General features: G+C 41.5%; 38 protein-coding genes. 22 read left to right on the forward strand and 16 right to left on the reverse strand.

From position 1 onward, the window contains the following. A partial coding sequence (locus ABS301_RS25330) for a collagen-like triple helix repeat-containing protein (RefSeq protein ID WP_349674818.1) occupies positions 1-626 on the reverse strand: 626 nt, incomplete at its 3' end. Positions 627-1,117: 491 nt separating this feature from the next. On the opposite strand from ABS301_RS25330, the gene ABS301_RS25335 reads away from it, so the two are divergent. Continuing rightward, positions 1,118-1,477, forward strand: coding sequence for a cupin domain-containing protein (locus ABS301_RS25335; RefSeq protein WP_349674819.1), 360 nt, complete (start codon positions 1,118-1,120; stop codon positions 1,475-1,477). Positions 1,478-1,603: 126 nt separating this feature from the next. Here ABS301_RS25335 and ABS301_RS25340 read toward each other — a convergent pair whose 3' ends face one another. The 9 genes from ABS301_RS25340 to ABS301_RS25380 form a co-directional block, all read right to left on the reverse strand. Beyond that, positions 1,604-3,964, reverse strand: coding sequence for an ABC transporter permease (locus ABS301_RS25340; protein ID WP_349674820.1), 2,361 nt, complete (start codon positions 3,962-3,964; stop codon positions 1,604-1,606). Then, a complete protein-coding gene (locus ABS301_RS25345; RefSeq protein WP_349674821.1) occupies positions 3,948-4,643 on the reverse strand; it encodes an ABC transporter ATP-binding protein in 696 nt (231 codons plus the stop codon). Before ABS301_RS25345 ends, ABS301_RS25340 begins: the two co-directional genes overlap by 17 nt. A 69-nt stretch (positions 4,644-4,712) precedes the next feature. Further along, entirely contained in the window at positions 4,713-5,936 is a 1,224-nt protein-coding gene (locus tag ABS301_RS25350; protein WP_349674822.1) for a sensor histidine kinase, read from the reverse strand. Then, a complete protein-coding gene (locus tag ABS301_RS25355; RefSeq protein WP_349674853.1) occupies positions 5,933-6,634 on the reverse strand; it encodes a response regulator transcription factor in 702 nt (233 codons plus the stop codon). Before ABS301_RS25355 ends, ABS301_RS25350 begins: the two co-directional genes overlap by 4 nt. A 31-nt stretch (positions 6,635-6,665) precedes the next feature. Continuing rightward, positions 6,666-7,589 (reverse strand): ketopantoate reductase family protein, encoded by a 924-nt coding sequence (locus ABS301_RS25360; RefSeq protein WP_349674823.1) that lies wholly within the window; start codon positions 7,587-7,589, stop codon positions 6,666-6,668. 139 nt (positions 7,590-7,728) lie between these two features. Continuing rightward, positions 7,729-8,748 carry a saccharopine dehydrogenase NADP-binding domain-containing protein gene (locus tag ABS301_RS25365; RefSeq protein ID WP_349674824.1) on the reverse strand — a complete coding sequence of 340 codons (1,020 nt, stop codon included), beginning with the start codon at positions 8,746-8,748 and terminating at the stop codon, positions 7,729-7,731. Positions 8,749-8,768: 20 nt separating this feature from the next. Further along, complete coding sequence (locus ABS301_RS25370; RefSeq protein ID WP_349674825.1) at positions 8,769-10,205, reverse strand: methyltransferase; 1,437 nt, start codon at positions 10,203-10,205, stop codon at positions 8,769-8,771. A 162-nt stretch (positions 10,206-10,367) separates the two neighbouring features. Further along, positions 10,368-11,306 (reverse strand): FAD:protein FMN transferase, encoded by a 939-nt coding sequence (locus ABS301_RS25375; RefSeq protein WP_349674826.1) that lies wholly within the window; start codon positions 11,304-11,306, stop codon positions 10,368-10,370. A gap of 1 nt (position 11,307) precedes the next feature. Then, on the reverse strand, positions 11,308-12,246 hold the full coding sequence (locus ABS301_RS25380; RefSeq protein WP_349674827.1) for a LysR substrate-binding domain-containing protein: 939 nt from the start codon (positions 12,244-12,246) through the stop codon (positions 11,308-11,310). 173 nt (positions 12,247-12,419) lie between these two features. On the opposite strand from ABS301_RS25380, the gene ABS301_RS25385 reads away from it, so the two are divergent. The 4 genes from ABS301_RS25385 (at position 12,420) to ABS301_RS25400 (ending at position 17,041) form a co-directional block, all read left to right on the forward strand. Beyond that, the gene (locus ABS301_RS25385; RefSeq protein ID WP_349674828.1) at positions 12,420-13,019 is read left to right on the forward strand and encodes an NADPH-dependent FMN reductase; all 600 of its coding nucleotides are present in this window, start codon (positions 12,420-12,422) and stop codon (positions 13,017-13,019) included. 14 nt (positions 13,020-13,033) lie between these two features. Further along, positions 13,034-15,457 (forward strand): flavocytochrome c, encoded by a 2,424-nt coding sequence (locus tag ABS301_RS25390; RefSeq protein ID WP_349674829.1) that lies wholly within the window; start codon positions 13,034-13,036, stop codon positions 15,455-15,457. Between the two features lie 208 nt (positions 15,458-15,665). Next, the gene (locus ABS301_RS25395) at positions 15,666-16,508 is read left to right on the forward strand and encodes an SGNH/GDSL hydrolase family protein (protein ID WP_349674830.1); all 843 of its coding nucleotides are present in this window, start codon (positions 15,666-15,668) and stop codon (positions 16,506-16,508) included. Between the two features lie 50 nt (positions 16,509-16,558). After that, positions 16,559-17,041: a hypothetical protein gene (locus ABS301_RS25400; RefSeq protein ID WP_349674831.1), complete on the forward strand. Its 483-nt coding sequence runs from the start codon at positions 16,559-16,561 to the stop codon at positions 17,039-17,041. Positions 17,042-17,079: 38 nt separating this feature from the next. On the opposite strand, the gene ABS301_RS25405 is transcribed toward ABS301_RS25400, so the two are convergent. Beyond that, positions 17,080-18,024 (reverse strand): LysR family transcriptional regulator, encoded by a 945-nt coding sequence (locus tag ABS301_RS25405; RefSeq protein WP_349674832.1) that lies wholly within the window; start codon positions 18,022-18,024, stop codon positions 17,080-17,082. A gap of 181 nt (positions 18,025-18,205) precedes the next feature. On the opposite strand from ABS301_RS25405, the gene ABS301_RS25410 reads away from it, so the two are divergent. From ABS301_RS25410 to ABS301_RS25445, 8 genes are all read left to right on the forward strand, one after another. Further along, the gene (locus tag ABS301_RS25410; protein ID WP_349674833.1) at positions 18,206-19,039 is read left to right on the forward strand and encodes an ABC transporter permease; all 834 of its coding nucleotides are present in this window, start codon (positions 18,206-18,208) and stop codon (positions 19,037-19,039) included. Beyond that, positions 19,032-19,814, forward strand: coding sequence for an ABC transporter permease (locus ABS301_RS25415; protein WP_349674834.1), 783 nt, complete (start codon positions 19,032-19,034; stop codon positions 19,812-19,814). The genes ABS301_RS25410 and ABS301_RS25415 overlap by 8 nt, the downstream gene beginning before the upstream one ends. Before the next feature lie 12 nt (positions 19,815-19,826). Then, positions 19,827-20,864 carry an ABC transporter ATP-binding protein gene (locus ABS301_RS25420; RefSeq protein ID WP_349674835.1) on the forward strand — a complete coding sequence of 346 codons (1,038 nt, stop codon included), beginning with the start codon at positions 19,827-19,829 and terminating at the stop codon, positions 20,862-20,864. A 46-nt stretch (positions 20,865-20,910) separates the two neighbouring features. Then, positions 20,911-22,017 carry an ABC transporter substrate-binding protein gene (locus tag ABS301_RS25425; RefSeq protein ID WP_349674836.1) on the forward strand — a complete coding sequence of 369 codons (1,107 nt, stop codon included), beginning with the start codon at positions 20,911-20,913 and terminating at the stop codon, positions 22,015-22,017. 11 nt (positions 22,018-22,028) lie between these two features. Next, positions 22,029-23,741, forward strand: a complete 1,713-nt coding sequence (locus ABS301_RS25430) for an adenine deaminase C-terminal domain-containing protein (protein ID WP_349674837.1) — start codon at positions 22,029-22,031, stop codon at positions 23,739-23,741. A gap of 5 nt (positions 23,742-23,746) precedes the next feature. Continuing rightward, a complete protein-coding gene (locus ABS301_RS25435; RefSeq protein ID WP_349674838.1) occupies positions 23,747-25,087 on the forward strand; it encodes an amidohydrolase in 1,341 nt (446 codons plus the stop codon). A gap of 188 nt (positions 25,088-25,275) precedes the next feature. Beyond that, positions 25,276-25,542, forward strand: coding sequence for a 30S ribosomal protein S15 (gene rpsO, locus ABS301_RS25440; RefSeq protein ID WP_349667532.1), 267 nt, complete (start codon positions 25,276-25,278; stop codon positions 25,540-25,542). 194 nt (positions 25,543-25,736) lie between these two features. Beyond that, positions 25,737-27,875 carry a polyribonucleotide nucleotidyltransferase gene (locus tag ABS301_RS25445; RefSeq protein ID WP_349674839.1) on the forward strand — a complete coding sequence of 713 codons (2,139 nt, stop codon included), beginning with the start codon at positions 25,737-25,739 and terminating at the stop codon, positions 27,873-27,875. A gap of 54 nt (positions 27,876-27,929) precedes the next feature. On the opposite strand, the gene ABS301_RS25450 is transcribed toward ABS301_RS25445, so the two are convergent. Further along, positions 27,930-28,628 (reverse strand): hypothetical protein, encoded by a 699-nt coding sequence (locus tag ABS301_RS25450; protein ID WP_349674840.1) that lies wholly within the window; start codon positions 28,626-28,628, stop codon positions 27,930-27,932. Further along, complete coding sequence (locus ABS301_RS25455; RefSeq protein ID WP_349674841.1) at positions 28,612-30,015, reverse strand: AAA family ATPase; 1,404 nt, start codon at positions 30,013-30,015, stop codon at positions 28,612-28,614. The genes ABS301_RS25450 and ABS301_RS25455 overlap by 17 nt, the downstream gene beginning before the upstream one ends. 294 nt (positions 30,016-30,309) lie before the next feature. Here ABS301_RS25455 and ABS301_RS25460 point away from each other — a divergent pair, with 294 nt between their 5' ends. The 6 genes from ABS301_RS25460 to ABS301_RS25485 all read left to right on the forward strand — a co-directional run bounded on the left by ABS301_RS25460 (position 30,310) and on the right by ABS301_RS25485 (position 34,798). After that, on the forward strand, positions 30,310-30,837 hold the full coding sequence (locus ABS301_RS25460) for a DUF2628 domain-containing protein (protein ID WP_349674842.1): 528 nt from the start codon (positions 30,310-30,312) through the stop codon (positions 30,835-30,837). 18 nt (positions 30,838-30,855) lie between these two features. After that, positions 30,856-31,464 carry a hypothetical protein gene (locus ABS301_RS25465; protein WP_349674843.1) on the forward strand — a complete coding sequence of 203 codons (609 nt, stop codon included), beginning with the start codon at positions 30,856-30,858 and terminating at the stop codon, positions 31,462-31,464. Positions 31,465-31,962: 498 nt separating this feature from the next. Next, positions 31,963-32,715 carry a DUF3784 domain-containing protein gene (locus ABS301_RS25470; RefSeq protein WP_349674844.1) on the forward strand — a complete coding sequence of 251 codons (753 nt, stop codon included), beginning with the start codon at positions 31,963-31,965 and terminating at the stop codon, positions 32,713-32,715. Positions 32,716-32,744: 29 nt separating this feature from the next. Next, positions 32,745-33,128 carry an SdpI family protein gene (locus ABS301_RS25475; RefSeq protein WP_349674845.1) on the forward strand — a complete coding sequence of 128 codons (384 nt, stop codon included), beginning with the start codon at positions 32,745-32,747 and terminating at the stop codon, positions 33,126-33,128. A 20-nt stretch (positions 33,129-33,148) separates the two neighbouring features. Continuing rightward, positions 33,149-34,090, forward strand: a complete 942-nt coding sequence (locus tag ABS301_RS25830; RefSeq protein WP_502878005.1) for a VOC family protein — start codon at positions 33,149-33,151, stop codon at positions 34,088-34,090. A gap of 15 nt (positions 34,091-34,105) precedes the next feature. Next, positions 34,106-34,798, forward strand: coding sequence for an aspartate/glutamate racemase family protein (locus tag ABS301_RS25485; protein ID WP_349674846.1), 693 nt, complete (start codon positions 34,106-34,108; stop codon positions 34,796-34,798). 28 nt (positions 34,799-34,826) lie between these two features. On the opposite strand, the gene ABS301_RS25490 is transcribed toward ABS301_RS25485, so the two are convergent. Both ABS301_RS25490 and xynA read right to left on the reverse strand, forming a co-directional pair. Then, positions 34,827-35,660 (reverse strand): formylglycine-generating enzyme family protein, encoded by an 834-nt coding sequence (locus tag ABS301_RS25490; protein ID WP_349674847.1) that lies wholly within the window; start codon positions 35,658-35,660, stop codon positions 34,827-34,829. A gap of 104 nt (positions 35,661-35,764) precedes the next feature. Next, entirely contained in the window at positions 35,765-36,403 is a 639-nt protein-coding gene (xynA, locus tag ABS301_RS25495) for an endo-1,4-beta-xylanase XynA (RefSeq protein WP_349674848.1), read from the reverse strand. Positions 36,404-37,059: 656 nt separating this feature from the next. Here xynA and ABS301_RS25500 point away from each other — a divergent pair. From ABS301_RS25500 to ABS301_RS25510, 3 genes are all read left to right on the forward strand, one after another. Then, complete coding sequence (locus ABS301_RS25500; protein WP_349674849.1) at positions 37,060-39,663, forward strand: cation-translocating P-type ATPase; 2,604 nt, start codon at positions 37,060-37,062, stop codon at positions 39,661-39,663. A 109-nt stretch (positions 39,664-39,772) separates the two neighbouring features. Continuing rightward, positions 39,773-41,074, forward strand: coding sequence for a DUF1576 domain-containing protein (locus tag ABS301_RS25505; RefSeq protein ID WP_349674850.1), 1,302 nt, complete (start codon positions 39,773-39,775; stop codon positions 41,072-41,074). A 70-nt stretch (positions 41,075-41,144) separates the two neighbouring features. After that, on the forward strand, positions 41,145-43,025 hold the full coding sequence (locus ABS301_RS25510; protein ID WP_349674851.1) for an ABC-F family ATP-binding cassette domain-containing protein: 1,881 nt from the start codon (positions 41,145-41,147) through the stop codon (positions 43,023-43,025). Between the two features lie 53 nt (positions 43,026-43,078). On the opposite strand, the gene ABS301_RS25515 is transcribed toward ABS301_RS25510, so the two are convergent. Continuing rightward, positions 43,079-44,836, reverse strand: coding sequence for a methyl-accepting chemotaxis protein (locus tag ABS301_RS25515; RefSeq protein ID WP_349674852.1), 1,758 nt, complete (start codon positions 44,834-44,836; stop codon positions 43,079-43,081). Positions 44,837-44,999 lie beyond the last annotated feature (163 nt).

Raw genomic sequence — 44,999 nt, forward strand, 5'->3', positions numbered from 1 at the left:
GGCCCAGTATTGCCAGTAGGCCCGGTGTCGCCGGTAGGCCCAGTATCGCCGGTAGGCCCGGCGTTCCCAGTCGGCCCAGTGTCACCGGCAGGTCCAGTAGGTCCAGTGTCGCCGGTAGGCCCAGTCGGCCCGGTGTCACCGGTAGAACCAGTATCGCCGGTAGGTCCGGTATCGCCAGTGGGCCCAGTCGGTCCAGTCGGCCCAGTCGGCCCGGCTGTAGTATCGTCATCCTGAACAATTACCATAGTTGATTTTATGGGAACAATTGCAGATAAATATACAATATTGGTACTCGCGTTGACAAGAGACGCCGTCACTGGCGTAGATGTGATTTCCAATATACCTGAACCCACAACTTCCCCGGTCTTTATTGGTGAATTTCCTTTGATATAATCGCCCTGTGAGGATGCTAATGCAAATACAACTCCGTTTGTAGAAGAGGAGGATTGTGTTGATATCAGCCAGTTAAATACATATCTTCCAGGTTCAAAGAAGGTAATAACGCCGGTTACAGGGTTATAACTAATATTACCAGATAGAAATGAAATTGTATCAAAGATAACCGTTTCTGATACAGCTATTGTTCCTAATATATTTCGATCCAGTTGTAAAGCGATATTGCTCATTTTACACCTCTTATTCTTTTACAGAATTACTATCTATTCTGATAAGCACAATTGTTCTTTACAAAAGTACTTATTATATTAATATGCAGACATATTAATTCTTGTATATATATAGTAGAGGCATGGATTGACTGTTATATAAGAAAAGGTTGGCAAATGGACCATTTTGGGTTGTATTATTTCAATAGCTGGCTGTTTTATGGTAGGTTGGGGAGATTTTCAGACGAGCTACAGAGCCTTATTCGGTGATTTTTTAGTTCTTTTGGCAGCTGCAATTATTTGTATGTATTATGAGTATTTTAGGAGAACCAGTTGTAACCTGTATTCTGGCCTATTTCATTTTAAAAGAGGCAATTAAAGTTTAGCAGGGGGGCCGGTATTGTCGCTGTAATTACAGGTTTACTGGTGTTTTTTCTACCTGCAAAAGAAGCGGTGGAAAGCGGAAAAACTACGAATTTTTCCGCAAATGAATCTATAAAAGGAGATATAAAATGGATAAGATTAATTTAGAAGAAAAATTTCAGCTCTTTCACGAATATTGGAGTCCCAGGATTATCGGAGAATTAAACGAATCATACGTAAAAATTGCTAAATTTAAGGGGGAATTCACCTGGCATACCCATGACAACGAAGATGAGATGTTCTATGTGGTAAAAGGCGTACTGACAGTAAAATTCAGAGATAAGGATGTATGCCTGAAGGAGGGAGAAACAATTATTATCCCAAAAGGAGTAGAGCATATGCCTGTTGCGGAGAATGAAGCTCATGTGCTTTTAATTGAACCTAAAAGTACATTAAACACTGGCAACGTTAGAAACAGTCGGACTGTTGAAGACCTGGAGAGAATTTAATAAATACCCTCATTTTTTCCTTAAAAACAAAAGGCAGATTCTGTAGAAGCTGCCTTTTAAAATTATCTTTTGCTCATAATAACGCCAATAACAGGTGGCGAATGAGAGGTTCGGCTTATCATATTATTACTGTGCACTTATGGTATCTGCAATGGACATATCGCAAATGCGTTTTACTGGACCTCGTACAGCCAGGATAACGGATAATAAGACAATTGTTATGATAATGGACATTTGTATAAATGGGACATTCCACTGTTCGCCCCAGTGAGAAGTTACCAGCTTTGCGTACAGGAACTTATTCAGCATTAACCCGAAAACACTGCCGAAGATACATCCCGTAATTGCATAGGCAGAGGCTTCGGCAACAATCATATTTATCAGCTGGCGGTTACTCAGGCCGATTGCACGAAATGCTCCATACTGCTTCATACGGGAGGAGACACTCATGGCAATGCTATTTACAATATTGAATATGGTAATTAAAGCAATCAAAGCCATAAAGCCATAAATAAACAATCCAAAAGAGTAATACGAACCAATTACGCTGCGATTGCCGGAGCGTACATCAGAAAAGGTGACATCCATACCAACTGTTCTATGAATTTCATCAACATCAGCATCCGTTGCGTTCTTAGATAACTTCAAATCGATAATTGTATAATCCATTTCGCCGGTCAGCTGCCGAAAGGTATTTTCAGAACAGATTATTGTTCCAGCGTCAGGTGCGTTGTTAAAGGGGCTGGAAGAAAGAGATCCGACTATTTTTATATCCGACGTTTGCCCCCCAATGTGCAGAGTAGCCGTATCTCCGGTTTTTATGATATTTTGCGGTCTAAAAACAATCAGTCCGGTATTGCTTTTCTGTTGGACGGAATCGAAAGATCCATCCAGTAAATAATTCTTAGCCCATCTGAATTGGTTTTCCTCATAAGAAATTAAATCCACCTTTTTTTCCTGACCATTCACCGTAACCGGTACGTTATAGGCAAACATTCGCCCGTATACCTGCTTAACCGCCGGATTTTTCTTGAGTTTTTTCAATAAGCCACTACGAATCGAACAGGTATTATCCGTGCTGACAATGGATAAATCCGGAGTCCATGGCTTCAAGGGAGTAAGGGAATGCTGCATAAAATCTATTGTGACCGAAAACGCTAAAAAAAGAGTAATGCTTAGTGAAAAGGAAGCTACCATCAAAATAAAATTCTTTTTACTGGCTTTCGCATGATGGAAACCAAGAGCAGTATCAATTTTAAATAGTGTTGTATTTGCAGCTTTGCGCACAGGCTGCAGAGAATTTGCATTTCCGGATACGGCTGCCAGTGGCGAAACCCTGGCAGCTCTTTTGGCTGGTGAACGAGCCGCCAGCAGAACCGTCAGGATTCCTACACAGATACCGGCCATGATACTGGGCAGGCTTATTCCGAATGCAGGCATTTCGGCAAAGTATTCCGGACTGAGAAAACGTAGTAAGGCGCACAAGATCCAAATGATAACGACTCCCGAAGAAATGCCTGACGGTATTGCAAACTTACACCAGCCAAGGGCTTCCCTCCGGACGAATCTCATCAACTGCTTTGGTGTGGCACCGATACAGCGCATCATTCCAAAAAATTCCGTGCGCTGTGCCACATTGCTGTTTAGGCTGCTTGCAATCATCATAATGCCTGCCAGCAAAACTAATAGAAATAAAACAGAAGCTGAACGATAGATTTGCATCATAAAAGAATTTCCGCTTTGACCAAGTAAGCCCAGCAGCTTCGTATTTTCCGAAACCTGTTCGTCCGAAAGTCCCAGTTGAGACTTCATATCGGCGATTGTACTTCGTATATTGCTATGAGTAGAAAACTGTACAAAAAAGATGCTGTTATACTCGGCGGGTTGACCATTTAAGACTCCAGGATATAAGGAGCGAAACGCCTGGGTAGTCAGGCAAACTGCGTAGGAGTCTTCTTTCATTGTTTTTGCAGCATTTTTAGTAAATCCAGAGATCGTGAATTCATAGCTGGTACCATCAGGCCCATTGACTGAAATGGAATCTCCGATTTGCAAGCCAAGCATTGTCTTTGCGTTTTCGGTAACCATGGCCTCATGGTCATCTTGTGGAAACGCTCCGTCCCGAATGTCCTGAGTTTGCATTTTAGTAATCCAGTCTTTATCACTTCCCGCTATAATCACGTTTTTTCCCGCTACAGTATAGCCTTGTTCTCCCCTGAAATTTAGGACACCATACCAGGAAGATGCAGTTACATCCGGTCGTGCAGAAATCAGGGCGGCTTGTTCTTCATTCACGTTTCGGATCATCACATGCCAATTACCGTCCTCGATACGGGCCTGCATGATCTGGCTGCGTATAAACATGTCAGCCATACCAAAAATAGTTGTGACTAGAAACACCGCTAAGACAATGCAGAATACAGACATTCTGTTCTGCCTTTTATGGACTTTGGCTGAAATGGGAACAAGGTCAAGATAACTTTTCATTCTCTTTGCCTCCCAAATCCGTCAGAACTCCATCTGAAACCCGCAGCACGCGGTCTACTGAGGTGGTCAGATGATTGTTATGTGTAATCATCAGAATCGTTTGCTGATAAAGGCGGGATGCCCTGACCAGTAAATCAATTACATCCTGACTGTTTTTGCTGTCCAGATTTCCGGTGGGTTCATCCGCCAGGATCAGTTTGGGCCTAGTGATCAGTGCCCGTCCAATGGCAACACGCTGCTGCTGCCCGCCGGATAATTGGCCAGGCAGATGATGGCGGCGTTCTAAAAGCCCTAAGACTTCTAAAATTTCATTTACAGCCGATTGATCGGGTTTTCTGTAATCCAGAAGAATGGGAAGCATAATATTTTGCTCCACAGTCAATTCTGCAACAAGCTGGAACGACTGAAATACAAAGCCGATATTGCGCCGCCTGAAAATGGTACGCTGTTCTTCTTTCATTGAGAATAAATCATTTCCGTCCATATAGATATTCCCGGCAGTAGGGGTATCCAGGGCTCCAATACAATTAAGCAGCGTACTTTTACCGGAACCTGATTCTCCAACTACTGCAGCAAATTCTCCCTGTGCTAATGTAAAAGAGACATCTTTCAGGGCATTTACCTGATTTTCACCGTTTCCGTAGGTTTTTGACAAATGCCGTACTTTTAAAATCTCCATATTATTAGTACCTCCTTTCTGAAGAGAATAACAGGTACATCTTACAATCGGGTGAATAACAGCTTACAGTTACGTAAGGAAGGAAAGCGTAAAAGCTGTCCCTTCCTGCAGTGCGCTTTGAACGGAGATGATGCCCCCCTGACCCTCAACAATGGCTTTTGCCAGTGACAGGCCCAGACCGATTCCCTGGGTATCCAGAGATTTTCTGCTGCGGTAAAAACGTTTAAATACGTGATGCAAATCTTCCGGTGCAATACCGGAGCCATTATCTGTAATCATGATGCGCAGCATGGCAGGGGTCCGCTTCCATGTAACGTGGATTTTTTCTCCCGAATCGGTATGATCCAAAGCATTTTTAACTATATTTCCAATCGCTTCGCAGGTCCACTGCTTATCGCAAATGAGGGTTTCTTCCGGTAATTCCTCAACGATAATTTCTTTTCCCTCACGGGCTGCCCTCGTTGTCAGTTCACTGGCAGCCTGGGCAATTAATTCCGATAAACAACAGCTTTCTTTTTCAAAAACAATACTGCCGGCGTCCAATCGGGTTATTTTCAGCATGACTTGAATCAGTTGTTCCATACGCTTTAGCGCTAATTCTGTTTTTTGGGAGTATTCTATTACGGTTTGAACCTGTTCCGGTTCCTCAGAAATGATTTCATGATACATAGTAAGAGCCGCAAGTGGTGTTTTCAGCTGATGTGAGATGTCTGATATAGTACTTTTTAAAAAATCTTTTGCTTTCTTCTCAGCTTCGTTTTTTGACTGCAGGATTATAGCAAGCTGATCTACACAGGCAAAGAGACGATATATGGTTCCTTCTTTCATTAGCGGCATGTGGTAAGAAAAATCGCCTTCTGTAAAATTGGTAATTACCTTTGCTGCCTGCAGATAGAGTTGCTCTCTTTTCCATAAAAAAATAAATGATCCAGCCAAAAGCAAAGAGGATAGAATCACGCTAAAAAGCAGCATACAGTATATGGAAATCTTATGAAACTCATCAATAAAGGGAAGAAATCTGATTGCGGTATGGTTTGTTACACCTATATTAGCAAGCAGAGTTGCTCCTTCCTGGCTGCTTGTTGTACTGGTAATGGCTTTGGCAATTACATCTTTTGAAACACCCTGTTGGAAAAGAGAGGTGACAACGGCATTGTCGTGAGATAGAAACAGACCATGCATGGCTTTTACCTGAACAGCATTCAAACCAATGACAGAAAGAAAAATCAGCAAAACGAGAGCTAAAATAAAGGCGGTATAATGTTTGATTTGCTTATCTTGAAAAAGGTTCATACAGACACCTCATTCCACTGATAGCCAAAACCCCGGATGGTGATTAAATGCTCCGGATGGGAAGGATCAGCTTCAATTTTTTCACGGAGCCGGCGAACGTAAACAGAAAGAGTATTATCGTCCACAAAGTCGCCTGTATTGTCCCACAGTTCATTTAAAATTTGATTGCGGGTAATGACTCGGTTAGAATTTCTTATTAATAAGCAGATAAGACGGTATTCTGCGCTGGTTAAATCCAGAGCTTTTTCATTTAACAGCACCCTGCTTCCTAAAAGATCAATCCAAATATCACCACATTCTATTACAGTAAGGTTATTTTCACTGGATTTTCCCGCGCGGCGCAGTAAGGCACGAATCCGGGAACAAAGCTCACCCAGTTTAAACGGTTTTGTTACATAGTCATCGCCGCCGCTGTCCAGCCCACGAATGACATTTACCTCTTCATCGGAAGCTGTTAAAAATAGAATCGGAATCTGATATCCCTGTTTTCTAACTTTTTCACATACTTCAAAACCCGTTCCATCCGGTAATGTCACATCAAGAATTAGTAAGTCAAATTGATGGATTTTGGGTAAACAGCCTATGGCGCCTTCTACGGTACGGACAAGTTCAACATCAAAGCCATTGCGCTTTAATGAATATTTCAATCCATCTACTAAACTGATATCATCTTCTAAAAGTAAAATCCGATCGCTCATCATACCTCCTCCTTTTGCTTCTGGGTTGGATTTAAGAAATATAATTGGATTCCATATCTTTGATTTTTTCATAAAGCATATCATTTACGGGAACAGAAAGACCGTGTTTAGCGGCAAGTCTGCGTACTGTACCTGAAAACATCTCTACTTCCGATGGTCTGTGGGCGATCCCATCCTGACGCATGGATGGAACTCCCTCAGGTGAAAGGGTTTTTAAGAGTTCTATGTAAGCTTCCAGGTCGCCTTCTGTCAGGGTAATGCCTTCTTTTTGTGCAAGCAATATTACTTCTCTCATAGCTCCGACTAATGTATCGTATCGGGTACCTGGAGTAAGCGCCTGGGAATAATTGACCTCATATGCCATACAGGTCTGATTGATTCCAACATTTAACATGAATTTACCCCAGAGCCTTTTTGAAAAATCGCTCTCGGTACGATAGGAGATTCTGGCGGAATCAAAATATCTGGTTAAGGCATTGAGCCGATTTTCCTGCCCCTTTATTCTGGTGCCAAGACACAATTCTCCGGATCTGGTATAGCTTAAATCGGTACCGAACTTCATGGCATCCATTCCCTGGGCAATACAATAGAGTACTTTTTCATCTCCATAGCGTCTGCCTGCGATCGCTTCGCTGTCAATCCCGTTCATAACGGAGATTATGGTGGTATCAGGACCCACTGAGGAAGCCATTATATCCAGTGCTGATGGCAGTGCGTTGTATTTAACGGCTATAATTATTAAATCTGCAGGACATGCATGTTCAGGCGCTTTCATGGGAAAAGACCAGGGGGTTCCATTTATTGTAAAAGTCATTTTCTGATAGCGCCCGATTCGTTTCTGGTCAGCAAGAAAATAGACGGAATCAGGTCCAAATGCAGAGTTGATCTGGCTTGCGTATAACATACCCAGTGCACCCATTCCTATGACGGCAGTCTTTTTTATTTCTTTGTTCATGTTGTCCCTCCCTGGAATTAAATTACCAAAATATAAGTTATAAAATTAATCTTATCATAGATGTCTTGCTTTTGAAATATGAAGATCCATTATCTGGCAATCCAAAAGCAGGATTACTTCCTGACAAATGAATAAAAAATCACAACTCTGCTGTTTTCTGAAGCGTTAACTGAAACAAATCATTGTCTACGATATCTTCTATATTTAAAATATCTGATATTTCCATAATTCCCTTTTTTAATGTGGGATCTGCCATTCGCTTTGCTGATTCAGCAGCAATCAGTCCGGTAAATCTTCCTTCGTCATGTCCCCAAGCATACAGGCTTTTTTTACCGGACTGAATAGAAACGATAAAAATATCTGAACCAATTTTAGGATTTCTAAGCAATCGTTCTGCCATATTATATATTTTTTTATATTTTAACAATCTGAGAAGTCCAAGTTTATTTGCCCAATACAGGAATACAGTGATAATAGACTGATAGAACCCCAGATAAGTGGTAAATATCTTATCTTTATATTTATTATTTAACATGTGCTGGTCCACAAAGTTGAAATTAAACGTATAAAACCGCTTCTGCATGCTCTCCACTTTATTTTTTTTAGTAAATGGTCTCATAGATCCGTGTATGTTATGATTGTAGTTTCTGGTGAAATTATCGAGAGTCCATTTTATGGCAGCATCTCCGTGTTTTTCGCCCATCCCTAAAATAAGCTGTAAATCAATATTTTTTTCTGTAGGATACATTTGTACAAATTTTTCTGCCAGAAGATTTGTAAGTCCAGGAGCAAGACCAATGCCCAGCAAAATTTTGCTTGTACTCTTAAGTTTAAGTTTACGAATCTTGTCAATATATTCTGAATTTGCAGTGACATCCATATAATCAATTCCGTTTTTATCACAATATTCTACCAGCAGGGTATTTTCCTGATCGACACAAACAATAACCCAGCCTACATTCTGTAACAGTGCAAAATCAATGTGAAGAATATCCATTACGCAGATTTCTGCTTTTAGTTGTTCTTTTTGAATGAACCTTTTCATTTTCTCTTCATTTCGTCCTGCCAGGATCAAACTGTAGTTTTTCAGTTCTTTCGTAATAGACTGGCCTACCTTACCATGCCCGCCAATAATCATGATTTTACGATCTGGGTTCATTTTCGTTCTCCTCTTTCGGATTATGAGTGATTTTGTATTAAACCTATAGCATGTTCTAAAAATCCTTTCATAATTGCCAGATTTTCACTGGATGTACCATTAAGAAAATCAAAAAGTGATCGATCATTATCATTATGATATTTTTCATGAGCCCTGTAGGCAGCATTTCCCTTCTCCGTCAAATAAAGTAAATAGCGTTTTTTATCTTCCGGATCATCTCTTTTGACGATTAAATCTCTCTCTGATAATTTCTGTAATGTTTTATGAACAACCGGTCTTGTTATACCATATTTTCGCGCAAGCTCAGCACTGTGAATCCCCGGATAATCTCCAATTGTTTTAATCATGTGAATTTCTCCACGATGAAATGTCATATCCTCACTTCCGAAATTGAGAATATTCGTTTTAGAATTTGAAATACTTTCCGTTAATTCAATAAATGAATTGATTACATCTTTTGAATTCACAGATTCATTCTTTTCCTCTTTTCTGTAAACGTAACCCTCAAACATAGCAACCCTCACCCTGTCTATTGGAGTAAGACCACATGTTTGTAATGCTATTTCTATATCCTGAGCGCCAGGAGGTAAGGGGATGCCATCCATAAACCCTGACAGCCAGCTTAACATATTTGCAGGAACAGCATCTTTTTCATCTGCAAACTGCCCTATAATAAACAAATAACCTCCATTTTCTAACGAGTCAGACACTTTCTTCATAAAATCAGTCAGATCGCCCTCAACAAAGTTCAGAACGCCTGAGGCAATAATCATATTATAAAGTCCGCCTAAAGGGTCATTATTGAAATCACCTGAAATCACCTGAACCTTTTGCTGTACCCCATATTTCCCCACAATCTCCCTTGTAACTTTAGAAACATCCGGCGTTTCCATAACCGTTGCCTTACTGTTTGGGAAATGTTTTATCAGTTCAACATCCAGAATGCCTGCTCCGCCTCCCAGATCCAGAATGTTGAGACACTCATTATTATCAGGAAACAGCTTGTTTACTTCATTTATAAATGCCTGTACACGTCCGGAGTACATTTCCGGAATAGACAAACGGGCAAGTTCAGAAAAATCATAAGTCTCATTATTTACGGAAGATACTGACTTTATCTTTTCTTCCAGTTGTCCAAGAGAGGTCATCTTTTCCCGAAATAGGAGCGTATCACCAAGAAACACCTTGCTGTTGCGTGATAAAAAATTTCTTGTTTCTAATGTATTTCTAAAATATTCTTCCTGCTTATTCACCAAACCACAGGAGACCAGTGATAACAGCATGAGTTCCATTTGATGTTTGTCACAATTAATTGATTCTGCCACAGTTTGTGCAGTTTGAGGTGTATCAAGATAGGAAAAAATATTCAAACGTATTGCAGCAAAAAGCAACTGAGCCTCCTGGTAATTGTGCATGACTTTATAATAACGCTTTGGACTGTTTTCTACTTCAAACATAAATCACTTCTCCTTTATTATAATAATTATTCTTACTATTGTTATCCTAGCATACATGTAGTTTGTTTGTCAATGAAACATTATTGGTTTGCACAGGAAAAGCCCACCATCAGCGGTAATGCAATTGGTGGGCTTAAAGCAGGAGTGTCTTGAAGTGTTATATTACATACTTAATGGATGAATTCGTCCCATAAGATTTTCCGTGCAGGCCAATTTTCCATCTAAGGTTATTACGACAGCACCCAAATCTTTCATATTGTTCATTTTACGAATGATTGACACTGCATCCAGTCCAAATAATTCTGTGGTATAAATATCACAGTCCAGGGACCGGTTGGCGACCACAGTCAGAGAAGCAATATTGCTTTCCATAGGATAGCCGGTTTTGCTGTTAAAAATATGATGGTATTTACTGCCTTCCTTTTCAAGAACTCTTTCGTAAATTCCTGATGTTACAACCGACTGATTCCTTATTTTAACCAGTGCAGCCGCATTTCCTCTGGGCAAAAACGGGTTCTGGATTCCCACATTCCAGTCACTGCCATCGGAGGGGGAGTCTCCATGCACCAGCACATTGCCGCCCATATCTACCATAGCCGAGACCGCACCATGATCTTTAAAAAACTCCATGACTTTATCTGCGAAATAGCCCTTGGCAATGGCTCCCAGGTCTATTTCCATCCCTTTTTTTTGAAGTAAGACGGTTTTGTTCTCCTCATTAAGCTGTATTAATTCAGGATTTAAAAGCTCCAGCACTTTTTCTATGGACTCTTTATCCGGCACATGTGTTTCGGTAAAACCGATTCTCCATAGCTTTATTAACGGTCCGATTGCTATGTTTAAAAATGAATTTTCATTCAGACTATGCTTTTTTCCCGTTTTTATCAGTTCATACAGCTCCTCATCCACCTTTTGGGGAGCGGTACCAGCCATATTTTTAATCATCGCAAGCTGGGAATGATCACTGTTGGCACTAAAGATCTCATTATAACGGATCAGCATTTCTTCCGCCTTATTTGCCAGCATTTCAGTTTCTTCTCCCTTAATAGAAAGGGATATTTTTGTTCCCATAAGATATATAATCTTTGTATACTCTGTCATTTCATTCTCCCAGATCGGAATTGTTCTGCCCATGAATCAAAAAGGTATTTATCAGGTCATGATCAATGTTGGATAGTTTTCTTTCATTGTGGTATGCTATGAAGTAGTCTAAGCTCAGTTCGTCTATGGGTATCTGATAGAGATTGTATTCCGACGGACTTTCCTTCACATAGACGCTTTCGGGAATAAAGGTGATTCCTAAATTACCTGTGGCAAGCTTCCGAATCGTATTGATTTCTGTGCTCTCCATAATTATGTTGGGTTCAACCTTATAAAGGTTTAGCAATTGATCAATCTGTTTTCTTATGGCGGAACCTTTTGAGGTGAGAACCAGCTTCTGGCATAAGATTTTACTCATGTCGATGCTGCCTTCTGGGATGACGGCTGTATCTTCCTGATACAGATCACTGCAGCGCGGAATCACAGCCCGGTATCTGTGTCTGCCCCAGCTGACAGAATTTAAGTTGGGTGAAATATTTCTTGAATTTTGCCCGATCCAGAAATCCAGTTCATTGTTTTGAATCAGCTTCTCATTTTTTTCTGGAAAGTCCTCTGCTAACTCGATTCTGCAGTCTGGATGCAGGGTAAGAAAATCTGGCAGAAAAAGAGGCAGAAGATAGGTGCCAAGGCTGGTAAGAATCCCTATTTTGATCACTGTTTTGTCAATATCTGACACATCGGATATTTCCCTTAACAGCTTTGCATAATTATTTTCTAATGAGGTCAGATATTGATAATAGATCTTTCCCTGTTCGGTTAACCGATAAGGCAGCTTATTCCGGGTGATCAGTTCGCAGTTTAATTCATTTTCCACTCGCTTAATCACCTGCGTCAGATAAGGTTGAGAAATATAAAGGGATTTAGCAGCCTTGCCATAGTTACTGTATTTTAAAATGGCATCGATATAATACAGAATATCCTGAGAAGAGATTTTCGACATTTTATTCCTTTCTTTGAGAAATAATTTGCTATTTTGCTATTATTTTTGATTATAACAAATTTGTTATCAAACTTCAATAAATAACTATTAGATAATATAGATACGATGTGTTAAAATTATGTCAAACACATAATTACAACTGTGAGAACTTAATGGATAGGAAGGAGATTACTATGAAATATTTAGCAATCGTAGGCACGAATTCAGATGTGTCAACTAATCGCATGCTGCTTCAATTTATGCAAAAACATTTTTCCAGTGAGGCAGAGATTGAATTATATGAAATTAAAGATTTACCAGCCTTTATGGAACCAGAGGATTCTGAAGTTCCAGAAAAGGTAGAGGAAATGTCCAATAAAATTTTAAATGCAGACGGCGTTATTATAGCAACTCCGGAGTATGATCATGCCATACCAGCCGTATTAAAGAGTGCTCTTGAATGGATCAGCTATACAAGTCAGGCGCTTACGGATAAGCCTGTTTTAATTGTAGGGGCATCCCATGGTACACTTGGTTCATCCCGTGCACAGGCCCACTTAAGACAGATTCTTGATTCCCCTGAGCTGGCAGCCAGAATTATGCCAAGCAGTGAGTTCCTGTTAGGAAAATCACAAGCCGCATTTGATAATGCCGGAGATCTCATCTATCCGGACAAGTTAACGGAGCTTGATGAAATTTTCAGGGAATTTGTTCTGTATACGGATATCACGACGAAACTTTTGGCAGAAAAGGTTCAGAAGAAAAACGCAAAAAAATTCACTTGGCAAGAGTAGGAGGATTCATATCAATGAAATTTATAGCAATTGTTGGAACGAATGCAAAAAAATCATATAATCGTAAACTCCTTCAGTTTATGAAAAAACATTTTGAATCAAAAGCAGAGATTGAAGTACTTGATATCACAGATGTTCCCATGTTTAATCAGTCTGATAACCAGTCCTACGGTGATGTGATCCAGATGTTCAATAATAAGATCACAGAGTGTGACGGTGTTATTATGGCTACTCCTGAATACAATCATTCCATTCCGTCCGGACTTAAAAGTCTGATCGAGTGGCTGAGCTTTGATCTCCATCCACTTGCAGGCAAGCCGGTAATGATCGTTGGCGCCTCTTTAGGAACACAGGGATCTTCTCGTGCACAGCTCCATCTTCGCCAGATCCTGGATGCACCGGGTGTGGATGCAAATGTAATGCCAGGTTATGAGTTTTTACTGGGAAATGCAAGCAAGGCATTTAATGAAGCAGGTGATCTGGTTAATGAAGGAACGATTGATTTCCTGGATATCTGTTTCCTTCGCTTTATGCGTTTTGCCACCATCTCAAATCAGCTTAATGAGGAAGAGGATTTTTCCTTTACTCCTGGCGAATATGAAGTAAACGCAATCGGTCACAGCGGAAATCTTCCAATGAAGGTGTCCTTCAGCGAAAAACGAATTGAAAGCATTAATATAGATACCAAAGGCGAAACCGAAGGAATCGCAGATGTAGTATTTGTAAGAATACCGGATAAAATTATTGAAGGACAGACTCTGAATGTGGATGCACTCTCTGGTGCATCTGAAACCAGCAACGGTGTAATCGATGGTGTTGCAAAAGCAGTGAAGCTTGCCGGAGTCAACCCTGATATACTTAAGAGACGTCCAAAACCTGCCAGCAGCCGGAACAGACAAGATGAAGAGTATACTTGTGATGTGGTAGTTGTTGGCGGAGGCGGCGCCGGACTCAGTGCGGCTGGCACTGCATTACAGAATGGCTCCAGTGTAATTGTACTTGAAAAATATCCGGCAGTAGGCGGAAACACCATACGTTCCGGTGGTCCGGTTAATGCGGCTGATCCTGAGTGGCAGAGAGAGTTTGATGAAAATCCGGGAGAAAGACATACCATCGAGTCATTGTTAGCGACCGATGAGAGCCAGATCCATCCGGAATATTTAGACGATTTCCATGCACTGAAAGAAGAGTTTTCCAAATACCAGGAAAAATTCGGTACTGGAAAAGGTCATTTATTTGATTCTCCTCTTCTTCACAGAATGCAGACCTATTTTGGCGGAAAACGTACCGACTTAAACGGCAACACCATTTACGGGCAGTACGACCTGGTAAAAATCCTTACTGACAGAGCATTAGAGAGTGTAAAATGGCTGGAAGAGATCGGCGTTGAGTATGATAAGAGCGTTGTATTTGCTCCAGTTGGAGCTCTTTGGCGCCGTGGCCATAAGCCAGTGAAAAGCTATGGTACCGCATTTATCCTTTCCCTCACAAAATATGTGGAGGAGCACTCAGGAAAGATTATCACAGACAGTCCTGTAAAAGAATTTATTTTGGAAAATGGCGAGATTGCAGGAGTGATAGCAACTGGTGTCAATGGCCAGAAGATTACAGTCCATGCCAAGGCAGTAGTACTTGCAAGCGGTGGTTTTGGTGCCAATACAAAGATGTTAAAGGAATATAATACCTATTGGAGTGCCATCGATGACAATATAAGAACCACCAATTCCTTTGCTATGACTGGTGATGGAATCCAGCTTGGTAAATCAGTAGGAGCAGCACTGACAGGAATGGGATTTACCCAGATGATGCCTGTTGCCGATCCGGATACAGGTGAGCTGTTTAGTGGAATTCAGGTACCACCGGAAAACTTTGTAATCGTTAATAAAAACGGCAGACGTTTCGTAAATGAGTTCTCAGGCAGAGATGTATTAACAAAAGCGGCTATCGATCAGGGCGGTTTATTCTATCTGATTGCAGATGATGAGATTAAGAAAACAGCTGCCAATACAAGCCAGGAGAAATTAGACCGTCAGGTAGAAGCAGGTACCTTATTCAGAGCCGATACCATCGAAGAACTGGCAGTAAAAGTCGGTATGGATCCTGAAGTTCTTAAGGAAACCATTGTAAAATATAATTCTTATGTAGATGCAGGCTTTGATCCGGAGTTCCATAAGGATACATTCAGCCTGAAAGTGGAGAAGGCACCGTTCTATGCAACTCCAAGAAAGCCAGCTGTTCATCACACCATGGGCGGTCTTAAGATCGACACCAATACTCATGTATTGGATGAAAATGGCCAGCCAATTAAACATCTTTATGCTGCCGGCGAAGTTGCCGGAGGTATTCATGCAGGAAACCGTCTTGGCGGCAACGCATTAACAGATATCTTTACCTTTGGACGAATTGCAGGTAAGACTGCAGTCGATGAAATGAAATAATAATAAGGGCGTATAGACCCAGAGCCGATGGCATGCATAAGTAATTATGCGGTTATCGGCTCTTTCTTTTTATAACTGTATATAATTGGTTACTAAAATTAAAACATAATTGTTGAAATTTAACAAAAAGTAACGAATTTCTCTCAATCCCTATATTATTTCTAATTTGTGCCGATACAAATAAAAGAAAAAGCAGAGGAGTGGGAGTATGAAATCAACAATAAAAAAGATTGTTATCATTGTTTTAGCAGTATTTGCTGCATTGTTAATTGGTGGATACTTACTAATATCCAGCGCCTTGAAAAGAGAGAAAGTCCAGCCTATGGATTTTACACAAAATATGGATTTAAAGAAACCAGACCCGGTAAAAGACCAGCCTTCGGTTTTATTTTTGGGAAACAGTATGACGTATACCAATGACCTGCCGTCTGTATTTACTCAGTTAAGCCAAAGCGGTGGATTTATGGCTGATGTATATGAACTGACAGAAGGTTCCTATCGTCTGGAATATTTTGCTGACCGGGAGGATGAAGTTGGAAGCCAGGTATACGATGCTCTGGAAAATTACACATGGGATTATGTGATTTTACAGGAGCAAAGCGGTATTGCCACCATGGGAGAAGAAACCATGTATTCAGCAGCCAGAACCCTTGATTCCCTGATCCGCCAGGCACAGGGAGAGCCGGTATTTTTCATGACATGGGCTTTTAAAGAAGGGATCTCAATCGATCTTCTGGCAGGGCTTAAATATAGGGAGTCCAGAGATGAGATGCAGACAGAAATAGCCAGCCATTATATCAATATCGCAAAAGAGCTGGATGCCATGCTGGCTCCTGCTGGTATCGCTTTTATGAGATGTTCATCCCAGTTTCCGGAGGTCGAGTTATGGGATGAGGATGAAAACCATCCGTCACCAGCAGGCACTTATCTTTCTGCCTGTGTTTTATATAAAGTTCTTTATGATCAGTCACCGGAGGGGCTTCCATACTTTGGGGATTTAGATGAGCAGACAGCTGGAAAATTACAGCTGATTGCAGCTGGTATCAAATAGCATTCGTTTTTTGCTATTATAGATAAATTATGAAATTGGAGAGAATTAGTATGAAAAGCAAATGGAATGTTACAGTAAACGGAGTGAATCATGAGATTGCATTTAAACCGGGAGCTTTTAAAGCGAAGGCAGTTGTTGACGGTGCTTCAACCCCAATTAAGAACAAAAGCCTGTTTATTCGTCTGTTTGATGTTCCCCTTGATCTTGACGGAACCACAGTTCATCTGACTGCAATAGGCAGAAAAGTTGACCTGGCTGTGGATGGAGTTTATTTAAACTCAAAAGCACCTTACGTTCCTTTCGAAAATATACCGAAATGGACTTACATTTTGTCTGCAATCCTGTCATTAGGTGGCTGGGCATTTTGCGGATTAATCGGGTTGTGTCTTGGTCTGTTGTCAAGCACCCTGATTATCAGCAGATCTGTTACACCACAAAAAAAGAATCTGGCCGTATTTTCCATCTGTGTTACAGGTGTCTGTTTGTTGCTTGATTTGATCATTTTATTTGGAGTCGCAATGATGACCATGTAAAAAGGCGCGTCTGGTTTTCCAGACGCGTTTTCTTTCATTTAATTTGGAAAACAGGCAGCATGCTCGGTTTCATAATATTCTGTGAGAATATCCAAAAATGCTTTGGCGTATTTGGGCAGATACCGGTTTTTCTGATAAGCTGCAATCAGTGTATTATCGTTTCTGGTTTTTCCCACGGAAAGACAGACAGAAGAGGAAGGTTCTCTGTTTCTTAAATAGTGATAATAACTTTCCGGTGCGAAGGCAGCACCCAGCCCCTCCATGGCAAGACGGATGGACATTTCGCTGTTACGGGTATGAAGCAGGATTTCTGGTTCCATTTCATATTCTTCAAAGAGCTTTAATGCGATTCCTCCCGTATTCTGATCAGGATAAAGAAGAATAAAGGATTCCCCGGACAGAAGGCTTAAATCAATCCACGGATATTGAAAGCCTTCTTTTTTGATTGCTTTTTTTGCCAGTGGATTCTCTGCAGATAACACAAGAATCATTTCCTCTTTCCCAATAATCTGATAATCCAGATCAGTAGGAAACTCATGCACATTATAAAAGGTTAAGTCCACCGTATGATCCCTTAAGGTGTGTTCGGCTACAAAATTGACTTCCTCCATCATATTGACGGTGACATTTGGATAAAGCCTGTGAAATCTCATCAGTGTGGGACCAATCAGACTGTTGCCAAGCATGATGGGGAGAGCGATGTTTAGACGGCCGTGGTTATGGTGCATAATATCATCAAATTCAATATTCCATTCCAATCCGTATTCCACTATTTTTTCTGCATAATGAATGTAACGCTCTCCGATATAAGTGGGATAATAACCGCTTCCGACCCGGTCAAATAAACGGGTTCCAAGCTGCTGCTCTAAATTTTTTAAATACTTGCTTAAGGACGGCTGGGAAATAAAAAGCGTTTCCGCAGCTTTGCTGATGCTTTTATTTCTGGAAATTGCAAGAATGTATCGGGCTTCTTTTAAATCCATGGCTGATTTCTCCTTTTTCTTGGTTGCCTATAGCTTTACTGCATAGAAAATATAGATTATATGTATTTGACGTACAGTATATCATAAATTATAATAAATGTATAGATATAAATTAATTGTACTTATAAGTAGTTATAAGAAACAGCAACGTTTGGAGTGCTGAAAGCATGGAGAGGTTAAAATGAAGAAACGCAGTGCATTTGTAATGATAATTCCCGGGCTGGTAATTCTGGCAGTATGTCTGTTCCTTCCGCTTTTGAGAGTATTGATTCCATCTCTTCATACAGGAGAATATCCCTTAAGCGCATATGTGTCATTTTTCCAGGATGAATATTATCGGAAAATCTTTGTAAGAACGGTAAAGGTTGCGTGCTTAACCACCGGATTTTGCATGGTACTTGGAGTTCCCACCGCATATTTTATCAGCCGGTGCGGGAAGAAATGGAGAGGGATCCTCTTGTCTGTTTCCATATTTCCCATGATGACCAATTCTGTAATCCGAAGCTTTGCCTGGATTAATATTTTAGGGAGCAACGGTCTGATTAACCGGATACTGGTTACAGCGGGAATTGTGGAAAAACCCCTTAAGCTGCTTTATACGGACTTTGCCATTATTATTGGTTCGGTTTATTTATTTCTTCCCCTTATGATCGTTACTGTGGCTGGTGTCATGGAAAATATTGGTGATGATATGATGGAGGCGGCTATAAGTCTTGGAGCAAACAGAATCCGTGCTTTTATGAAGGTGATTTTCCCCATGAGCCTGCCGGGCATCATTGTGGGCGGGATTTTAGTATTTACAGGAACCCTGACCGCTTATACCACTCCCCAGCTGTTGGGTGGAAATAAAAACATGGTTCTTTCCACGTTTATTTACCAGAGAGCCATGAGTGTGGGAGACTGGGATGGCGCAGCCGTTATTTCCCTGATCATGATTGTTGTAACACTTGCTGTAATCAAAGGATTCAATTCACTGGCAGCAAGACTGGACAAGAGAGGAGGAGACCATGCGTAAAAATAAGATGCTGACTGTTTTTGCCGTTCTCGTATTTGGTTTTTTAATGTTGCCGCTGATTATTATTACAGTTACCGCTTTTGGCAAGGGCAGTGCAATCACCTTTCCCATAGAATCCTTTTCTGTGAAATGGTTTGTAAAGGTATTTACCACAAAATCCTTCCGTATCTCATTTTTAACCAGTCTTGAGATTGCCATGCTGGCTACCGTCATTGCCCTGCTGGTGGGAATACCAGCAGCCTATGCTCTGGCCAGATCCGGATTAAAGGGTAAAAATCTGATCAAATCCGTTTTTCTTTCCCCTACCATAGTACCGGGAATCGTAATCGGTTTTGTCCTTTATCAGTTCCTGGTTTTAACTTTGAGAGTGCCAGTATTTATGGGATTATTAGCCGGACATTTTATGGTAACCCTGCCCTATGTGATCCGGGTGGTGGGTTCCAGCCTTGAGCAGTTTGATTTTTCCACAGAGGAAGCAGCATGGAGTTTAGGCTGCGGAAAACTCCGTGCATTTTTCCGGGTTGTGCTTCCTAATATTACCTCCGGAATCTCTGCTGCATTCATGCTGGCATTTATCAATTCCTTTAATAACATACCGGTATCCATGTTTCTTTCCGGTCCGGGAGTATCCACCTTTCCGGCGACTTTGATGAATTATATTGAATATAATTATGACCCTACGGTGTCGGCAGTATCCGTATTATTGATGGCGGTTACAGTTCTTATGATGGTAATTGTAGATAAAACACTGGGAATAGCCGCCCTGGCGAAATAGGAGGAATGTGATATGGCATATATGACACTGAAGGATATTGATGTCCGTTATGATAAGAAAAAACAGGTGTTAAAAGGATTAAATCTGGAAGTAAAGGAAGGGGAGCTGGTGTCATTATTAGGCCCCAGCGGGTGTGGGAAAACCACCACTCTTCGTGTTGTAGCTGGATTTATAGAGCCTGAGAACGGAGTATTTTCCCTTGACGGGGAAGACTTAACAAAGGTTCCGGTTCATAAAAGGAACTTTGGTATTGTGTTCCAGAGCTATGCACTGTTCCCTCATCTGAATGTTTATGATAACGTTGCTTTTGGTTTAAAAATGAGAAAGCTTGATAAACAGCAGATTGATCAGAAGGTTAAAAAAATTTTGGAAGTCTGCGGTCTTTCAGAATTTGAAAAACGTTTTCCCCAGCAGATGTCAGGCGGGCAGAGACAGAGAGTTGCCCTTGCAAGAGCCCTGGTAATTGAGCCAAAGCTTTTACTCCTTGACGAGCCCCTTAGCAATTTAGATGCAAAGCTCCGGATCAACATGCGTATGGAGATTAAGCGGATTCAGAAAAAACTTGGGATTACCACCTTATTTGTTACCCATGACCAGGAAGAATGTTTCTCCATCTCTGATAAGGTAGCGGTTATGAATCAGGGAGTGATTGAGCAGTTTGATACCCCGGAGAACATATATCAGAGACCGGAAACAGAATTTGTCGCCAGATTTATCGGTTTTGAAAATTTCCTTACGTTAAATAAAGAAGGGAATGTATATAAAACCCAGGCTGGTACAGTATTTACAGTAGAGTCTGACAGAAACGGCGATTCTCTGGCAGGTACAATCAGGCCGGAAGATATTAGAATTGCAGGCGAGTCGGAAGACCGGAATATTCTTACTGGAACAGTAGGCGTCCGGACATTTTTGGGAAAAAGCTATCAGTATGAAGTGCTGACAGCGGAAGGCAAGTTCCTGGTAAGCAGACCGGCAGAAGAGGTTTATGAAGAGGGCAGTACCATCCGTCTGTATCTTCCTGAGTCAAAGCTCATTCTTGTAAATAAGTAACAACGGCAATAAAGCCGGCAAATGATAAAAAGAGAGGATTAAAATTATGAAAAAAGTATTGGCATTATCTTTATGTGCAGCCATCGCACTGTCAGGCTGCGGCGCTGCTAAGAGTACAGGAGAAAGCACGACTGCAGGAACAGGCACCACTGCAGAGCAGGGCACTGCCCCAGAAAAAAGTGCAGCTGGCGGAGAAAAGAAACTGGTATTATCCACTTACGGATTAAGCGAAGATATTTCGGAAGAAGAAGTATACAAACCTTTTGAAGACCAGTTTGGCTGCAAAATTGTAACAGAGACAGGAAGCACCAATGAGCGTTATACAAAGCTGTCTGCAGATTCTCAGAGCACCATTGATGTAATCGAGTTATCCCAGGCAATGACTGCTAAGGGAATCGAAGAGGGATTATTTGAGACCTTAGATTTATCTAAGATTGAAAACAGCAAGAACTTAATCGTGTCCGCAAAAAACATGGCAGATGCCGGACAGGGTGTTGCCTATACCATTAACAGCATTGGCATTATGTATGATCCAAAAGCGGTTGGATTTGAAATCAACAGCTTTGATGATCTTTGGAAAGCGGAATTAGAAGGAAGCGTTGCAATTCCGGATATCACCACTACCTTCGGTCCTGCTATGGTTTATATGGCAAGCAATCATGCAGGCGTTGATGTTACGACTGATAAGGGAGAGGCTGCTTTTAAGGCACTGGAAGAATTAAAGCCTAACCTGGTTAAGACCTATGCAAAATCTTCTGACTTAATCAATATGTTTACCTCTGGTGAGATCAAAGCTGCTATCGTAGGAGATTTCGGCGTTCCTACCATTAAAGAAGCCAATCCGGATTTAGTGTATGTTACCCCTGATGTGACCTATGCAAACTTCAATACCATCAGTATTACCAAAAACTGCAAGGACAAAGAACTGGCTTATGCATATATCAATTACCGCTTAAGCAAGGAACTTCAGGACAAAACAAGCAAGGCACTCAATGAAGCACCAACCAACAATCAGGTAACGGTTGAAGAAGAAAATGCAAAAAATATGACATACGGGAAAGCTGCTGAAAATGCAAAGGTTCTTGATTATTCCTTTGTAAACCCACTTTTAAAAGACTGGATTGACCAGTGGAACCGTATTATTAACAGCTAAGGAATGAGAATATGAAGGTTGACTTACTGATTCAGAATGGATGGGTCTACCGGACATACAGGCAGTGTTTTGAAAAAGCGGACATTGCAGTAGTGGGGGAAAAGTTTTATGACGTTTCCCCTGCTTCCTGTTATGAGGCGGACCATGTGGTAGATGCAAAGGAAAACTATATCATACCGGGACTGATTGATATCCATATGCATATGGAGAGTTCCATGATCGGACCAGCGGAATTTTCCAGAGCGGTTCTTCCCTGGGGAGTCACGACGGTAGTCGCAGATCCTCATGAGATAGCCAATGTATTTGGAATGGAAGGTATCAGCCGGTTCATGGAAGTAAAAACGGATCTTGATATCTATTATGCCATCCCCTCCAGTGTTCCAGCAGCAGGTGAAGCGTATGAGACTACCGGCGGTGTAATGGGAGAAGAAGAGGTTTTAAAGCTGTTAGAAGACGGCCGGGTCATCTGCCTGGGAGAAGTGATGAATCACAGGGATTTAGTTTCCCAGGAAGATACAAAAATAAAACGCCTGATTAAATTATGCCAGACAGCCAGCCGGGATATTAAGATTGAAGGTCATTGCCCATCTCTTACAGGAAGGGATCTGGCAGCATTTATAAGAGGCGGAGTGGATGCAGATCATACCCAGCAGACGCCGGAGTCTGTCCTGGAAAAAACGGATATGGGCATGTTTCTGGAACTTCAGGCAAAATCCTTAACCAATGATGTGGTATCTGCGGTTGTGTCCCATGAGCTTTATGAAAATGTGGCACTTGTGACAGATGATGTCATGCCGGATCATCTGGTAACCGGACATTTAAACCGGATTCTTCGTCTGGCAGTGGAACAGGGAATGCCTGCAGAGAAGGCTGTTTATTGCAGTACTCTGACTCCAGCCAGAAGAATGGGATTAAACGATCGGGGAATGATAGCACCCGGGAAACTGGCTGATTTTATTATTTTAGAAGATCTGATCCATTTCAATCCTCTGGCAGTTTATAAAAAGGGAAAGCTTTATGAGACCCCTTCTAAAGAAGAAAAGACCAGATATCCCGATGAGTTCTACCAGTCTGTAAAATGCAGAATTGCCTTAGAATCAGACTTTAAACTAAACCGTTGTAAAATAAAGGACGGAGAGGCAGTTGTGTCAGTCATGCAGGTACAGGAGTATGGAACCAGAGTCTGCCATATAAAACGCAGGATTGCAGTAAAAGACCACTGCCTTTGCTGGCAGGACGCAGGGCTGTGCCTTGCTGTGGTTTATGAAAGATACGGCAAAAACGGCAATGTCTCCTACGGTCTGGTAGAGAATGGATTAAAACTTCCAGGCGCTGTGGCAACCACCTGGAGTCATGACAGCCACAACCTTCTGGTTCTTGGAAATTCACCAAAGGATATGCTTCTGGCCCAGAACCGCGTGGTTCACATGCAGGGAGGCTACGTAACAGCCAGAGAGGGAGAGATAACCGCTTTTGTAAATCTTCCTGTAGGCGGAATCCTTTCTGATGAGGGGCTTTATAAGCTTTCCAAAAGCCTGGGAGAAGTTCGCCGGGAGATTGAAGATATGGGATATCAAAACAGCAATGTGATCATGTCCATTTCAACCTTAACTCTGTTGGTTTCTCCGGAGTTAAAGCTCAGTGACAAGGGATTGTTTGATACGAAAGACAGGCAGGGAATTTCCCTGGTGGAAAAATACGAGTATGAAAAAGGAAAAGGTTGAAAAGTGTGAGAACGGTAATTGTAAATGCTACAGTAGTAACCATGAATCAAAAAGGGGAAATCTATAATCCGGGTTTTGTGATGTTTGAAGATGACGTGATCACAATGACAGGAGAAATGAAGGACTTAAAGGGAGATGCCGGCCTGGCGGATGTAACACTGCTGGATGCCAGAAACGCAATCGTAATGCCCGGCATGATAAATCTTCATACCCACATGGGAATGATTCCGTTCCGGGGTCTTGGAGATGACTGTAAGGACCGTCTCCGGGTCTTTCTGATTCCCATGGAGCAAAAATCCATGGATGAAGAACTGGTGTATCTCTCTACCCGCTATGCAGCCGCAGAAATGCTTCTTTCCGGTGTCACCACGGTAATGGATATGTATTATTACGAAGAAGAGGCTGCAAAAGCCATGGATGAGATTGGACTCAGAGCAATCGCCGGGCAGACCGTTATGGATGAGGGAGCCTGTGATTTTAAGGATCCGGGGGAAGCCATTGCCTACGGGGAGAATTTAATTAAGAAATATAAAAACCACCCAAGAATTACCGCCTGCATCGCGCCCCACGGCACCACCACCTGTTCTCCCGATCTATTAAAAGAGGCGTACAGAATTGATTCTTCCTATGGAGTTCCCTTCACCCTTCATACGGCGGAAATGGATTATGAGATGGAATATTTTGAAAAAGAGAAAAACATGACACCAGTCAGTTTTTTAAACAGCATTGGAGTACTTGGAAAAGAAACACTGGCTGCACATTGCATTCATATGACAGAAGAGGATTTAGATCTTCTAAAAGAAAACCACGCGTCCGTTGCCCACTGTATCGGGTCCAATACAAAAGCTGCCAAGGGAGTTGCTCCGGTGAGCGGTATGAATCAGAGAGGGATTGCAGTTGGTCTTGGAACAGACGGACCCGCAAGCGGAAATACGCTGGATATACTGACCCAGATGAAACTGTGTGCAGATTTTCATAAAAATGAGACAAAGGACAGAAGCGCATTTCCTGCAAAAGACATTGTTGAGATGGCAACCATAAAGGGAGCAAAAGCCCTGGGGCTTGATGGCATAACCGGATCTCTGGAACCGGGAAAGCAGGCAGATCTGGTAGTGATAGAGACGGATTCTGCCAATATGTTTCCTGTCTATGATCCCTATTCGGCCCTTGTTTACAGCGCCAATCCGTCCAATGTAGATTCTGTTTATGTGGCCGGAGAATGTCTGGTTGAAGGAAAACGATTGAAAAAAAGCAACATGGAAGAGATTCGAAAATGCCTTTTAAACAAAATGAAACAGACGGATTTTGGAAAATATATGGAGCTTAACCGGGATTTGGATCTGTAAATATAAGGCGGCTGGTATCAGATTTTAAGATCCGGCAACAATATAAAAAGAGGATATAAGTATTTGACAACTATTTGCCCCTGTGGTAAACTATATCAGTATGAATGCGCGCCGGTACCCGGTATTTCGGACACTCCATCCATTGCTTGGTACAAGGTGAGAATCTTAAATTTAAGGAGGAAATCAACATGATTTCAAAGGAAAAGAAAGCAGCTATTATTTCTGAATATGGCAGAAAGCCTGGCGATACAGGTTCACCGGAAGTTCAGATCGCAATTCTGACAGAGAGAATCACAGAGTTAACAGGTCATCTTCAGCAGAATCCAAAGGATCATCATTCCAGAAGAGGTCTTCTGATGATGGTTGGACAGAGAAGAGGTCTTCTTGATTACTTAAAGAAAACCGATCTTGAAGGATATCGTACTTTAATTGAGAAGTTAGGAATCAGAAAATAATAACCATTTAGGGTGGAGAACTTCTCCACCCTATCTGTCTATTAAGAAAAGAATGTTAAAAGTAGAAGTATCCCCCGAGACCGCTGATGTACGCGTAAAAATAAGGCCTGAAACACGGAATTTTTTACGCGCAGATCAGTAGTTTCGGCATCTTCTACTGTTTAATATAAATTTATTTTTAAGGAGATACCAGTATGTATAAGAGTTTCAGTATGGAGCTTGCAGGCAGAACACTGACCGTTGAAGTGGGCAGAGTTGCCAAGCAGGCAAGTGGTGCAGCATTGATGCACTATGGAGATACCGTTGTATTAGCAACTGCAACTGCATCCGATAAGCCCAGAGACGGAATTGATTTCTTCCCTCTGAGTGTAGAATACGAAGAAAAATTATATGCAGTCGGAAAGATTCCGGGAGGCTTTAACAAGAGAGAAGGAAAAGCATCTGAGAATTCGGTTTTAACTTCACGTGTCATTGACCGTCCCATGAGACCGCTGTTCCCTAAGGATTACCGCAATGATGTAACTCTTGATAATATCGTTATGTCAGTTGATCAGGACTGTTCTCCGGAATTAACCGCCATGATCGGTTCCGCCATTGCAACCAGCATCTCTGATATTCCATTTGACGGCCCATGTTCTTCCACTCAGGTAGGACTTGTTGACGGAGAATTAGTGATCAATCCTACTCAGGCACAGAAACAGGTTTCTGATATGGCTCTTACCGTTGCTTCCACCAGAGATAAAGTAATTATGATTGAAGCCGGAGCCAACGAAGTTGCGGAAGATGTTATGGTTCAGGCAATTTTTAAAGCTCATGAGGTAAACCAGGAGATTATTAAGTTTATCGATACCATTGTTGCTGAGTGCGGAAAAGCAAAGCATGAATATACCAGCTGTGCAGTACCGGAAGAATTATTTGCAGCGATCAAAGAGATCGTAACTCCGGAAGAGATGGAAGTTGCCGTCTTTACAGATGAGAAGCAGATAAGAGAAGAGAACATTCGTAATATCACCAAGAAGTTAGAAGAGGCTTTTGCTGAAAAAGAAGAGTGGCTGGCTGTACTTTCAGAGGCTATTTATCAGTATCAGAAGAAGACTGTCCGCAAGATGATCTTAAAGGATCACAAGCGTCCGGATGGCCGTGCCATGAATCAGATCCGTCATCTGGCAGCAGAGATCGATATGCTTCCAAGAGTGCACGGTTCTGCTATGTTCACCCGTGGACAGACTCAGATTTTAAATATCTGTACTCTGGCTCCATTATCTGAAAGCCAGAGACTGGACGGCATCGATGATATGGAAACTTCCAAGAGATATATGCACCACTATAATTTCCCGTCCTTCTCTGTAGGAGAGACAAGACCTTCCAGAGGACCGGGACGCCGCGAGATCGGTCATGGCGCGCTGGCAGAAAGAGCCCTTGTTCCGGTTCTTCCGTCAGAAGCGGAATTCCCATATGCAATCCGTACCGTTTCCGAGACTATGGAATCCAATGGTTCCACATCTCAGGCCAGCATCTGTTCTTCCTCCATGTCCTTAATGGCAGCAGGTGTACCCATTAAGTCAGCAGTAGCAGGAATTTCCTGTGGTCTGGTTACTGGAGATACAGATGATGATTATGTGGTTTTAACTGATATTCAGGGTCTGGAAGATTTCTTTGGAGATATGGACTTTAAGGTAGGTGGTACCCATAAGGGAATCACTGCCATTCAGATGGATATTAAGATTCACGGTTTAACAAGACCGATTATTGAAGAAGCAATCCGCACCACAAGGGAAGCCAGACTTTACATTCTTGATGAGGTTATGGCAAAAGCCATTTCAGAGCCTCGTAAGGAAGTAGGAAAATATGCTCCTAAGATTGACCAGATTTCCATTGATCCTCAGAAGATCGGTGATGTAGTGGGCAAGCAGGGCAAGGTAATCAACAAGATTATCGAAGAAACCGGCGTGAAGATCGATATTTCTGATGATGGAAGTGTTTCTGTATGCGGAACTGATCAGGCGATGATCGACCGTGCAAAACAGATTATTAAGAGCATCGTAACTGAGATTGAAGCAGGACAGATCTTTACTGGTAAAGTAGTAAGAGTTATGAATTTCGGTGCCTTTGTAGAGCTTGCTCCTAACAAAGACGGTATGATTCATATTTCCAAGCTTTCCGATAAGAGAGTTGCCAAGGTCGAAGATGTGGTAAACATTGGAGATATGGTTACTGTAAAAGTTATGGAAGTAGATAAGATGGGCAGAATCAACTTAAGCATGAAGCCAGGCGATTTAACTGCAAAAGCAGAAGAGCCAAAGGAAGCAAAAGAAGAAACTGTAACAGAATAAAAGCCGTTTAACAGAGCAGGCAGCAGACAGTATTCAACTGTCTGCTGCCTGTTATTAATTCTCCGGAAATTCCTGAAAGAGAAGATGAAAGTTACTGTGGCGGTTTAAAGAATTGGTGCCCTGGCTGATGAATTCCCAGGTATCTCTGTAATCGCCGGGAACAGTAAAATCATTATCGGAAAGTAACGAGAGGAAGGCGGAAGGGTTTGAAGAGTAACGGTCTGCAAAGGTATCAGCATAATTGACTTTTTCTTCATTAGTCAGATTTTTTTCGCTGTTATGAAATATATGCTCCAGATTTCTGGAGAAGTAATAGATAGAGTAGGGGATGGTGCCAATTTTTCCAGTTAGGGACAGCCGGGATAATATCTGTGATTTTCTTACATTGCGGTTATTCACAGTTTCCGGAGAACGGGTTTCAATGTGATCGTTAAAATACAGAATTTCCGCCTGATCTGCGTAAACCACTTGATCCTCCTTGATAAATGCGCCATCCATATCAACCAGATGTATTACTTTTAATATATCTTTTTTGCCGAATCCATAACGTTTTCGTTCTATATCAATGTGCTGATTCACTGTTTTTACTGCATTTTGTGCATTTACCGACCAGTTACTGGTCAGATCCCCATGTACAATATGAAACCTGACGTCTTCCTTCTGAAAAATCTTCTTCAAAACAGGGCTTAAGGTTTCTTCGTCTGTGGGTCCTTCTGCAATAAAAAGAATGACTTTTTTAGTCCTGTTTATCATGGGAAACCGCCTTTCCGGCACGCCGGAATGCGCGTCCAATCTCTACACTGTCTGTTTCTTCATAAATCTCCTCAGGCTGTCCCCCAAGTGTGATACTGCGCAAATACATGTCCCGCAGGTTATTGTTGCTTTTTACATTCTGAAGCCGGATATACCGGTTGGACGGATTTGCAGTAGAAAAGAGAATGCTTCTTTTGTGAATCATTTCCAATGCTCTTAAATTATGGGACGTAAAAATAAGCTGGCCTTTTGCCCCTTTTTCAAATACAGATAGGATCTCCCCTAACAGATATTCATAGATTCCAGCATCCAGTTCATCGATAATCAGGCACATGGAAGGGTGGTTATAGACGCACATCAGAACGTTCAGAACAGAGATAATCTTAATGATCCCTTCGGATTCATATTTAAGGGGGATTACAACTTCACCACGTTTTGATATCAGTTGAATCCGGTAGCCCGGCGCGCCGTTTTCCCGAAGCTGTTCTCCAAAGTTATGAATTCCTATGGTCAGTCCTGGAATGAGTGAGGTTAAAACAGAATTCATTTCTTCGATAATCTGGGTAACAAGCTGAAACTGATCCTTGCTGATCACCGAAGGATCATCAAGACGGATCGTTAAATCACCTTTTGCAATCCGGTTTCCCAGGTTTAGACGAAACGCAAATGGAAGCCTGGAACTGGTGGTGATGGAACCGGAATGAGCGCTTGAGATAACAAACAGATTAAAAGAAGCATATTGGTACAAAGCTTCTATTATTGACATATAATCCTGGGTGATCTCTTCCGGTGCTGACTGAAAGATGCTTCTGCTTTCCTGACTGAATATAAAGGAGGAAGTATTTTTCTGAGCAAGCTTTTTTGCCACACTTAAATTAATCCGAATCTCTTCTCCGCTTTTAGCCAGGGCTTCGTAACGGTATTTGGGTGTAAAGACAGGTCCGCTTGATGATGAGGAATAATCAATTAAAGTTTTCTTGTTTTCAAACCGGGTTCCATTCCAGACAGCCGTACTTAACGTTTCTCCCGATATCTCCATGGGAAAACTGTCACCTCTTATGAATAGGGCGGTATATTCGGCCAGAATAGACTTGTCAGAGAAACGAATCAGAAATTTCACAGTGATGCTGGAGCTTCCTGATTCTTCGGAAATATAGTGAACCGTGTCTTCCGGCAGTGCTTTTCCTGCTAAAAGCATCTGAATGATGTCCATGGCTTCTATTACGGCCGTTTTTCCCGAACCGTTTTGTCCATAGATACCAAGCAGATCTGCCTTATCTGAAAAATAATTCTTTTCTGCAAAGGCTGGCATCTCAATTTTTCCATAATGTGTGTTTTTTAAATCGGTTAACTGGATTTCGCTGATGCGGACAATCGATTCTGGCATAGATACCTCCTCTAATAATTTTTATATTGATTTTATAGTAACATAAATAAAAGAAAATACAATGTAAAAAATAAATATCGATACAAATTGTATCACTTTATATTATTACACATTTAAAAACTAATGATACATGCAGAAAACTATTTTATGATGGAATCAGTGATTCAGTGACAAGTTTATACCGAAAATTACATACAGCGTGTTAAATATTACATATATCTATTTTTTGTAACAAATATATGTATAATGATAAGGTAATTATAAGTGATTATCTTATATTTAGGAGGAGTATTTATGACAGAGGAACAACAGAAAACATATGAAAGGAAAGCGGAATTATTTGTAGGAGAAAATTATGGGTATTACGAAAAGCAGTGGCGTGGCAGAATGATGCAGCAAAACTTTAGCAGCTGGAACTGGGCGGCATTCTTTTTCCCCTTATACTGGCTGGTATACAGAAAAATGTATTTAGAGGGTTTTTTATTTGGGGTTATCACTTTATTCACACCCATCATTCCAGGAAGCGGACTGATTCTGCATATATTAGTTGGTGTTTACGCAAATTCTTATTACCGGAAGAAGGAATTAAAAGTTCTGGCGCAAACCCCCCAATTGACAGAATGGGAAGCAATACAGTACATAAAAAAACATGGTGGTACCAATGTCTTAGGCATTTTCATTGCCTTACTGATCACAGTTTTTCTTGCTTTCTCAGTTTTTGTTTCTGGTTTTGCATTATTTCCTGCCGGAGAGAAGGAAAATAAATTACAGTCCGTGCAGTACAAAACTTTGTTGATTCAAGCCAGTGTATTTTATAAATAAACGATTCAGGATGGAATAATGAAAAAATATGGAATAACTATTTGTTGTTTATTGGTCTTACTAATACTCTTTTCCGCTGCCTTATTATTAACAAAAAATAAATTATCAGAAGAAGCCGGTTCTTTAAACAACAATGCTGGAGTACAGGATGTAATAAATAATTTGGATCAATATACGGATTATTTTAAAGAGAATCAATTGTATGCGGAAATTGTAACATATGATGAAAAAGAATGTTTAAAAATAAAATTTACTTCTGATGTGGAAGCTTTATATGGACCGGATTTAATAAAAATCAATAATAAAATTATGTATCAGTATTATGATAAGGAATATTTAGTGAATATAGAAATTTATGATATAGATCTGGCAAATAAAACTACAAGGGTATCAACGGAATATGATGGAGGATATGGTACAACAGTTTGTTATTATCTCCCGGATTTTTATGACATGAAACCTGATTGGGGAGATTATTTGCAGGCAGACTTAGATATTAAAGAAATCATATCAAAGGAAGAACTACAGAAATTATACTGCACAGCAGAACAGATGAAAGAAATGATAAATAATGAATATATGCGGCAAAATCAAACTAAATCTGTTGAAAAGTCCCCTCAGTCTTAACTAAGCCTGACCCACGGGAGCCGGGGGAGATGGTCTCCCGGCTCTTAATCTGTTTTACCTTACCAGCGCAGACTGGTATTTTTTAATTAATTCCTTAAATTCTTCATTAGAATAAAGGTAAGAATACTGATCGCCGTTCTCCAGTTCACTCAGAATTACTTTCATCATTTTTTTTCGAATTTCTGCCGTATGGCTTGGCATTGGAATGTGACGGTACAGGAGGGAGTTATCGAGTTTGCCAGGGTGAATCAGGGAGGTCAGCATGGAATTTAAGAGGGTTATGCTTTCAGACTTCAATGGAGTATTAATTAATCTGTTTAAGAGATATATAACCTCAGGTTAAGTCCTGGTTATTCAAATCAGACTGATTTGTCAAAAATAAAGAATGCAAATGACTTGAACTTATCTGCCATTTGTAATATTCTGATAACTAAGAGACTAAAATGTTTCAATTAAATTCCAGGTACATAATATCATGGGGTACAGGAGGTTGATGCAATGTTTGTTGTATGGGTTATTTTTATACTGTTGTTTGTATTGTCAGCCGTTTTACTGACAGGACGTGGTTCATTTCTCATTGCCGGGTATAATACGTCAAGCCCTGAGGAGAAGGAAAAATATAATGCACAAAAGTTATGCCGGACGATGGGGGTTTCTATGTTACTCATACTTTTCGCGACTGCAGGACTTTTTTTCATTCCCTTAGACAGCGTTTATCGTACTCCCTATTTTATTTTTTATTTTATCTTCCTGATCGCTGATATCGGGATAGCCTTTTATATTTCCAATACCCGGTGTTATAAGGCGGGATATGAGAATAAGAAAGATATGCGCAAAAGCAAAAAGGAAACGTTGTTTATCGTTGCTGGTATCTTTATTGTTATGTTTCCAGTTCTCCTTTTGGTGAGTATTACGTTGTACCGGGCTTCATTACCCCCTGTTTATACAATCGGGGGTGATACCCTGAAGATATCTTCCTTTTATGGTGAAACCATTTCCCTTGACGGAATAAAAGCGATTACACTGGAAGAGACCATGCCTTTTGGATTAAGTAAGAAAAATGGTTCTGATTTAGGTTCCATTCTAAAAGGCCGGTTTGATGCGGACGGAAAAACTGCCCACGTATATATCGATGCTTCTAAAGCTCCTTTTATCCTGATTGAAACCGAAGAAGGACTGCATATTATAAATGATCAGAGTCGGGAAAAAACGGAGGCACTTTATACGCAATTGAAGTCACTGTTAAAATAGCCTGAATTTTAGATAGGAGTGTGTAGCGTATGGGTTTCTGGATTTTTATGACTGTAATGAATCTAATGATCCCTTTCATTATGATCGTGACTGGCTATGTTTTTATAAAAAATCCTCCCAGGGAAATAAATCATTTGGTGGGATACCGAACTAATATGTCCATGAAAAACAAAGATACCTGGGAGTTTGCTCACCACCATTGCGGAAAAAACTGGATGATCATGGGCCTTTGCATGCTGGTTCCATCTGTTCTGGTAATGTTGCTTTTTATTGGAAAAGGTACAGAAATAGTGGGCGAATTCGGTTCTGTGGTGATAGGGGTGCAGACAGTTATACTGCTGGCTTCCATAATTCCAACGGAAATTGCATTAAGAAAGAATTTTGATAAAGAAGGAAATCGTATTAAGATCTAAATACGAAGGAGAATAATATTATGACACAGGCACTGGTACATATTGCGCTGGTAGTAAAGGATTATGACGAAGCAATTAATTTTTACACAAAAAAGCTGCATTTTAATCTGATCGAAGATACGTATCAGCCGGAGCAGGATAAACGCTGGGTTGTGGTAGCTCCGCCCGGCGCTTATGGAACCACGGTTCTGCTGGCAAAGGCATCTAAACCGGTACAGGAACCCTTTATCGGCAATCAGGCTGGAGGGAGAGTATTCCTGTTTTTAGGGACGGATGATTTTAACAGGGACTTTGAAGAGATGAAGCAGCTTGGAATTACATTTATCCGGGAACCCAAGGTGCAGGATTATGGTATTGTGGCTGTGTTTGAAGACCTGTATGGAAATCTCTGGGATCTGGTTCAGTTTCATGAAGGACACCCTATGGCTGACAGAGTAGTGAGAAAAGAGACTGCATTGGCTGAGATAATCAAAGATCAGACCAACCGTGCTCTATGGGAAGTGAAAAATGTAATTGATTGTGTTCCCGATGAATTGTGGAATAAGGAATACGCTAAGATGCCGTGCTGGAAACATATTTACCATATGCTGCATTCCCTGGATCTATGGTTTATGAATCCCAGAGATAAAGAATATGGGGAACCGGAGATTCATGAGAAAGATTTAAACAATCTGGATGTGATCTCAGCTAAACAGCTTACAAGAGAAGAAATAAATCACTATTTTGAAGAGATTAACCGTAAGCTTACCGATTATCTTTTAAAACTCACCGATGACGAATTAACCTGCACGCCAGGGGACTGTGAATACAACAGATTTACCCTTGTTTTGGCACAGTTTCGGCATTTGCATACCCACATGGGCATGGTAATGGGATTTATCATTGCAGATACCGGCTTGTGGCCAAGAGTACTGGGACTGGAAAATCCTGTTCCAACAGAGGAATACAGCAAATACTTTTAAACGAGGAGATGGATTATGAAAACAATTGGAATTATTGGAGGTATGAGCTGGGAAAGTACAGTTACCTATTACCAGATCATGAATGAAACGGTAAAGCAGGAACTGGGAGGGTTTCATTCAGCAAAGATTCTGTTATACAGTGTGGATTTTTCTGAAATCGAGCGCTGCCAGGCAGAAGGTGACTGGGAAAAAAGCGGAGATATTTTATCTGGGGCAGCGGAGTCTCTTGAAAAAGCAGGAGCCGATTTCCTTGTAATTGCGACGAATACCATGCATAAAGTGGTACCACAGATACAAAAGAGAATTCACATTCCCATTGTACATATTGCAGAAGTGACAGCGGAAGAATTGAAGCAGAATCACATTACCACAGTGGCATTGCTGGGGACGAAATATACCATGACACAGGAATTTTATAAAGAAAAGCTGGAAAATGCCGGCATTCGGGTACTGATTCCTGAAGCAAAGGAGATTGAAGTAGTAAACAGTATTATATTTGACGAATTATGTCTTGGCTCTATTTTGGAAACATCAAAGGAACGGTATCTTCAGATTATTGAGGGGTTAAAAAAACGGGGAGCACAGGGTGTGATACTGGGCTGCACGGAAATCGGGTTTTTAATTAAGCAGGAGGATACGGATCTGCCTGTATTCGATACAACGATAATTCATGCCGTCAAAGCGGCGAAGCTGTCATTAGAAGAATAGCAGCCGTAATAAAAAAACAGGGACAGAATCACCCTCTGTCCCTGCATACACGAAGGCCCATATCAGCCCCTATGCCGTTTGGTTCGAATTTACCCCGGTAGGATATCCTGCAGCTGGCAACATCGCCCACCCAGCCGCCTCCTTTCCATACCCGGTAAAATCCATTTGGAATAGTGGTATCCTGATACCAGTCAAAACACCATTCCCGGACATTCCCGGACATATCAAAGATTCCCAGTTCATTGGCTTTTTTACTTCCAACAGGGTGGGTCTGATTTTCATTGGCCTCTATATCAGGCCAGTACCAGTCTCCCTTTAAATACTCTTTTCCCGCATTTCTCCAATACCATACGGTCTCTTCTTCATCAGAACTTCCGCTATATATAAATTTCTGACTATGTGATCCTCCGCCTGCGGCATAAGTCCATTCCGCTTCGGTGGGAAGCCGGTATCCATGGGCTCCTTCCACAGTTGTAACAGTCCACCTGATATCATCATAATCGCAGACGTTTTTCGGATCCGGATTTTGTTTGTCAATTTTATAATAGGAAATCAGCCCTTCCTTTTCACTTCTCCTGTTGCAATATTCAATACTGTCATACCAGCTTACCGAATCAACAGGCAGATGGCGGCCTTTAAAAGCGGAAGGATTACTTCCCATTACCTCAGTCCATTCCTCTTGGGTTACCTCGTATTTCCCTATGTAAAAGTCCTCAATTGCGGGTACTTCCTGGCTGGTTCCGGTTGAGACTGCAATAGCAGCCCTGCCTTCCACCAGTACAAGATGATCCTGTTCCTTTTTGGAGCATCCCCAGGAAAAAACAGCGACGGCCATCAAAAGCAAGACCAGCTTTTTCCTCATAGACAAGTCCCTTTCTAAGTCTTTTTCCGATCTGGTTCTATAATATTTGCATAGTATGTAGGTAAGTATATATTAATAAACGACTATTGGAAATGCAGACGGGATTACCAGACTGTTACATCTGCTTTACCGCTGCTTTGATATCCCTCTACACAAAAGGCCTGATAGGACCAGGAATTACCCAGGTTCATACCCTTGCTTTTCCATGCATTTACATGGTTTCCGAAGTTGATCTGGGCATTGCCGCCAGTAGGCCTTTTAGATTGTCTGACACTCCAGTACTGTGGAAATGTCTGATATCCGTCAATAGAAGGAGCGTTATAACGCATGGTCGTGTAGATGTCATAATTAGCTCCATCGCTGTTCACAGTTCCTTTATAGGTTCCGGTAGGTCTGTAGGTTCCCCAGCTGTCAACCACGTAATATTCAATCAGGGAATTCCTTGTCCAACCATAAAACGTTAAATAACTGTTACCTGATGGTGAGAATACACCGGCATTATAGTTGACCACTCTGTTTGGAGATCCGGCACCCCATCCTTTTCCAACTACGAAGTTACCGCAGTTTGTCCAGTTTACACTAAAATTTCCTCCGGAGCCATTCACCATATTAACGGTTCCGCCTCCATCGGTATAATTCTGCCAGTAATCCGTGGCAGCTAAAGCTGTAAAGGAAAATATTCCGGAAAAACACATGGCTGCAGTGGTAATTAACGATAAGACCTTCTTGCTTAATTCATTCATATAAAACCCCTCCTGTTTCATATAACAGATTGATACACTTACCTACATACGATATAAATATTAACAGAGACCTCCTTTCTTCTTTAAACGGTTTCGTAAGTACCTTGATTTGTGGATTTTATCTGCGGTTGAGAATCAACCTTGTAAGTGAATTCATGTAAAAAGATTAGTTTAAATGCTGTGATATTATAGAAAATAATTTTATATTAAGTATGATATCAGATAAGAATAAGAATGTAAATTAGAATATTAAAAAAATAAAATATTTGGTTAATTTAACTAATACATTTAGAGACGATTTTGTGAATAAGAGACAATTATAATTTGTTATCCGTATATATTAAAATGAAATCACTTGACAGACGAAACATACACGGGTATAATCATTACTCATGAAGCTTTCGGTATTTGATTATAATTGAATTATTGGTTAAAAGGGAGTAGTTTAAATGTACCGTCAACATCCTGGCTGTAAGAATACAGTCTGGCGGTGCGTACCAGATTATGGTTACCAGACTTTTAATGTGCTTGTTCTGAACTTTTTTCAGAGGGCTCATTAAAAGTCTTTTTTTTACTCTTTTATGCCAGAGATAATCAGACTGAAGTTACACATTTTTGATGCGGGGCACTTAAGGGTGTCAGAATGGAGGAATAGTTTGAACGAGTGGTATCAGAAAAGCGAAAATGAGATATTAAAGGATCTTCACACACAAAAAGAAGGATTAAGTTCCGGAAAAGCATCCGCTCTCCTTCAGGAAAAAGGGGAAAATATTCTGGAGGAAGGAAAGAAAAAAAGTACCATTGAAGTATTTGCAGAACAGTTTAAGGATCTGCTGGTAGTAATATTAATTGCAGCGGCTGTTATCTCCATGCTGTCAGGTAATGTGGAAAGCACCATTGTAATTATGGCAGTTATCATTCTCAATGCTGTTTTAGGTACGGTTCAGCATGAAAAGGCGCAGAAATCCCTTGCCAGCTTAAAATCCTTATCCTCACCCAATGCAAGGGTCATGAGAGACGGTAAGAAAACGGAAGTTGCTTCCAGAGAAGTTGTGCCTGGAGACATCCTGATGCTGGAAGCCGGTGATATGGTGGTGGCAGACGGAAGGATATTGAATAATTATTCTCTCCAGGTGAACGAAAGCTCCCTGACAGGAGAGTCCACCAATGTGGATAAAGAAGATGGGGCATTGGAGCTTTCCGTTCCGTTGGCAGACAGAACTAATATGGTGTATTCAGGAAGTCTGGTAACCTACGGAAGAGCGGTGGTTGTTGTAACCGATACCGGTATGAATACAGAGATCGGTAAGATCGCCAGTCTGATGAATGCGACGAAGGAAAAGAAGACTCCTCTTCAAATCAGTCTGGATCAGTTTTCCAGCCGCCTTGCCATGGTTATTATGGTAATCTGTGCTGCCGTGTTCTTATTAAGTCTTTACCGTAAAATGCCTCTTCTTGATTCCATGATGTTTGCGGTTGCCCTGGCAGTTGCAGCGATTCCGGAAGCGTTAAGCTCCATTGTTACCATAGTTCAGGCCATGGGCACTCAGCGTATGGCAAAAGAAAATGCCATTATTAAGGAACTCAAAGCAGTGGAAAGTCTTGGCTGTGTTTCTGTAATCTGCTCTGATAAAACCGGAACACTGACTCAGAATAAGATGACTGTCCAGGAAATTTACTTAGATGATCAGATATTTAAACCAGAGGAACTGGAATTAACCAATCAGCTTCACCGTTATCTGCTTTATGATGCAGTGCTGACAAACGATTCCACCATTGCTGACGGCAAAGGAATCGGAGATCCTACCGAATACGCCCTCCTTGAAATGGCAGGTAAAATATCCGTCAGCCACAATACCATCCGGGATCTCATGCACAGGCTGGAGGAGCTTCCCTTTGATTCAGACCGTAAGCTGATGAGTACCAAATACAGGCTTCACGGTGTTCCTACTATTTTGACAAAAGGAGCGGTTGATGTACTGTTAGACCGGACGGTAAGCATCCGTACCTCTCAGGGAATCAGAGATCTGACAGAAGCAGACAAAGAAGCTATTTTAAATCAGAATCGTTTGTTTTCTGAAAATGGACTTCGGGTTTTGGCTTTTGGTTATAAAGAAGTGGAAGAATCCCACGTACTTTCCCTTCATTCTGAAAATAACTTTATATTCCTGGGTCTTGTTTCCATGGTGGACCCGCCCAGAGAAGAATCAAAAGCTGCAGTAGCAGATGCTAAAAATGCAGGAATCCGACCGGTCATGATCACCGGAGATCATAAAATAACGGCAACAGCCATCGCCAGACAGATCGGCATTTATGAAGAGGGAGATTTAGCAGTGACTGGTTCGGAACTGGATGAAATGACAGATCAGGAGCTGGATAAAAAAATTGTAAACATCTCCGTATTCGCAAGAGTTTCGCCAGAAAATAAGATCCGAATCGTGGATGCATGGCAGCGAAGAGGCAATATCGTTTCCATGACTGGTGACGGGGTGAATGATGCTCCAGCACTTAAGAAGGCAGATATTGGAGTTGCCATGGGAATTACCGGTACGGAAGTATCAAAGGATGCCGCCTCCATGATATTATCAGATGATAATTTTGCCACCATCATAAAAGCTGTGGCAAATGGAAGAAACGTATACCGGAATATTAAGAATGCCATTCAGTTTTTATTGTCAGGCAATATGGCTGGTATTTTCTCAGTCCTTTATACCTCCATTATGGGTTTACCAATCCCATTTGCTCCTGTTCATTTATTATTCATTAACCTGTTAACGGATTCACTTCCCGCGATTGCAATCGGTATGGAGCCGGCTGAACACGGTCTTCTGAGCCAGAAGCCAAGAGACCCCAAAGAAAGCATACTGACAAAAGATTTTATGACAAAGGTTATGCTCCAGGGAGCTCTCATATCCGTTTGTACCATGATCGCGTTTCAATTGGGGTTAAGACAGTCGGGTGCAGCGGTTGCCAGTACCATGGCATTTGCTACTCTGACCCTGGCACGGCTTTTCCATGGATTTAACTGCAGAAGCAGTCATTCTATCTTCCGGCTGGGATTTAAAGGCAACTGGTACAGTCTGGGAGCGTTTGTTCTGGGATTTGCTTTACTGAGTGTAGTACTCTTTGTTCCTGTTATGGGAAAACTGTTTTCTGTATCACCGTTAAGCGGATTACAGGTCGGTATTGTTTACGGGCTTGCCATCATCCCTACTGTGATGATTCAGCTGACGAAAGTGATGAGAGAAATTGTAAAATAATGAAGAAAAAAAGAGGTTCTGACTCAAAAAAAGAGTTGAACCTCTTTTTTATTAATGATAAAATAATTTCGTAGCGAAAACTTAACATAGGAGAGGGAAACAAAACGACATGACAGGACAACCTTCATTGAGATTCAGAAATTACGGCCCGTTATCCAGACGGACCAAATTCCAGATTCTTGCCCTGGTGCCGATTTATTTTATTGTTGCAGGATTATGCCTGCAGCCGTTTGATGAAATCTGTAGGGGAATCATCACAATCGTACAGGAGCCGGATTTCCTGATTACGGATTACATTGCCATTGGTGGCATTGGAGCTGCGTTTATTAATGCAGGTGTATTAACGTTATTAAGCATTGCAATCGTATATTTTCTGGGGATGGATATGAGCGGTCATACCATTACCTCAAGCTTCCTCATGTTTGGCTTTTCGCTGTTTGGGAAAAATATCTTAAACATCTGGGCCATTATGATGGGTATCTGTTTATATTCTTATTATCATAAAACATCCATAACACGTTATATCTATGTAGGGTTTTACGGAACCTGTTTGTCTCCGGTCATTACTCAGATCATGCAGATTGGTAATCTGCCCCTGTGGGTACGGCTGATTTTAAGTATTCTTGTGGGTATGAGCATTGGGTTTGTGCTTCCGCCTCTTTCTACCCATACTCATTATGCCCACTTGGGTTACTCCCTTTATAATGTGGGGTTTGCCTGCGGGATCCTTGCCACGATTATTGTTTCTCTGATGAAATCCTTTGGAATCAGGATCGAGGAACGTCTGATCTGGTCGACTGGGCAGAATTTATTATTTACCAGACTTTTAATTGTTTTGTTTTTCGGAATGATACTATTTTCCTTCCTATTATCGAATCAGGTATGGAAAAGATATTTGGAGATCTTAAAATCTTATGGGGTCAGCGGAACCGATTACGTTAAAACCGAAGGGTTTGCGCCTACGCTTCTTAATATGGGGATTAACGGGATTGTCTCCACTCTGCTTATAATTTCGGTGGGGGGTGATTTAAACGGTCCTACCATAGGCGGGATTTTTACCATCGTAGGATTCAGTGCAACCGGGAAGCACACCCGTAATATTCTTCCAATCATGATCGGTGTGATTATCGGTGGATATACGAAAAAATGGAGCATTACAGATCCCAGCGCACAGCTTGCCCTTCTTCTTTCTACCACACTGGCGCCCATTGCCGGTGAATTTGGAGTGGGAGCTGGAATTCTCGCTGGATTTTTACACTCTTCTGCAGCGCTTAATGTAGGAATTGTTTACGGTGGAATGAACCTTTACAACAATGGATTTGCAGGAGGTCTTATCGCTACCTTTCTGGTACCCGTGCTGAAATCCATTCGGGATCGAAAGGCCCATGCAAAAACCCATGTCTCTCTTTAATGGCAGGGTGCTTGTATAATTTTTGTTATGTGATAGAATAAGACAAAAAGATAAATTGAGGAATTTTAATATGCTGTACCAGATTACAGAAGGAACGGTTTCGGCAGGCGGAAATGTGATTCTGTCTCATATAAATTTTGAAATACGCGGCAGTGAAAAAATAGCGGTGGTTGGAAGCAATGGAGCGGGTAAAACTACTCTTTTAAAGCTGATCGCAGGGGAACTGGAGCTGGACCGGGATGATAAGCGTCAGAACTGCGGTATTACAACAGCAAGAAAATTAACCATTGGATATTTAAAGCAGCAGGCATTTACTGAGAAGGATCGGACGGTGGAGGAAGAGATATTCTCTTCCTGCTCTTTTTCCAATGAGTACTCACAGGAACGATATGAATATGAGCGGGAATATGATATCCTGTTTACCGGATTCGGATTTCAAAAATCAGATAAAAAGAAAAAGCTGTCAGAATTTTCGGGAGGAGAGCAGACTAAAATTGCCCTGATCAGACATCTTCTTTTAAAACCTGATATTCTTTTGTTAGACGAGCCCACCAATCATCTGGATATTCAGACCATACAGTGGCTGGAAGAATATCTAAACGGATATGGAAAAGCAGTGGTTATGGTATCCCATGACCGCTTCTTTCTGGATCAGACGGTTTCTGTGATCTATGAACTGTCAGGCAAAACACTCACCCGTTATGCAGGCAGCTACACCCAGTACAGAGAAGAGAAGAAAAAGAGAATCCGGCTGCAGACAAAGGCTTATGAGCGGCAGCAGGAAGAGAAGAAACGGTTAAATGACCTGGTGGAGCGCTTTAAGCACAAACCTAATAAAGCTGCATTTGCCCGGGCAAAACGAAAGGCGGCAGAGCGGCTGGTACCGGTAGAAAAACCGGAGGATGATGAGGTCTCTCTATTTGTAGAACCCATATCCCCCGCTATTTTAGGCAGTAAGTGGGTATTTGAATCAGAACATTTAAAAATCGGTTATGAGAAACCTCTTGCAGAACTTACATTTCGCATTCGGAGAGGACAAAAGATTGGTATTCTTGGACCAAACGGGGTAGGGAAAAGTACTTTTTTAAAAACTGCTGCTGGTCTGATCCCTGGTTTGTCCGGAGATTATTCCCTGGGAAATCAGATTACCATCGGCTATTTTGACCAGCTGTCTTCCGAGATTCAATCGGATAAAACCGTAGCAGAGCATTTCCATGACTTATTTCCCGTAATGACAGAGAAAGAGGTAAGAAGTATTCTTGGAGCTTATTTATTCGGGGGAAAAGAGGCTGGAAAATGTGTGAATGTTCTTTCGGGAGGCGAAAAAGCCAGGCTGGTTCTGGCGGAGCTTTTACAGAGCAGACCGAATTTTCTTATACTGGATGAACCAACCAATCATATGGATATCAAGGCGAAGGAAACCTTAGAATCTGCATTTCAGGCTTATACGGGAACCATTTTGTTTGTATCCCATGATCGCTATTTTTTAGATCGGGTAGCGGAGTCCATGTTGATCTTTGAGGAACAATCGGTCTTTTATTATCCATTTTCTTACGGTCATTATCTGGAACGCACAAGGAAGGCAAAAGGGGAAGGCATCGCAGCTCAGATCAAAGCGGAAGAGCAGGCTCTGATTGCCGGAATCAGAGCAGTTCCAAAAGCGGAAAGACACCGGCTGAGGGAGATATCCAGCGAGGAGGCTTATTCTGACTGGAAAATGAGTCTTGTGACAGAGCGGCTTTTACAGGCAGAAGATAAGGTAAAAGAATTAGACGGTGCTTGTGAAAAGCTGATCAATGACTGGCAGGAGTCTCCGGATTTCTGGTCAGGAGATGAGTGGAGTGAGGCTGCATTCTATCGGGGGTTACTGGGGCAGAGGGATGAGGCCTGGGAGATCTGGACATCACGCTGCCTGGAATGGTTTGATGAAGCTTTGGAGGTAGAGATTTAAAAGCAGCAGGTCAGGAATTCATTGCGATTCCTGACCTGCTTTGTTATGTATGATTAATATTTATCAAAACTGTCTATGCTTCTGGCAGTTGGGTATGATGCTGGTGTTTGTTTGTATTCATAGGAGGAGAATGTCTGGTCACCTTTTAATATAAATTTGCTGACCTCCTGCTGAAGTGTAATGGATTGAGCTGCAAGCTCTTCACTGGATGCAGAGCTTTCTTCAGCAGTTGCTGCATTGGTCTGGACAACGGAGGACACCTGGGAAAGCCCCTGGTTAATCTCTTCAATTGCGATTACCTGCTGAGCAGAGGCGTTTTCGATTTCCTGAATTGCCTGTTCTACCAGCCTGGATTTTTCAGAAACCTCTTTCAGAATTCTTGCAGCCTCACTTGCCATATGTCCGCCTTCTGACACAGCTTCTACTGAATGCATGATGAGAGTAGCAGTTTCCTGAGCCGCTTCTGCGGATTTAGTGGCAAGATTGCGTACTTCATCGGCTACCACAGCAAAGCCTTTTCCAGCGTTGCCTGCACGGGCTGCTTCAATAGCAGCGTTTAAAGCAAGAATGTTTGTTTGGAATGCAATATCTTCAATTACCTTTGTAATATTAGAAATCTTCTCAGAAGCGGTGCTGATCTTTTCCATGGCACCATTTAAATTCTGCATGTGGCTGTTGCTTTCCTCCACGCCGGTACCGGTCTGATGTACATAGCCAGCTGCCAGGCGGACATTGGTTGCGTTCTGGTCTGACTGCCTTGCTACGGTGGCAATGGAAGCGTTCAATTCTTCAACAGTTGCCGCCTGTTCAGTGGAACCGGAGGCAAGAGCCTGTGCAGCGGAGGATACCTGCTCTGCGCCGGTATTTACCTGCTCTGCAGCTGTACTGATCAGAAGAAGAGTTTTATTTAAATCGTTTTCAATCTTACGAAGAGCAAGACCCAGAATATCTTCATCGGAACGAAGGGGGACTTCCTGAGTAAAATCACCATTACTGATATCTTCGGCAACTAATACCTGTTTACGAATTCCATGAATCATTTCAGTAAAGGCACTTGCAAGCTGCCCTGTTTCATCCTTGGTATCAATTTCATTTAAATCCACATCTACATGTCCCAAAGCGATCTTTTTAGCTGCTTCAACTACCTGAGTGATTGGATTGCTGATCATTGCAGAAATTTTAAAGCTTAAGTATAGGGCAGCACCAGCACCTGCTGCTACGATAATAATAAGAGCGAGGGTCAGGGCGCCTGCAGTCTTATCATTATTATGGCTGGTATCCTGAGCAGATTCCATACGCTTATCAACCAGCTGATTAAAATCTTCAAATATTTTAGCGATATTTTCCTGCTGATCCGTCAATAAGGCCAGCGATTCTTTTGAATTTTCCTGTTTAGCCAAGGCCAGCGATTTTTCAATTGCAGGGGAATAATTTTCTCTGAATAACTGATCCAATTCTTCTGCGATAGCCATAGTATCCTGATTGGTTATACTCTTCTTATACTGATCAAAACTTTTTTGAAATGATTCCTTATGTGAAGCATAATTCTGCTCCAGCGTTTCTAACTGCTTCGCATCGCCGGCATAGATAATCATTTCCCTGGAATCCGTACGTATCTGGTTTAAGTTGGTTGAGGCAGTGATCAGTTCACGTAATGGTGCTGTCTGGTTTTCATATAAATAAGTATCCATCTGATTGATTCGGACCATGCCGAAAATCCCAACAATTCCCACAAAAAGTATAATTCCTATCATACTCATAAATGCTGTGAGAAGCTTTTTGGTAATGCTGAAATCCTTGAATTTCTTCATGCTGAATTCCTCCTGAGTTTATCTGTTGTAAAGTAAATGGCATCTTGTCTGTTATGCTCCCAAAGAATTCTTACAGATGTACTATGTGTTTTTAATGTACATTATTCCTTATACACTTGTGGGCCTAATTTGTGAACACAGAGTTTCGCAGTTTAACCAAAAC

It is taken from the genome of Lacrimispora sp. (assembly GCF_031982545.1).
Lineage (GTDB): Bacteria > Bacillota > Clostridia > Lachnospirales > Lachnospiraceae > Lacrimispora.

Coding starts and splice junctions, on each gene's coding strand:
- ABS301_RS25335 (WP_349674819.1), top strand. CDS start 1,118: ATGGATAAGATTAATTTAGAAGAAAAATTTCAGCTCTTTCACGAATAT.
- ABS301_RS25340 (WP_349674820.1), bottom strand. CDS start 3,964: ATGAAAAGTTATCTTGACCTTGTTCCCATTTCAGCCAAAGTCCATAAA.
- ABS301_RS25345 (WP_349674821.1), bottom strand. CDS start 4,643: ATGGAGATTTTAAAAGTACGGCATTTGTCAAAAACCTACGGAAACGGT.
- ABS301_RS25350 (WP_349674822.1), bottom strand. CDS start 5,936: ATGAACCTTTTTCAAGATAAGCAAATCAAACATTATACCGCCTTTATT.
- ABS301_RS25355 (WP_349674853.1), bottom strand. CDS start 6,634: ATGAGCGATCGGATTTTACTTTTAGAAGATGATATCAGTTTAGTAGAT.
- ABS301_RS25360 (WP_349674823.1), bottom strand. CDS start 7,589: ATGAACAAAGAAATAAAAAAGACTGCCGTCATAGGAATGGGTGCACTG.
- ABS301_RS25365 (WP_349674824.1), bottom strand. CDS start 8,748: ATGAACCCAGATCGTAAAATCATGATTATTGGCGGGCATGGTAAGGTA.
- ABS301_RS25370 (WP_349674825.1), bottom strand. CDS start 10,205: ATGTTTGAAGTAGAAAACAGTCCAAAGCGTTATTATAAAGTCATGCAC.
- ABS301_RS25375 (WP_349674826.1), bottom strand. CDS start 11,306: ATGACAGAGTATACAAAGATTATATATCTTATGGGAACAAAAATATCC.
- ABS301_RS25380 (WP_349674827.1), bottom strand. CDS start 12,246: ATGTCGAAAATCTCTTCTCAGGATATTCTGTATTATATCGATGCCATT.
- ABS301_RS25385 (WP_349674828.1), top strand. CDS start 12,420: ATGAAATATTTAGCAATCGTAGGCACGAATTCAGATGTGTCAACTAAT.
- ABS301_RS25390 (WP_349674829.1), top strand. CDS start 13,034: ATGAAATTTATAGCAATTGTTGGAACGAATGCAAAAAAATCATATAAT.
- ABS301_RS25395 (WP_349674830.1), top strand. CDS start 15,666: ATGAAATCAACAATAAAAAAGATTGTTATCATTGTTTTAGCAGTATTT.
- ABS301_RS25400 (WP_349674831.1), top strand. CDS start 16,559: ATGAAAAGCAAATGGAATGTTACAGTAAACGGAGTGAATCATGAGATT.
- ABS301_RS25405 (WP_349674832.1), bottom strand. CDS start 18,024: ATGGATTTAAAAGAAGCCCGATACATTCTTGCAATTTCCAGAAATAAA.
- ABS301_RS25410 (WP_349674833.1), top strand. CDS start 18,206: ATGAAGAAACGCAGTGCATTTGTAATGATAATTCCCGGGCTGGTAATT.
- ABS301_RS25415 (WP_349674834.1), top strand. CDS start 19,032: ATGCGTAAAAATAAGATGCTGACTGTTTTTGCCGTTCTCGTATTTGGT.
- ABS301_RS25420 (WP_349674835.1), top strand. CDS start 19,827: ATGGCATATATGACACTGAAGGATATTGATGTCCGTTATGATAAGAAA.
- ABS301_RS25425 (WP_349674836.1), top strand. CDS start 20,911: ATGAAAAAAGTATTGGCATTATCTTTATGTGCAGCCATCGCACTGTCA.
- ABS301_RS25430 (WP_349674837.1), top strand. CDS start 22,029: ATGAAGGTTGACTTACTGATTCAGAATGGATGGGTCTACCGGACATAC.
- rpsO (WP_349667532.1), top strand. CDS start 25,276: ATGATTTCAAAGGAAAAGAAAGCAGCTATTATTTCTGAATATGGCAGA.
- ABS301_RS25445 (WP_349674839.1), top strand. CDS start 25,737: ATGTATAAGAGTTTCAGTATGGAGCTTGCAGGCAGAACACTGACCGTT.
- ABS301_RS25450 (WP_349674840.1), bottom strand. CDS start 28,628: ATGATAAACAGGACTAAAAAAGTCATTCTTTTTATTGCAGAAGGACCC.
- ABS301_RS25455 (WP_349674841.1), bottom strand. CDS start 30,015: ATGCCAGAATCGATTGTCCGCATCAGCGAAATCCAGTTAACCGATTTA.
- ABS301_RS25460 (WP_349674842.1), top strand. CDS start 30,310: ATGACAGAGGAACAACAGAAAACATATGAAAGGAAAGCGGAATTATTT.
- ABS301_RS25465 (WP_349674843.1), top strand. CDS start 30,856: ATGAAAAAATATGGAATAACTATTTGTTGTTTATTGGTCTTACTAATA.
- ABS301_RS25470 (WP_349674844.1), top strand. CDS start 31,963: ATGTTTGTTGTATGGGTTATTTTTATACTGTTGTTTGTATTGTCAGCC.
- ABS301_RS25475 (WP_349674845.1), top strand. CDS start 32,745: ATGGGTTTCTGGATTTTTATGACTGTAATGAATCTAATGATCCCTTTC.
- ABS301_RS25830 (WP_502878005.1), top strand. CDS start 33,149: ATGACACAGGCACTGGTACATATTGCGCTGGTAGTAAAGGATTATGAC.
- ABS301_RS25485 (WP_349674846.1), top strand. CDS start 34,106: ATGAAAACAATTGGAATTATTGGAGGTATGAGCTGGGAAAGTACAGTT.
- ABS301_RS25490 (WP_349674847.1), bottom strand. CDS start 35,660: ATGAGGAAAAAGCTGGTCTTGCTTTTGATGGCCGTCGCTGTTTTTTCC.
- xynA (WP_349674848.1), bottom strand. CDS start 36,403: ATGAATGAATTAAGCAAGAAGGTCTTATCGTTAATTACCACTGCAGCC.
- ABS301_RS25505 (WP_349674850.1), top strand. CDS start 39,773: ATGACAGGACAACCTTCATTGAGATTCAGAAATTACGGCCCGTTATCC.
- ABS301_RS25510 (WP_349674851.1), top strand. CDS start 41,145: ATGCTGTACCAGATTACAGAAGGAACGGTTTCGGCAGGCGGAAATGTG.
- ABS301_RS25515 (WP_349674852.1), bottom strand. CDS start 44,836: ATGAAGAAATTCAAGGATTTCAGCATTACCAAAAAGCTTCTCACAGCA.